Source organism: Gluconobacter thailandicus F149-1 = NBRC 100600 (assembly GCF_000964465.1).
Classification (GTDB): Bacteria; Pseudomonadota; Alphaproteobacteria; order Acetobacterales; family Acetobacteraceae; genus Gluconobacter; species Gluconobacter thailandicus.
The window spans coordinates 1-47,261 of sequence record NZ_BANH01000078.1 but is presented as its reverse complement, the minus strand read 5'-3'; the positions used below and the strand labels follow the sequence as shown (position 1 = coordinate 47,261).

Sequence of the window (47,261 nt, the reverse complement as noted above, 5' to 3'; positions counted from 1 at the left end):
AGAGCTTGAATCACATCAGATCGATTTTCCAAACAGGCTCTTAAGACCGCCGACCTGAAACACCTGGCCGGGCTTTAAGCCTTCTCATTTGTTGCGGTCTTCTTCGATCAGTTTGAGAAGTTCGTCAGGAATCGGTTCATTCGCGACATCGTCAAAGAGCTGATGAAGTCCGCGACTCAGCCAGACACCAAAAGGAGAATCATTTTCTTCTGCTTTTGATTTTCCGGATGAGGATGGGGACTTGTCTCCTCCGGTCATGTTCTAGTCCTGAGCCTTTCTGTGACAAAGGAGAGCAATCGCTCCTGTCCCTGCAAATGCCTGCCATCAGTTGCCCCATATCAAGAGACAACTGATGGCAGCAGCAACGAAATGTTTACAAAATACGACAGGCTTGTCGTAATTGCCTTAGTTCCGAAATGGACGAAACTCTAACGTTCACGCAAGGGTAAAAGTTCACGAAAGCTCAGGAAAGGAACAGATCGTCCGAAGATTTGCCGTCACGATGGCGAGCATCAATGGCTTCACGGAGCGCCTTGACCTTCAGGCGCAGCTTGTCATTGCTCGGCATCTCGCCCGTCATCCAGGCTTCAAGCTGACGACGTGCCCGGAAAACACGGCTCTTTGCTGTGCCAACGGCGCAATCGGTGGCTTCGGCCAGAGCTTCGTAGCTCATGCCCTGAATGACGACCATGACAAGGGCTTCGCGCTGATCGGCTGGAAGGCGGGACAGGGCAAGAGACAGGTCTTTGAGTGCAAGGCTGTCTTCATGAGTTGCCGGACTGGCAAACGTGGAGGCTGGCACATCATCGATATCTGTTGTCTCACGGCGCTTACGCAGATCCGAGATAAAGCGGTTGCGGAGAATGCGATGCATCCAAGCCGAGAAATTGGTACCTGGGATGAAGCTGTTCTGGGCGGCAAGAGCGTTACACACGGCGTCCTGAACAAGATCCTCCGCAGCAGCACGGTTGCGTGTCAGGGACAGAGCCTGAACGCGAAGCTTCGGAAGAATGGCGATGACCTGATCATGGAACGTCATGGGAAATACTCCTGATTTCGTCCTGTTTCATGGGATCAATGAACGAGGCTTCAGGATCGTTGCATCCAGAGGATCTTTTTTTATATTTTTTTAAAAAATCGTTATTTAACAGTTTTTTAGATGTGAATTTCGCTCAGATTTTCCGTCTCGGTCAAAGCGGCTAGTTGGCTGCGGGCTCTCGAAACACGGGCTTTCATGGTGCCTGGAGGGACATTACAGATGCAGGCCGCATCTTCGTATGAAAGTTCCTGTGCTCCCACCAGGATAATGGCTTCACGGAGAAGGTCAGGCAGTTTCCAGAGGATTTCACCAAGATCCGTAACTGCGTCCCTGGCGCTTTGCATCGAGGGAGCTTCAGACGACACAGGCATATCGAGTTCGAAATCCTGCATGACCTCCTGTTCACGGGATGAGCGTCTGCGCTGTTCGTAAAAGGCATTTCTCTGGATTGTGAACAGCCACGCTTTCAGGGTTGTCCCTGTTTCAAACTGGCTCTGGGATGCCAGCGCGCGAACAACAGTATCCTGCACGAGATCGTCCGCCGCAGTTGCGTCTCGTGTCAGGAAGCGAGCAAAACCGCGGAGATCGGGGAGCGTTTTCAGCAACTCCTGATGAAAGGAAGTGCCTCTTCTCTCCTGTGGAGCCGGTGTAGCGCCGGAAACAGGTTTTGGCAGAGGACTGTCCTTTCAAAGGAAGGCGTGAAGTATGACTGTATAACGGACACTAGGCGCGTCATGCTGGTCGTGTCATGATTATTCAACTGCCGCAAACGGATAGCTTTCCATAAGGTTTCCGCGCGGCCATTCTGCAAGAGGCCAAGGACTCATGACTGACACGGCACGTCAGGAACTTATTGCGGCGCTGCCCTATGCCCGTCGTTTTGCCCGCGCGCTCGCTGGAGATCAGGCACAGGGAGACCGGCTGGTTGCTGGTGCCCTGAAAGAACTTCTGGCTGATGAGAAGGCAAACCTCCCTGCCCGACTGGCTCTTTATGGCAAGCTTGTTCAGGAATTTTCACAAAAATCGGCCTCTCATACGGGCATGACACTCACGCAGAGAGCCTTGCTTCTTTTGACATCTCTGGAAGAACAGTCTCTGTCATCGGCGGCGCGGGCGCTTTCGATGTCTGAAGATGAGGCGGCCGGGGAACTCGGGATTGCGCGTCAGGCCCTGCAAGGGATTGCCCAGACGTCTGTCCTTATTATCGAAGATGAACCCATCATTGCGATGGATATTCAGGATCTGGTTGAACGGTGCGGTCACAAGATCGCTGGGGTGGCTCATACGGAAGCCGATGCAGTCAAGCTGGCTGCGGAGACAAAGCCAGGTCTGATTCTTGCGGATATCAATCTGGGTGGTGGTGGAGATGGCATGCATGCTGTGGGCCGCATCCTGAAGACGCATGAAACGCCCGTCATCTTCGTAACGGCTTATCCGGAGCGTCTTCTGACGGGAGAAGCGCATGAACCTTCGTTCGTGATTACGAAGCCTTTCGAGCCCCTGGCTCTGGCTGTCGCGACTTATCAGGCTGTAACTGGTGGTGTAGCGCCGGTTTGAGATGAAAACAGAGACTGGGTGCCTTGCGGGCTAACGCCTCCTGCGACACATAGGGGGTATGTCGGCACCCATCCTTCTTCTACAGAACATTACTTACACTCTTGGCGGACGCCCGCTCCTTGATGGAGCAGAGCTTGGCGTCCTGCCAGGAGAACGGATTTGCCTTGTTGGGCGGAACGGCTCGGGCAAATCCACGCTTCTCAAAATAGCAGCGGGCGATATCACCGCTGATGACGGAACGCGTTTCGTTCAGCCGGGGGTAAAGGTGCATTATCTGGCCCAGGAGCCAGATCTCTCCGCATATCCCTCGACATTCCATTACGTTGCTGATGGTCTGGATGAGACGGAACACTATCGTGCCCGCGCCATGTTGGCTGAGCTTGGCATGACGGGCGACGAAGGATGCGAGAGGCTCTCTGGCGGAGAGGTTCGTCGTTGTGCCCTTGCCCGCGCTCTGGCTGCCGAGCCGGATCTGTTGCTTCTCGATGAGCCGACCAACCATCTCGATCTGCCGACAATTACGTGGCTTGAAAAAGAGCTGGCTGCCTCTCGGTGCGCCATGATCGTCATCAGCCATGATCGTCGTCTTCTGGAAACGCTTTCCCGAAGCGTTGTCTGGCTTGAGCAAGGCAAGACGCGTCGTCTGGATCAGGGTTTCTCGCGCTATGAAACCTGGCGCGATGAGGTTTTGGAGCAGGAAGAGCGTGACGCTCATAAGCTCGATCGTCAGATCGCCCGCGAAGAAGACTGGATGCGGTACGGTGTAACAGCGCGACGGAAGCGGAATGTCCGTCGTGTGGCCGAACTTGCGACGTTGAGGAACAACCGTCGGGAAATTGCCTCCCGTGGGACTGGCACTCTTCGGATGGCTGCCACTGAGGCCGAGGGTGCGGGAAAGATCACCATTGGTGCGGAAAATCTTGGCTGGACCTACGGTGACCGCCAGATTGTCAAGAATCTTGATCTGAAGGTTCTGCGTGGAGACCGGCTTGGGCTCGTAGGAGCGAATGGTGCTGGTAAAACAACGCTCATCCGCCTGCTGACGGGCCGAATGGCCCCTCAGGAAGGCTCGGTTTACATTGGTCCATCTGTGGCAATGGTCACGCTGGATCAACAGCGGGAAAGTCTTGATCCAGCAAAAACGCTCTCCGATACCCTGACGGGTGGTAGTGGCGACATGGTGCAGGTCGGGACAGAGAAGCGACACGTCATTGGCTACATGAAAGATTTCATGTTCCGTCCAGAACAGGCTCGGACCCCTGTTGGGAAACTGTCAGGTGGAGAACGTGGACGTCTGGCTCTAGCCTGTGCGCTGGCAAAACCGTCCAGTCTCATGGTGCTGGATGAGCCTACCAATGACCTCGATCTGGAGACGCTGGATCTGCTGCAGGACATGCTGGCCGATTATGCAGGCACGGTTCTGCTCGTCAGCCATGATCGTGATTTTCTCGACCGTGTTGCTGGATCGGTTCTGGTGTCCGAAGGGAACGGGCAGTGGATCGAGTATGCTGGCGGATATTCTGACATGCTTGTTCAGCGGCGTGGTGAAGCTCCCGCTGAACGGAGTGTCGATGAGAAATCCCAAGAAGTTTCAATTGCTAAAAATACTGTAAAATCAGATAAAAAGCAGACGAAGCTAAGCTATAACGACAAGCGCACGCTGGATCTTCTTCCTGGGAAAATGGCCAAGCTCGAGAAGGAAATTGTAGTCTATCGCGAAGCTTTGGCGGATCCGGGACTCTATAGCCGGGATCCTGCGAAATTCACAAAGATCAGTGACGCTCTTCAGGTTGCAGAGAATGCTCTGACTGAGGCTGAAGAGCAGTGGCTAAATCTTGAAGCCAAGAAAGAAGAGCTGCAATCTCAATAAGATGCTGATGTGATTTCAGGTCTTGTCCATCACGGGAATAAGGCCTGAAAGCTCCATGGTTTTTCGGGAAGCATGAATGCTTTCTGTAACGCGTATTGCAGCGTCAAGAGCGCGAATTCCTGCCTGTGCGTCTACAAGTACGGGGGCAGCGGTCAGGCATGAAGCAGCGAAAGCTTGATGCTCTACTGTCAGGTTATCGTGATCATTCCAGCTTATGGCTTCTCGTCGGAAGCCGCCGGTGCCCGGAAGTGGTAGGCCGCGCTCACGCCCGATAAAGCTCAGTTTGCGCTCCATGAAGTCAGCAGACAGGTATCCGTCCTGTGAGAAAAGCCGCATACGTCGTTCTGTTTTAAGGGAAATCCGGCTTGCGGTAATCGTGGCCACGCAACCATTTTCGAAGCGTACGCGAGCATTGGCAATATCTTCATGCTCGCTCGATACGGCCGCGCCGATGGCGTCAATGGCGGCAATCGGGCTATCCACAATTGCCAGAACCAGATCAAGGTCATGGATCATCAGGTCGAGAATGACTGATACGTCCGTTCCGCGCGGCTTGAATGGTGCGATGCGGGTTGCTTCGATGTAAAGCGGCTTTGTGATGCGTTTGGTAATGGCCTTATGTTCTGCAGAATATCGAAGGAGATGCCCGACCTGGAGGACCTTCCCTGTTTTCGCAGCGATTTCCGCTAGTCGATATGCCTCGTCCAGTGTTGCTGCGATGGGCTTTTCCACCAGAACATGACGATCGGCTTCAAGTGCCTCACTGGCCAGCTTGAAATGGTACTCGGCAGGTGCTGCGATGATGACAGCTTCGACATCTGCAAGAAGGGCTTCGTAAGTAGGGGCTAAAGCGCATTTTGCTTCGCGGGCAACAATAGCAGCCCTGGCCGGGTCGGGGTCGAAGAGCGCAACCAGATGTTCATCCGGATTTGCTGCTGACTTGAGAGCGTGAAACCGCCCGAAATGACCGGCACCGACGATGCCGACCCGAAGCTGTCGCCGAGTGTTCATGCGTGACAGGATTACCAGCCTGCCGCGACTTCGCAAAGTCGTCAGGTCCAGAATAGGCCTGCAATGTTGGTGAAAGGTTGCATCGGCATTGCGGAAGCGGCATGGTCCCGCGCAAGAAACTCGAACCGTCCAAACCCGCCGAGGACATCTCGACCCGTTATGATGTATTACAGCCGGCTCAGACTGCTGGGCGTCGTAGGCGTTTGCCTGATCGGCCTCCTGCTTTGTCTGCCCAATTTCATGCGTGCCCCCACGCCGTCCCTGCCCTGGCGGCAGATCCATCTTGGCCTTGATCTTCGTGGTGGATCCTATCTGCTTCTTCAGCTTGACCTGAAGTCTCTTGAGCACGACCGCTTGCAGTCTTTGCAGGATCAGGCCCGTCAGACCCTTCTGGACAAGTCCCTTGGTTACCGGGACTTCCAGAAGGACGATCAGACTGCCAGCCTCAGCTTCGAGCCGCGTTCTGATGAAGAGCGCGCGTCTGCTCTGAAGACCATGCAGGATCTTCCGGTTGTGGTGCCGAACGAGTTCCACGTCGCTGAAGCTAACGGCCGCATTGTCCTGACGTTGCAGCACGATGCCATGTTGGCCCGGGCACGCGATGCCGTTGCTCAGTCCATCGAAATTGTGCGTCGCCGTATTGATGCGACAGGCGCGATTGACCCGAGCATTGCCCGCGAAGGTGATGACCGGATTGTGGTGGAACTGCCTGGCGTGAGCGATCCGGAGCGGATCAAGACGCTGCTGGGCACGACCGCTCGTCTGACGTTCCGTCTGCTGGCGCCTAATCCAAGCGTTGCGAGCCCGGGTTCGACGATGCTTGAGGATATCAGCACGCACTCTCAGGTTGCTGTTCAGGACCATGTCGACGTTGATGGCACCGACCTGACGAATGCTGGTGCTGTCATTGATCAGCAGAGCGGTGGCTGGGCTGTGACCTTCCAGCTCAACAGTGCTGGTGCGACAGCCTTTGCGAACACGACCCGTGCGAATGTTGGCAAGCGTTTTGCCATCGTGCTGGATGACAAGGTCATTGAAGCGCCAAACATCATCAATCCTATCACGGCTGGAAGCGGTCAGATTACGGGTGGATTTGATGCACACAGCGCCTCTGATCTTGCTCTTCTGCTGCGTGCTGGCGCCCTTCCCGCTCCGCTCGCCGTGATTGAACAGCGCACGATTGGCCCGAGCCTTGGTGCGGCGTCCATTCATGCTGGTATCATCAGTCTTGGTGTCGGTTTCCTGCTGGTCGTTGTGTTCATGGTGCTCTTCTATGGACGCTTCGGCCTTTATGCAGATATTGCCCTGTTCGCGAACCTGATCCTGATGGTGGCGATCCTGTCGCTCTTCCAGGCAACGCTGACGCTGCCAGGTATGGCGGGTATGCTGCTGACATTGGGTATGGCTGTGGATGCCAACATCCTGATCAACGAGCGTATCCGTGAGGAAGTGAAGCGCGGGCGTGGACCATTGCAGGCTCTGCAGGCCGGGTTCGAACGCGCGACCAGTACGATCGTAGATAGTAACGCAACCGCGTTTCTGGCCCATGTCATGCTGTTCGTGTTCGGCACGGGGCCTGTGCGAAACTTCGCCCTGACCATCACGATCGGTATCGTGACGACCCTCTTCACGACCCTGCTGCTGTCACGCTTCCTTGTCGTGCGGTGGTATGCCCTTGCCCGTCCCAAAGAACTGCCGGTCTGAACGTCATGCTGTCACGTCCCCTTCTCCGCTTTGTCCGTGACGATCGGCGCATAAACTTCATGCGCGGCCGTCACATGGGGCTTATCGTCTCGGCGGTTCTCTCCATCGCGTCCGTCATCCTGTTTTTCCAGCCGGGCCTGAAGCTCGGTCTCGATTTCCGGGGTGGCATTATTGTCGAGGCTCAGACGCCAGGTGCGGCTGATTTTGGCAAACTGCGCTCTGCTCTCGAAAAGGCAGGAATTCATCCGGATGCCGTTCAGGCTTTCGGTTCCCCGCGTGATGTGCGGATTTCGATCAACGCTCCGGATGGTACGGATCGTGAAGCTCAGACGCAGAAGCTTGTGGATGGTGTGAAGACCGCCATTTCTGCTGCTGAGCCCGGAACGCAGGTGCTGCGGGCAGATGCTGTCGGTGCTTCCGTGTCTTCCGAGTTGTTCCGGGATGGCCTGCTGGCGCTCGGTTTCAGTCTTGCGATGATCCTGGCCTATATCTGGATCCGTTTTGAACGTGAATTCGCCATCAGTGCGGTTGTCACGCTGATTCTTGATCTGACAAAGACAGTCGGTTTTCTGGCCATCACCCGCTTTGAATTCGATCTGGTGATGGTGGCAGCGCTGCTGACGATCCTTGGTTACTCAACCAATGATAAGGTGGTGGTTTATGACCGGATCCGTGAAAATCTGCGGAAGTATCGTACGATGCCGCTGCGGGAGCTTCTGGATCTTTCCATCAACGAGACGCTGAACCGTACGCTCGGCACGTCCATGACGGTGTTTCTGGCGGCTCTGCCACTGGCCCTGTTTGGTGGCAGTACCCTGACGGGTTTTGCGACTGTCATGCTGTTCGGCATCGTGGTCGGGACGTCTTCCTCCATCTTCATTGCGGCTCCACTTCTGCTGCTGATGGGTGAGAAGCGTCTTCGGAAGGGTGGTTCCGCTCCTGAAGCGGAATGAGCTTTTCTTCAGAAGTTTGAGACAAAAAAACCGGCTCCTTAGAGGGCCGGTTTTTTTGTGCGTGATTTCTGGGTTTTAACTTGAAAAGCTGGTCAGAAGTGCGGCGATTGCAGCGTCTGCTTTCCGGTTTTCCGAGGAGGTCTGAAGGCGCATTGCATTCAGAACGGCCTTTTGAGCGCCATGGTCCAGAGAGATCAGCTTTGGAACATTCTGGGCGGTAATCCTTCCCCCCATCAATGCTCCCCGCGCCATGCCGTGAGCCACGAGATAAGCGTACAGTCGAGCATTGGGAGATGGTGGCACGCCTTCCATCGGGCGTGCCACACATCCTGCAAGCAGGCCTGTCATCAGAACAAGTGCACTCATTTTCTGAATGAAGGCCGTTCCGAGAAAGGTCTGCTTGGACATCAGGAAGCCTTGTTGGCGAGAATGTCGCGGATTTCCGTCAGCAGAACTTCTTCCTTGCTGGGTGCTGGCGGAGCGGCTGGTGCAGCTTCTTCCTTGCGGTGAAGCTTGCCGATCAGGCGCACAACCCAGAAGATGAAGAAAGCAACGATCAGGAACTGGATAACAGCATTCAGGAAGACGCCGATATTGACGGTGACGGCCCCGGCCTTCTGCGCTTCTTCCAGCGTATTCTTGACCGGGCCTTTAAGCGTGATGAACAGGTTGGAAAAATCCACACCGCCCGTCAGAAGCCCGATGAACGGCGTTAGCACGTCCTTGACAGCACTGTTCACGATGGTCGTGAAGGCTGCGCCAATGATTACACCGACGGCGAGGTCCAGAACATTGCCGCGCATGATGAATTTCTGGAAGTCGCTGACCCAGCCCGGAGTGTGCAGGGCGCGTTTCGTTTCGCTCATATAGAAACCTTTCTTGGGGGAGCCGCAGGAATGCGGTTGCAGGCCGGAAAAGTTATGCCTGCATCAGCCCAGAAATAAACGGACTTGGGTGATCCCGTAAAGTCTGCTTTCATCCTGCGGTACTTTCCGTTATACGCGCCTCATGATTCGCTCCGGTCGGTATCGGAGCTTTCTTTCTGGAGTAGAGAATTCATGAAATCCGGCATCCATCCCGACTACCACGAAATCACCGTCATCATGACCGATGGCACCGAATACAAGACCCGCTCCTGCTACGGCGAGCCGGGTGCCACCCTGCGTCTGGACGTTGATCCGAAGTCCCATCCGGCATGGACGGGCGTGCAGCGTATGCTCGACACCGGAGGCCAGGTTGCCAAGTTCAACAAGCGCTTCGCTGGTATCGGTACCCGCAAGTAAGCTTGTCTGCCTCCATGCGCGCCTCTTGAAGGTCCGCAGGACAGGTACCATCTGGAATATCGGTCATGATGCCTTTCGGGTCATGGCCGATAGACCAATCGCAGTTCGCCTTTTTGGGAGCTGCATCAGATGAATCCTGCCTTAAGGAGGTTTCCATGTCTTATGACTTTACGCCGTTGTTTCGCAGCGCAATAGGCTTCGACCGCTTGGCCCGTGTGGCCGGGAATGCTGCCAATGCTCAGGCCATGCCGAGCTATCCCCCCTACAATATCGAAAAAACAGCAGAGACGGATTACGCTCTGACCATGGCGCTTGCCGGGTTTGGGCCGGAAGACGTTGAGGTGCTTCAGGAAGACAATACGCTTGTCATTCGAGGAAGGGTGCCAGAAAGCAACCGTGAGCGTGAATGGCTCCACCGTGGGATTGCAACGAGGGCATTTGAACGTCGTTTCGTTCTGGCAGACCACACGGAAATTGATCAGGCAGAGCTACGGAATGGTTTGTTGACCATTGTTGTGCGGCAGGTCGTTCCTGAAGCTGCACGTCCGCGCCGCATCCCGATTGTTACTGGGCCTGCGGGTTCTGTTATGGCCCCGGCAGCCATGGGGGCAGAAAGCTGTCGCCGTCAGGTGGAAGCTCCTCACGCTGCCTGAGTAAAAACGGCAGGGCTGCTTTTTGAACAGCCCTGCTATTTCGACCTTGACCAGAGACCGGATGGTGCCCCATACCGTTCTCATTATCGCCGCGCATCCAGCAGGTGCCGCGATCATATCCCGAGCGGGTCTCAGTTTCTCCTCTCCGGGTACGCCAATCGGTGCCTGCGCTTTCGCGGGCCCCTGAAGCGCCCCAAAAGGAACGCACTGACATGACCCTGCCTTTGATGCCCAAGGCCACGGCCGTCTGGCTGATCGAAAAAACCGGCCTGACATTCACACAGATTGCTGAATTCTGCGGCATGCATCCGCTTGAAGTGCAGGCTATTGCTGACGGTGAAGTTGCTGCCGGGATCAACGGCTATGATCCTGTCAAGAACCATCAGCTTTCCGAAGCCGAGATCAAGCGCTGCGAAGCCAATCCCGACAGCAAGCTCAAGATTCTGTCTTCCGGTAGCCCGGTGAAGCGTCGCGCCAAGGGTGCACGTTATACGCCGGTGGCCAAGCGTAATGACCGCCCGGATGCGATTGCGTTCATTCTGCGTCAGTTCCCGCAGCTAACGGAAGCCCAGATCGTCAAGCTGCTTGGCACGACGAAAGACACCATCATCAAGGTGCGTGACCGCCAGCATTGGAACAGCGCCAACATCAAACCGCGTGATCCGGTCATTCTGGGACTTTGCACCCAGATGGACCTGAATGCCGCTGTATCTGCAGCAAATGACCGTCTTGCCCGCGAAGGTCATACCCTTCCGGTTGTCAGCGCATTTGACGCCCACGAAGACGAAGCTCTCTAATCCACAGGAAGAGGATGCAGCACCAGGCAGGGCTGCATCCTTTTTTGTTGGTGGGAGCCGTGAGTGGTCCATGCCTTTTTGGCTGTGATATGGAGACATGGTGGTGGACGGAACGGTTTCAGTTCTCCATCATGTCCTGATAGAGTTCCGGGACTGACAGCAATGATGACCGACAATAATGCAATGCTCAGACGCCTCCACGAACTGCGGAGCGAGCATCGCGATCTTGATACGGTCATTGAGCGCCTGGTGGACCATCCCCTTAATCAGCTCCAGCTCCAGCGCCTTAAAAAGCGCAAGCTGCAGCTCAAAGACGAGATTTCCTGGATCGAGACCCGTCTGATTCCGGATAACATTGCCTGATGAGCCAGATCCTTTCTTCCAGCGAGATCATTCAAGCCGAAGACGCCGTGCGCGTCGGCGTCATTATGGGGAGCCAGTCTGACTGGGAAACCATGCGTCATGCCTGCGATATTCTGGATGAGCTGGGCATTACCCATGAACGCCGGATTGTTTCTGCGCACCGTACGCCGGATCGTCTTGCTGACTATGCCCGGACTGCGCGTGGTCGTGGATTACATGTGATTATCGCCGGTGCAGGGGGCGCGGCCCATCTGCCGGGTATGTGCGCGGCCTGGACGTCCCTTCCCGTTCTGGGGGTTCCGGTTGAGAGCCATGCCCTGAAGGGGCAGGACAGTCTTCTGTCCATCGTTCAGATGCCAGGGGGCATTCCTGTGGGAACGCTGGCCATCGGCAAGGCAGGTGCGAAGAATGCGGGTCTTCTGGCGGCTTCCATCCTGTCACTGGCTGACGCTGAACTTGCTGCGCGGCTTGATGCATGGCGCGGAACGCAGACAGCTGCTGTCGCGGATGTGCCAGTCGAATGACGGTGCAGAAGAACGCTGCGTTTGAACCAGGCAGCACGATTGGTATTATTGGTGGCGGTCAGCTTGGGCGCATGTCAGCAATGGCTGCAGCCAAACTGGGATATCGTGTTCATATCCTGAACCCTGCTCCGACAAGTCCGGCGATCGAAGTTGCGGCCTCTGCGACGGTCGGATCATATGATGATCCGGCTGCTCTCGAAGATTTTGCGTCTCGTTGTGACGTTGTGACATTTGAATTCGAGAATATCAGCGCCGAAGGTCTGTCCCTGCTGGCGAAGCGTCGGCCTGTTCGGCCTGCGGGCGAAATCCTGCGTGTCAGTCAGGATCGTATTCTGGAAAAGACATGTCTGACGGAAGCTGGTGTTGAGCTTGCTCCCTGGAAGGCTGTGTCTGGCCCTGACGATCTGGAAGCTATTGAAGAACTGGGTTTTCCCCTGATCCTGAAAACCACGCGCTTTGGTTATGACGGCAAGGGTCAGTTCCGCGTTGAAAGTGCTGAAGCTCTTTCTGCACTGAAAGATCTTCCGTACCCTCTTGTCGCCGAAAAGATGATTGATTTTCAGCGTGAGCTGAGCGTCATGGTTGTTCGGGGGCTGGATGGAACGGTTCGGTGCTTCGATACGGTCGAGAACCGGCACCGGAACGGTATTCTGGATGTCACCCTTGCCCCGGCCCGGATTATGCCTGATGTGGCTCAGGAAGCTCAGGCGATCGCGACGAAAATTGCGGTGGAGCTGAATCTTGTTGGTCTCATGGGGGTGGAAATGTTCCATGGGGCGGATGGTCAGCTTCTGGTGAATGAAATCGCCCCTCGCCCGCACAATTCCGGGCACTGGACGATGGATGCCTGTCTGATCGACCAGTTTGAAATGCATATCCGCGCTGTGGCCGGTCTGCCTTTGCCGCCTGCGCGTCGTCATTCCGACGCCGTTATGCATAATCTTGTCGGCCCGGAAGACATGGCGCGTGTACCGGCCATTCTGGCGACGGACGGCGCATCGCTTCACCTGTACGGCAAGCGGGAGGCGCGTCGGGGGCGTAAGATGGGGCACGTTAACACGATCTTCCCCCGTGGGGCTCTTCCCGGGGAGCTGGCGCTTGAAGGTCTTCTTCCCCCGCATCTCTGAAACGGCACGGACCTGACTTCAGAGCAGGCCAGTGCGCTGAAAGCTCGTGTGGCGGCCGTTTCCGATAATGAGATGGTCTGTCAGCTCAATGCCGACCACGTTCAGCGCGGTCTGAACCTGCTGTGTCATCTGGATGTCCGCCTGAGAGGGTGTTGGGTCACCGCTAGGGTGGTTGTGCACCAGGATGAGAGAGGTTGCCTCGACTTCCACGGCGCGTCTGGCGACTTCTCTTGGATAGACAGGTGTATGGTTGACGGTCCCCCGCGCCTGAGCTTCGTCCGCGATCAAGCCCTGCCGGTCGTTGAGGAAAAGAATGCGGAACTGTTCGATATTTTCACGGGCAAGGCGGGCTGTCAGATAATCGAGCAGTTTCTGTTCGCTATCGAGCAGATCCGCGGTTGGTAGCCGTTCCCGGTTATACCGAAGCGCGGCCTCCTGCAGCACGCGGATCATGGGAATCATGGGGCTGCCCATATCCCTGATGCCAGCGAGTTCCCGGTTGCTGGCGGAAAGCAGGGCCGCCAGCGAACCGAAGCGTTCCAGAAGCGCCGGGACAAGACTTTCGGCTTTTTGTTCACGACCCGTAAAAAGATGGACGATCAGCCTCAGAAGTGTGTCGTCGTTCAGATGACGCCCTCGCCCACTCAGGAGTGCAACAGGAGCAGGAATCGTTTCGTGATCCGCTGCCTCCGGCGCGGCTGTAGCTGGTATGGCCTGAAGGAAGGGGCTTCCCAGACAGTCAGAAAATCCATCTTCAGAAGGCTGAGTGTTGGTCATTCGTTTTTCTGGCACTGTAACCCGGACGAGATCAAGGCGTCGTCAGCCTCTCTCGGAAAGGTTGAAAAAATCGGTAGATTTTTCGGGGGCTGTTTTTCTGTTGGAAAACAGTTATCTAACAGGAAGAGTGTTCCCCGCACGTGCGGGGATGAACCGGCTTTCTTTTTTAGCGCTCTGCTTGGACCCGTGTGTTCCCCGCACGTGCGGGGATGAACCGACTGCACGACATGTCTGAACGTGTCTGACGGGGTGTTCCCCGCACGTGCGGGGATGAACCGAGCCGCCTTCCGCGTCAGATTGGTATTGAATGGTGTTCCCCGCACGTGCGGGGATGAACCGCTGTCTGGCGCTGATCTGACTCCAGAAGGCGGGTGTTCCCCGCACGTGCGGGGATGAACCGGCCCGCGACAAAACAGGAGGCTGCTCACCAGGGTGTTCCCCGCACGTGCGGGGATGAGCCGGGCTCAGGAGAACACCAGCTTTCTTTCATTTTATGTTCCCTGCATACGCAGGATTTTTTTTGAAGCAGGGTGTGAGGCTTAAAGGAGACCTTCCTGACGTAGGCTGCTGAGTTTTTTGTCTTCATTGCTTAGAAGGATGTCATGCAAGACGATGGAAAGTGGCTTAAGTGCGGTTTCCAGAGTTCTTGCAGCCGTTGACAGGGCTGGTGATCTGAGAGCGGGTTGGACATGCAGGCCGATAATGGCGGTAGCATGTAGCGCCAGTGCGCGAATGGCGATGGCGCGGTTCAGGAAGGTGATATCCTCCTCTTCGGGGGCCGCTTCATCCGCAAGGAGGCGGTTGCGGTTATCCAGATAAAGGATGCGAAGCTGTCCGGAAACCGCGCCTTGTAATGTCGTTTCAAGATAGCTTGTCAGTTGTGGCCAGTTCCCCAAAACAGGACGCTCGCGGCTTTCGGCAGAGGCAAGACGTTCTGCGGCGACTGACGGAAGGCGAAGAGCGCGGATGGTATCGTCGTTCAGTCCGGCGTTCCGCAGATCGCGTGTTGGTGCGCGAAAGACGTTGATCAGGCTTCCGAAGTGGCTGATGAGGCCTTTTGCGAGCGGTTTTGTGTCCTTGCGCGGGATGCCCAGGAACAGCAGCATTTCCAGAATTTCGTAATCGGCAAGGGTCTCCGCACCGTTGGTTTCGACGCGGGTGCGCATCCGGGCACGGTGTCCCTGGGGGCCGGTACCGCGTGTCAGGTCGATCCGGGAAGATGATGTGTTGGCCATAGGACCATCACACTCTATATCGGGAGTGTGCCGCAAGACCCTCTCATCCCCACGCCCGAATATCTCTCCCGCCTGAACCCGGAGCAGAGACGTGCCATCGAGACAACCGAAGGCCCGCTTCTGATCCTTGCTGGTGCAGGCACGGGAAAGACCCGCGTTCTCACGACGCGTTTTGCCCATCTGCTTCTGACGGGCCGTGCCTATCCGAGCCAGATCCTTGCCGTGACCTTCACCAACAAGGCTGCGCGTGAAATGCGCGAGCGTGTTGGGGCGATCCTTGGCGAGCCTGCCGAGGGGCTTTGGCTTGGCACCTTCCATGCCATTTGCGCGCGGATGCTGAGGCGTCATGCGGAATATGTGGGCCTGACGAGTGGGTTCAATATTCTGGATACGGATGATCAGCTTCGTTTGCTGAAGCAGATCATGGAGCCGTTTCGGCTCGATACGAAGCGTTGGCCGCCTAACCAGCTCATGGGTATTATCCAGCGCTGGAAAGATCGTGGGTTGACCCCGGATCGGGTAACGCCTGCCGAGGATACGGATTTTGCCAACGGGCAGGCTCTGGCTATTTATCGTGGGTATCAGGAACGGCTGATCCAGCTCAATACCTGCGATTTCGGCGACCTGATGCTACACATGGTGGAGATCCTGCGGTCCCAGCCGAATGTGCTGGCGCAGTATCATCGGATCTTCCGTTATATTCTGGTGGACGAGTACCAGGACACCAATACGATCCAGTATCTCTGGCTGCGTCTGCTGGCGAAGCGGGAGCATGGTCCATCCAATATTGCCTGTGTGGGGGATGACGATCAGTCGATCTATTCCTGGCGCGGGGCTGAGGTGGAAAATATCCTCCGGTTTGAGAAGGATTTTCCCGGAGCGGTGGTGGTGCGGCTGGAGCGTAATTATCGCTCAACGGCACAGATCCTTGCCGCTGCTGCGGGCTTGATTGCACATAACGAAGGCCGGTTGGGCAAGACGCTGCGTCCCGGGCGTGAGGATGCTCAGGGCGAAAAAGTCCAGATCATCGGCGTTCGCGATTCCGATGAGGAAGCCCGGATTGTCGGCGGAGCGATTGAGCGTCTCCACGCCGATGGGCATCCCTTGTCTGAAATGGCTATTCTGATGCGTGCGGGCTTTCAGACGCGGCCCTTCGAAGAGCGCCTGATGACGATAGGTGTCCCCTATCGGATTGTCGGCGGTTTGCGGTTCTATGAACGCGCGGAAATCCGGGACTGTCTGGCGTACATGCGGGTTCTGTCGCAGCCTTCTGATGATCTTGCGTTCGAGCGTATCATCAATGTTCCCAAGCGGGGTGTGGGCGCTGTTGCAGTGCAGAAGCTGCATGGCCTGGCGCGTGCCCTGCCCTGCCCGCTGACGGCTGCTGTTCTGACGCAGATCGAACAGGGTGCGCTCAAGGGAAAGTCCAAGGAGGCTCTGACCAGCCTGATGGAAGCGTTTCAGCGTGCGAAAGCGACGCTGGAGACGGAAGGTCAGGTTGTGGCGGTCGAGCAGCTTCTTGAGGATAGCGGTTATTTGCAGATGTGGCGCGATGATCGTTCTGTGGAAGCGCCGGGGCGGCTCGACAATATCCGTGAGCTTTTGCGGGCTATCGGTGAGTTTGCGACGCTTGAAGGCTTTCTCGAGCACGTTGCACTCGTCATGGATACGGAAAGCGAGACGACTGATGACAAGGTCAGTCTCATGACGTTGCATGGTTCCAAGGGGCTGGAGTTCGATACGGTGTTCCTTCCTGGTTGGGAGGAAGGCGTTTTCCCGTCCCAGCGGTCTCTGGATGAAGGCGGAAACCGCGCGCTCGAAGAAGAGCGACGTCTGGCATACGTTGGTCTGACGCGGGCGAGGCTCCGGGCGATCGTTGTTCATGCGGCCAGCCGGCGCATTTACGCGAACTGGCAGGCTTCGATGCCAAGCCGGTTCATTGAGGAAATTCCGTCCGAATACGTTCAGACGAGTGGGCAGTCCGTTGAAAGCCGGAGGCAGGCTGCGGCAGCCCCTTCCATGTTTGCGTCCGGGCCTTTCACGAGTACGCGTCGTCCTTCAGGGATGCCTCAGACCCCTCGTCCACGCATGACGGACGTACAGCCGCAGGCCAATGTTCCGGTTGGGGCGACGGTTTTTCATCAGAAGTTCGGTGAGGGCACCGTGATTGCGGTGGATGGTAGCCGACTGGAAATCAACTTTGAAAATGGCGGCGTCAAGCGCGTCATGGCAAATTTCGTGGAGATCAGATCGTGATGGCACCCCGCAGCATTGGCCGACGCCATGCCAGTGCGCTTGAAACCCTGTCCATTACGGTAGAAGAGGAATATGTCCCCCTCTTCGAACAGGCCCTGATGTGTGTCTGTGAGACCGTTGGTATTTTCGAGGCTGATGACGAGCAGAAATACTGGCGCCTCGAAGGCGTCAAGGATATTGGCTACAAGGAAGACGAGCTTGAAAGCGCGCTGGCTGTGGCTCGCCTTCTGACGGGATGTGACGCTGAACTTGTTCGGGAAGCGACCGAGGCTGAAGGCTGGCTGGCGCGGACGTATGAGTCCTTTCCGCAGCAGAATGTTGGCAAGCGATTTGCTATTCGCGGCACGCATTTGCATGGCGCCCCGGACCAGTCCCGTCTGACCATCACGTTGGACGCAGGCATTGCCTTTGGTTCCGGAGAGCATGGCTCGACACGAGGCTGCCTGCGCGCACTGGAAATGGTCGCTTACCGCCAGCCACGTCATATCCTCGATATGGGGTGTGGATCTGGCATTCTGGCCATGGCGGCTGCCAAGCTTCTGCATCGTCCTATTCTGGCTGTTGATATCGAGCCCTGGTCTGTGCGGACGGCAAAGGCCAATGCACGGTTGAATGGTCAAGGCAACCTGCTGGACTGCCGGTTTGGGAATGGCTGGAATACCAATCAGGTCCGGGTGAAAGCACCTTATGATCTGGTGTTCGCCAATATTCTGGCGCGTCCGCTCTGCCGGATGGCGCAGTCTCTGGCACTGAATCTGGCCCCGAACGGAACGGCCATTCTGGCTGGACTGCTCTACACGCAGGCCAATATGGTTCTTGCAGCGCACCGTCGTCAGGGATTGGTCCTTGAACGGCTATTGCGTGAAGGCGACTGGGCGACACTGATCCTGCGCAAGCGAGGCTGAAAATGGCGGTCGTGATCCGGCACGTTCAGGATGAAGATCTACCAGCGATCCTGCGGATCACGAATCATGCCATTGCCCACACGGATGCCCTGTGGATCAGCGTCCCCTTCACGTTGGAGCAGCGTCAGAAGTGGGTTGCTGATCGTGTGGCTCTGGGTTTCCCGGTGTTTGTGGCAGTTGACGAAAATGGCGACGTTTGCGGGTACGCTTCCTACGGGGCTTTTCGTGCCTTTGAAGGTTACGTCAGGACAATCGAACACTCGGTGTATGTGGATGTAGGACATCAGGGACGCGGTCTCGGTCGTATGCTGTTAGCCCGATTGATTGATCATGCCCGACAAGCCGGTTTTCACGTCATGGTGGCTGGTATTACAGCTGGCAATGAGGCCTCAATCGCTCTTCATCGCCAGTTTGGTTTTCAGAACAGCGGTATTTTACCTCAGGTCGGGCGAAAAGGTGGGCGTTGGCTCGATCTTCTCTTCATGACGCTCTGCCTTGAGGTGGCATTCGAACCGGAAAAGGATTTTCCATGACCGTTTCTTCCATTCCCCTGACCGAGCGCCCGGCTCTTGTCCGCAAGGCTTGTGAGGCTTTGGGTGTATCAGGGTTCATCATTCCACGGGGAGATGAATATCTCGGGGAATATGTAGCGCCCTGCTCTGACCGTCTTGCCTGGCTGACGGGTTTTACGGGAAGCGCGGGTCTTGCTGTCATTTTGCCTGATGCGGCGACCGTATTTTCCGATGGTCGTTATACGGTTCAGATGGAAGAGCAGGTTCCGCACGCATTGTGGGAGCGTCAGCATGTGGCTCTGGAGCCGGCTTCGGACTGGCTGGCGGACAAGGCTGTGGGTCTGCGCGTGGGCTACGATCCAAAGCTGGTCAGTCGTTCCATGCTTGCCTCATGGGCTTCGCCGGGCGTTGAACTGGTCCCGCTAACGGTTAATCCCATTGATGAGGCCTGGACGGATCAACCTGTCGCTCCGGCGAGCACAGTTGCTGAGCAACCGCTGGCGCTGGCAGGAGAAAGCAGTGCGAGCAAACGGGAGCGTCTTGCTGCGTTCCTGACACGTGCAGGTCAGGACGCTGTCGTGCTGGCGGATTGCACATCCATTGCGTGGCTTCTGAATATTCGTGGCAATGATGTCCCCCTGACCCCTGTGGCGCATGGTTATGGTATTCTGCATTCAGACGGCCGGGCAGAACTGTTTGTAAATCCTGCTCGTCTTGATGCCAGTTTAGCCAATGCTCTAGGCGCTGATGTTGCGGTTTATGCGCCGGCTTGTCTTGAAGAGCGTTTGGGTGTGCTGGCGGGCAAGGTTGTTCGTCTTGATCCGGTGACGACGCCTGTGTGGTTTGAAACGACCCTGAAGGCTGTGGGTGCCAGGGTGATGGATGGCAATGATCCATGCACCCTGCCCAAGGCCGTCAAGAACAGTGTTGAGCAGGAAGGATCGCGTCAGGCGCATAAGCTGGATGGGATTGCGATGGCGAGCTTCCTGCACGCGTTGTCTGTCTCGGCAGCTGGTCAGCATGAGACCGATCTGGTGGATCGTCTGAACGGTTTCCGGGCACAGTCTTCTGATTATCGCGAGCAGAGTTTTGATGCGATTTCTGCGGCCGGACCAAATGGTGCGTATCCGCATTACCGCGCTGAAGTCGGCAAAGATCGAGTTCTGACACCAAACAGTGTTTATCTGATTGATAGTGGTGGCCAGTATCCGTTCGGTACGACGGATATTACCCGCACGCTGTGGATCGGACCTGATGCGGCGCCCCAGGCTATCAAGGAAAACTTTACGCGCGTTCTGAAGGGCAATATTGCTCTGTCTCGTGTCCGTTTTCCGCCGGGAACGACCGGGCACCGTCTGGATACTCTGGCGCGTGCGGCTCTTTGGGAAGTTGGTCTGGATTACGATCACGGGACGGGTCATGGAATTGGCAGTTATCTGTCTGTTCATGAAGGGCCGCAGAATATTTCCCCGGCCCCTCGCCCGACAGCTCTGGAAGCGGGCATGATCGTCTCCAATGAACCGGGATATTACGAGCCGGGCGCGTACGGCATTCGCATCGAGAATCTGATGCTCGTAAAACCGTCGGCCTATCGGGGTGCCAAGGGCGTTTTTCTTGAGTTCGAAATCCTGAGCTATACGCCGATTGATCGGGAACTGATCGATGTGACGTTGCTGGATGACGCTGAACTGGCGTGGTTGAACACCTATCACGCTGAAGTTCTGACGCGCGTTGGGCCAGACGTTGAAGCGGATGTGCTGCCGTGGCTTGAACAGGCTTGCGCTCCCCTGATGAGAAATAACGCCTGATTCAGTAAGCGTTTATTCATATTTCCTGATCATACAGAGCAATATGACCGGGACATATCTCTTTCTGCTTTTCTGTATTGTGCTGGGCTTCCCGGGTTTCGGGTATGCCAATGACTGGGATGCGACGGGCAGCGTTTGTCATGAGGCAGTTGCTGTCGCCGAACGGGAAGCTGGTATTCCGTCCGGGCTGCTGGGCGCTATCAGTCATGTGGAGAGCGGGCGTCGCGATCCGCTGTCCGGTCACGTTGTGGCGTGGCCCTGGACCGTAAATGCCGCAGGACGGGGATATTTTTACGGTTCAAAAGCTGAGGCCCTTTCTGCTGTAGAAGACTTTCGCCGGGCAGGTATTGTTTCAATCGATGTAGGGTGCATGCAGATCAATCTGCATCACCACGCTGATGCTTTCTCATCACTTGAAGAGGCATTCGACCCTCTTAGCAATGCTCGGTATGGAGCACTGTTTTTGAGAAATCTTTTCGCAAAGCTTCACGGGTGGCCTGCTGCAACAGCGGCCTATCATTCACTGACCCCTGCTTTGGGTGCCGAATATGAACAGCATGTGATGGCCGTCTGGAATGGGAGGCCTGACACTTACAGGCCACCTGATTTCCTGCCTCAAATTGTCATGACAGGTGCTGGACCCCAGATCGTCATGCCAGAACCGCCATGGCATTCATCCAGTCAGCGTCAGTATGCCTCTTCTCAGCCTACCCCGACCCCGCAGTCGGGAAATGCGGGCCGTTTGGTTTACGGGCCACCGCCTCGTGTGATCAGGTACCCCACAAATTCTGGAAGCAATGCATCTGGCGCAGGCCGCGGCCGGGATCTGATGTCCTACAGGTCTATGCCTGTCAGGCTGGCCTGGCGCCAGAACTAAAAACGAATGTCAGTTGTGTGGAGCTGTCCAGTGGTTCTGCTTGTATCCTGAATAGGGGCCAGGTGTGTCGCCCTGGCGCCAGTGTGTTCGGTCTGTCCGGTCGTTATGGTGGTGATCGACGCAGGCCGTCAAAGACAGGGCAAGCAGAATGGGCCCCAGAAGCAAGTGGAACCTCATGATGTTTCTCCGTTAAAGGCCAGCCGGATATAAGCGGGCGGACGATAACGTTTTATCTGGATCAGTGTTGCTGAGGGAAACCTGTCAAAAGATGATAGAGGTAGAGCATGAGGCGATATAGCCCTTTCAGAAGCTCCCAGAGATCACGAAAGACCTCAAACGGATCAAAATTTCCACCAATAGACAGCTTGAGGATCCCCTGAAGGCGAATGTTGCACGCTGGCTTTTTGCAGAGTGGGATTGGCTCTGCTGTGCCGGTGTATGCGATGCCGGACGATATAGCCCAGCAAGGTCATTTGTTTCGCTCAGGCTATAAGGCAGACAAACATGTCTCATCAAGATATTCTGTGTGACGCTTGGTTTCAGCCGAGGTGTCTGGGATCGCTTCTTCGTGGAAGTGCCCAGGCACGTTGTTTGGTAAGCTGAGTATGTAAGAAAATGGGCGAAAATCTCTCTTTTTGAGAAGAAGCGGGCACTTACTCCCTTAACGGTGGATAAGGTGAAGGATTTGGCTCTTCCGGAAGTTCGGGGCCAGGCCATTCGTCAGGTTCTGATTCTGGCTCTTCTTCCGATGGATCATCAATCATTGGATCGCCATCGGGGTATGGATCATAAGGATCCTGCTTTCCGGGATAATCAAGAAGAACAGATGCGTGAGCTGAGTGGATGTAAGCTTGAAACGACATGGTTGTCTCCTCTGAGAAGAACATTCAATCGTTGAGGATGCTAAAGGTTCACCGGTGCATCAAAGAAAGCCTGATCCCGTAAAAAATCATGGGCTCTGACATGCCTACACGAAGATGTCGAATTTTATTTCAGAAGTATTCTTTAATTGACAGTGCTTTATCGTTTGGTGCGTGCAGTTGGGAATTGCTAATATTTAGTGTCACAAAATCATAATACAAGTAAATTTCTTCCAGAAATAATTATATATTATAATATTAAGTGAGAATTCATGATTGGTAATCGTAGGTCATTCCTCAAAGTTCTTGCCTCTGGTTCTGCTCTTGGTGTCCTCGGTGCCTGTACGGTCACAACGTCAGGGCAACTGACTATAGTGACCCTGAATGTCGCTAAAGTAAAAGCGTACGGAACGGCTGGCATTAACGCAGTAACAACAATCTTGTCCCTCGCTGCTGTTTCCTCGGCAGTTGGTGCGCCGGCAATGGCTATTATCGAGGCTTCTGGGGCGGCGTTACAGGCCGCTCTGACAGCATTCTCAAATGCTGCAGGTTCGAGTACGACGGTCACTTATGACAGTACGTGCCTCAAGACGCAGGTGGATTCCCTCCTGACAGATTTGCAAAATGTGACGTCATTACTGGGAAACGCTGTGTCCCAGGCATCGACTGCAGTTCCGGGGTCAACTCTGGCGAATGCCAACACGGTTATATCTGCCTTGAAAACGGTTTTGTCTATTTTTCAGGGTGGACTTAGGATTGTATCCGTTTCTGGTCCGCGCATGGCGGAGAAAGAGGCTCTTCGCACTCTGCACGTTTCTCTATGAGCACGCATATTCGTCTCTATCGGCCTGCTGGACAGATTTGAGGAGTTGATCTGCTGTAAGATTTTCTCCGCAACTCTGTCTCTGTTGGTCTCTCTTTGGTTTAGGTTTTGGAAAGCCGTACCGCTTTGAACTGGTGTATGACGCTCTGGCTATGCGGGAGTGTTTCCTACTTCAAAGCGGTTAGGGCCTAAAGATCATTTTCTTTCTGATCTTACTGCAACGGGCCGCGTCATGAATGTTGCATCGAACAGATTCAACTTGTTTACACGCATGCGGCATCAGAAGCAGCCCATCCTTGTTCCGGCGTTGAAAAGGCTAAAGCTGCCCCATCAACACAAGGATTACGACGATGACCACAACAAGGCCCAAACCACCTGAAGGATAATACCCCCACCGGGAACTATATGGCCAGGTTGGGAGTGCTCCGATCAAAAGGAGTACCAGAATGATAAGAAGGATCAGGCTCATAGCGGGATCTCTGTTAGGTTGAAAGAGAGATACGCTAGCGCAGTTGGAAAGTTTCTATTCCGTTATTGGAACGGAAATTTCACGGGTTCAGAATATTTTTGAGAAAAATGGTGGAGGGGATATCATAACTGCACCTCAAACGTTGTGTTCCAATGTGATTGCTCGTCTGTGATCCCTAATGCCAGTCTACCACCGTGACCTCTGATAATTTGGCGCGCGAGAGGCAATCCGATTCCGTTTCCTCCAGACTTGAATGACACAAACGGCTCGAAGATTTGGTCCCGTAGATCCATGTCTATACCCGGTCCGTTATCGCGAACACTGATAGTAATCGCGTCATTCGCGGCTTCGACAGTCAATTGTACCCGGGGGTCAGGCTGTTCGAGAGCAGCCTCCGCGCCATTGTTCAGAAGGTTTAACAACGCCTGCTCCATCTGCACGGCATCAAGTCGAACCATGATACGGCCGGACGGTGCGAAGACATCCAGCGCCACACATTTTTTCCATCGCGCAGTAAAAATTCGGACAATCTCCTGAACCAATGCACCAAGGTCCGTTAATTTCAGATCTGGCTCTGGCAGGCGGGCAAGATCACGGTACCCGCGAACAAAACGATCCAACCCTTCAGTACGGCGACGGATTGTCCCGAGCGCCTCGATGATCAGATCGTCTGTCTCATAACGCTCTCTCTTCAAACTGCAGCGTTCGGCAAACAGATCCTCTGCCGTCGCCGACAGAGAAACGATGGGTGTGAGGGAATTCATGATTTCATGACTCAAAATCTGCAACAGATCACGAAGTGCCTGTGCTTCAGCAGCGTTCAGTCCGGCTTCAACATCTGTCAGTGCCAGATACGCTACGATGCCTCCGGTGCCACCACCCTTCCCCACCGATAACGCATAGACCCGGGATGAGCCTCCGTTGGACGCCAGCCGGATCAAACGTTTTTCGGGCCCCGTCTTGTCATTTTCTAGTGCTCTGACAAGTGGCGGTGGTGGATCGCGTAGGACACCTTCCGTCATGAACAGACGCCGCGCCGCGCGATTGGCAGCATGCAGGGTGCCATCAACATACTGGATCAGCAGCGGAACCGGTGCATGGTCCAGCAGCGCCCGATTGCGCAGTTTTTCCCGATCCACAGATCGCACGACGGAAGGTTCCTGTCGTTTCAGGCGTCGCGCCATACGGATCTGTGCATCCACGACAGAGCCAGTACAAAATAATCCCAGGCACGATAGCAGAACAGCAGTCGCGTAAAACCCGTGCTGCCACGCCGGAGCCGTGATCAGACAGGCCGCTATGATGCCGGAAAGCAGCAGAAGCGTTTCAATCGCAACCCGCATCTAAAGCCCATACCTTGCCATCCGGCGGTAGAGCGCCGGTCGTGTCAGGCCCAGCTCCCGCGCCGCTTGTGTGACATTGAATCCGTGTTTGCGAAGAGTTGCCTCGATCAAGGACCGCTCTGTATCGCGCAGTGTAGGAGTGCTTTTTGAAGCCGCGTCCTGCCCGTTGGATGATGTCCCGCTCCATGTTCCCGTGAGGACCGCCCGCTCAACGGTTGCACGAAGGCTTCGCACGTTTTGCGGCCATACTTCTCCACAGAGCAACTGACGCCGCTCTTCATCCATCACCGGCTCCACAAGTCCATGCCGGACTGAGAAATAGCGTAGAAAATGTCCGCTCAGGGCCAGGATATCCTCCGGTCGCTCATGAAGAGGTGACAGCGGAAGTATTACCATCCCAAGATGCAGCATCAGTCGCGGGTCAAGAGCAGCCTCCAAACCAGTATGATCCACAGATGAGAGGGCAAGGACCCGTGGGGGCGTGGGTTCATCCAGCCTGTCTGCCAGATGTCGTTGCATGGGTGCAGACAGCGCTTCAAAGTTGCGAAAGATCCACGTTCCGCCTCCTTCAGGTAGACCCTCGCAATCTTCTGCGCGGATCGTCACTGCAGGATTGATCTCCTGAGAAAGCGCATGAATGCGCCTTGCAAGAAGCATCTTTCCAACCCCTGACGGCCCTGCAATGACCAGTGGAGCACGAGTAATGGCCAAGCGGTCGGCTTCAGTGACAATACGGCGCAGGTTCTCCGACGCCACGATCATAACAGGATCGGTTTCAGCCGCCTGATCGGCCCGACGCCCCTTCAGAGTTGTGCCAACCAGCGCAAGAAGGCGCTCATTATTCCAAGGCTTCATAACGAAATCAGCAGCGCCTGCTCGCATCGCTGCAACCGCAATCGTTACGCCGCTATGTCCGGTTACGACGATCACGGGCAGATCCTGACGGAGAACCAGGATATCTCTGAGTAAGGCCAACCCCTCTGCGCCGCTACTTTCGCCCTTCCTGTAATTGAGATCCAGCAGCACAAGGTCCACAGGGAAAGATGCAAGCTGTGTCAGAGCCTCTTCCGCTCCATACGCGGACAGCATCTCGATCCCACTTCTGCGAAATAATAGCCTCGCAGCAATCTGCACATCGCGATCATCATCGACGAAGAGAAGACGGGGCACTAAGGACTTTCCTTCTCCCGATTCGTTGCGGAAGTCATTCATTTCGATCTTGACAGACCTTTCAAAGGTGTCCGCTTCCGGACACTGTGTTCGAAACCGGACATGCCTAGACAGATACCTTAATTTCTTCCTTATTTATCAATAAGATAAATTCGATAATCTCCATGATACACTGTTTGCCAACAGGAGAAACAGTGCATGGATCAACCCGTTTCCAAAGCGTCGTCGAACACTACGATGCGCCCGGCATCAGGCGCAGTCATGGATCGAGCGGTTCCTCCTTCACGGCGTAAGGTCGTGCTCCGGAAGACCCTGCGTTATGGCGCTCCCGTTGTGGTTGTGGGTCTTCTCTGGGCTGGATGGCGTCTCGTACCCGCATCGGGAACACTTTCGGTATCTCAGGATCAGCTGACAATAGCGACCGTACAGTCCGCACCCTTTCTCGATTACCTTCCAGTCCGCGCCACCGTTGCTCCGCTCAACGTCACTTTTATCGACGCCATACAGGGCGGAGAGGTTTCTGAGGTCGTGGCAAAGGATGGTGCCCTCGTGAAAAAAGGGGATGTTCTGGCGCATTTGACCAATCCTCAACTCCAGCTCGACGTCACCTCCCGGGAAGCGCAGATCGCAAGTCAGCTCGGTGCAGTCAGCGCCCAGCGCTTGACCCTGCAACAAACGCGCACAACCGAAGAAACGCAGCTTGCCGAGGCCCGATATAATCTTCTCAAGGCCCAGCGCGAACTTTCCATCCGCCAGCAACTTCACGGACAAGGCTTTGAATCTGACGCGAACGTTCAGTCCTATCGTGACGAGGCTGACTATTACGCCCAGCGCCTAAAACGCCTTGAAAATGCACTGACACTGGACCTGAAGGTTGCGGATCGTCAGGGAAACGAGATTGATGAGGAAGCTCAGCGGCTGCGCTCCAATCTGGACGTCGTGGAGACCAGCCTCAATGCACTCGTCCTTCGCGCGCCATTGGATGGCCGACTGACCAATTTTGACCTTCAGCCGGGGCAGTCATTGAAAGCTGGAGATAAGATCGGCCAGATCGACAGTGAGGGACAGTACCGTCTCGATGCGGACATTGATGAATTCTATCTAGGTCGCGTTGCAATCGGCGAACGGGCCGAGGCTGATCTTGGCGACACAAAACTGCCAATGACCGTATCCCGCGTGCATCCGCAGGTTACGAACGGCCAGTTTCGCGCGGAACTCACGTTCGACCGTCCTCCGCCAGCAGGGTTAAGGCGCGGAGAAAGCGTCGATCTGCGCATCACGCTCGGTGAAACCCATCGTGCTCTCGTCCTGCCAAATGGCGCATGGCTGGAGGCGAGTGGCGGCTCTTCGGCCTTTGTCATGGCATCAGGAGATCACAGCGCTGACCGGGTTGCAATCACGTCCGGGCGTCGCAATCCCGAGCAGGTCGAAATCACCGGCGGGTTGCATGATGGCGATCGGGTGATCGTCTCCTCCTACAATTCCTACAAGAATTTCAACCATCTCTCGATCCACTGACAGGGCCGAATATCATGCTGATCGAACTCTCTCATATCCAGCGCCTCTACCGTTCCGATGAGGTGGAAACCACGGCCCTGCAGGACATCGACCTTCAGATCGAGACCGGCGAATTCGTTGCAATCATGGGGCCTTCAGGCTGCGGCAAATCCACCCTGCTCAACATCCTCGGTACGATCGACCGGCCGACAAGTGGCTCCTATCGCTTCGGCACACAGGAACTGACCGCAATGAACGAAGCGGAACTGGCCAAATTCCGTCGGGAACATCTGGGGTATGTTTTCCAGAGTTTTAACCTGATCGACGAGCTGACGATCGAAGAAAACATCGAATTGGCCCTCATCTACCGTGAGATGCCCAAAAGCGAGCGCAGGGCACGTGTTGCGCATGCGGTGGACCATGTCGGCATCGCGCATCGCGCACGGCATTATCCTTCTCAACTCTCAGGCGGCCAGCAACAGCGCGCTGCCATTGCGCGCGCCATTGTAGGCCAGCCCAGCCTGATCCTCGCTGACGAGCCGACCGGTAACCTGGACACCGATAATGGCGCACAGGTGATGGATATCCTCCAGCGCCTCAATGACGAAGGCGCCACCATTATCATGGTCACACACTCTCCCAGCCACGCCGACCTCGCGCGCCGCCGCATCGACATGCTCGACGGTCAGGTCGTGGTCTCCGTCCGCAACGCTATTTGAGTCGGAAACTGCGCGCGTCCCGAGATTGGAGCAGGAATCATGAAGCTGACCCCGCATGTCCATACTGTTTTCGCGGCTTTCTTCCGTCAAATGCGCTGCCATCGACTCTACACGGCAATCAACGTCATGGGGTTGGCACTTGGTCTGGCAGCCTGCCTCACATTTGGGCTGATTGCTCGTTACGAATTTACGTTTGACCAATGGCTCCACGGAGCACGCGGCATCTACAGGCTGGACGCGGTCAATGTGCAGGACGGACGCGCCTCTGAAATCGCAGATGCCCCGTTTCGGGTTTACGACGCTCTGAAGGCGGCCTTTCCAGAAATCACTCATGCGACACGTATTCGCCCCGATAATATCTCAATCATCACGGCAGATGACGTTCGTTCGTCTAACGCGCTCTATGTCGATCCGGATTTTTTTGAGACGCTGCCCTATCCGCTCGTTCGCGGAGACGCAGCGTCTGCGCTATCCGCGCCAAACAGCATCGTTCTTTCAGAAGAACGTGCCCGCACCTATTTCCATACTATCAACGTGATCGGCCAGAAGCTGACCGTTGATCACGATGGACGCAAAGCGGAACTCATCGTCACCGGCGTTCTCAGTCACGTGCCCGGCAATGTGACACTTCAGCCTGACATGCTGATCCCGATCGACAGCGCAATGCTTGCATCCCCGGCTTTCCTGCAGTGGGGCATCGAAGGTGGATATGTCTTTTGCCGTCTTCACGCCCCCTCGGACGCTAAACGCTTACAGGGTGCAATGGTACGGTTCTCTTTGGATCATGTGCCCCCCCAGGTGCGCGACGCAGGCGAGTTGCGGGACTGGCGACTTCGCCCCTTGCCCTCCTTACATTTCCTTGACGGGACACTCGGAATTTCAAGTGCCAGCCGGAACAGCGTCATCATGCTTGGGCTCATTGGCCTTCTTGCGCTTCTCTCAGCCATCATCAACACAATCAATCTCTCCACGGCACGCGGGCTGCTCCGTGCACGAGAAGTGGCAATGCGCAAAACGCTTGGCGCCACACGAGGTGATCTGATTATCCAATTCATGGGTGAAGCGATCCTGCTCGCGGCCTGCGCCGCGATCCCTGCCCTTGCCCTGATCGAAATTGCCATACCGACAATCAATGCGCTGGGCGGCTGGGATGTGGTGATTCCATATGACCTCCTGATACCTGCGCTTCTGGTGCTGGTCATCCTTGTCGGCATGGTTGCAGGAACCTATCCGGCCTTTTGGCTCTCGGCATATCAACCCGCCCGAGTTCTCGCAGCTTCCCGTATGGCTACGATGGGACGCCTGGGCGCTGTCGTCCGGCTTGGGCTCGTCGTCATACAATTTGGCTTCGCAATCGGACTGAGTGTCTCAAGCGTCGTGATCCTGCGTCAGTCCGTGTTCGTGCGTGACATGGACCGCGGTTTCGATCGCAACGGGCTGCTCTTCATACCCTTCATTGATAATATCGGCACGCCCACAGCGCAGCTGGCGCTTATGGATGCTTTCCGGAATGTTCCCGGTGTTACGACGGTATCCAGCTTTTACACCATGCCGGGCGATTTTGGGTTCTCTGCGGCCGACTACTTCTCACCTCTCAACGCCCCGGACCAGCGCCCCCGCCTTGAATGGCAGGATGTCGGGCGTGACTATTTCCGGCTGTTCGGACTTCACCTGATTGCCGGACGCCTGTTCGACGATGCACATGGCGAAGATGACCAGCAGAAGGGCAAAGGAATACATTCTGTCGTCATCGACGCTAGCTCCGCGCGCGCCCTTGGTTATACGACACCACAAGCGGCACTGGGTCAGACAATCCGCAAACATACCGATCGTGCACCATGGCACGTAATCGGCGTAGTGAATGACGTCCGTCTGAATTCAGCACGCTCAGCGCCTCTTCCTTCCATCTATTTTTACAGCTCCATGCCCTATCGTTTCAGCAGTGCAGGCGTACGCTTCGAAAACCGTCCGGAGCGTGATGTCGAGGCTAATCTGCGGACGATCTGGCAAAGCAGGGCGCCTGATCTTGCGTTCAGTGCGTTACTGGCGAGCGATCTTCTGTCTCATGATTATCGAGGCGACGAGCGGCGTGGAGAACTTCTGGCCATCGGCGCTGGCGTTGCGATCTTCATCGCACTGATGGGCATGTATGCACTCGCGTCTTTCACCGTTGCCCGCCGGATGCTGGAAGTCGGAATCCGCAAGACGCTGGGTGCGACAACAGCACGAGTTCTGGGCCTGCTGTTGGGACAGTTTCTCAAGCCGGTTCTGGGTGCAGGACTCATCGGATGCACGCTGGCCTGGGTGGTGATGCGAAACTGGCTGTCAGGGTTCGACGCACGCATTCCCCTTTCCCCTCTGTATTTCGCCGCAGTCTTTGCCGCGGCGCTGCTCGTCGCCGCTTTGACTGTCCTGTTTCAGACCCTGAACGTAGCCCGCGCCGAACCGGCCCGCGCGCTCAGAGCGGAGTAAGCGTCATGCTCATCACCATCTTGCGCAATATCGTTCGTCAGGCCCGGCGTCAGCCTCTTTATCTGGCTCTCAACGTGATCGGGCTGGGGCTCGGTATGGCGGTCTGTCTCGTTCTGACGTTGCAGGTTCGGTATGAATACAGCTTCAACGCATCCATTCCTGAAGCTGCGAATGTTCTGCGCCTTGACGCTCATCACATGAATCCCGGAAACGCCCCTCAGGAGAATGCCGATGTGCCGTTCATCGCGTTTCCGTTCCTGCATACGGACTTTCCTCAGATCCTTGCCACGACACGCTACGAAACAGCGGATTATCAGCTTCGTGCAGGCGATCGCAGCGTCACGGCCGACACCGCTATGGTCGATCCATCTTTTTTCGATGTCATCACTCTGAAGCTTGAACGCGGCAACGCGCGCATGGTGTTGACCCGACCGGACGCGATCGTCCTTTCAGCCAATACGGCACAGGCTCTGTTTGGCACGACGGACGTGCTCGGACGCATCATCACGACAGACCATGAAGGCCACCGCGTCAGCCGTACGGTAACGGGCATACTCGCCCGTCCAGGCGGACCTGTGACGATTAGACCTGACGCTGTAACTCCCATTCCCTCCTACGAGATGGAAAAACCGCAATTCAAACGTTGGGGCTCCAGTGCAGGCAATATTTTCATACGGGTCCATAATGCCGTCGATCGCGGCGTAATCTCACAAAACCTGACCCGTTTTGTGATCAATCACGCATCCGGAGACGCGAATGACGATAACAGCGAAGGTGTCCATCCCGAACGCCGCTTCGGCCTTTCACTGGTCAGCCTGCGCGAAACGCATTTTCACGATCTACAGGTCATTGGCGGAGATGAGGCAACCGACCGCTCGGTCGTGAATATTCTCGAGCTGATCGGTGCTCTGGCGCTCCTGCTCGCCGTTTTCAACGCCGTCAATCTCGCAACGGCGCGGGCTGGTCTGCGCGCGCGAGGTGGCTATCCGTAAGACACTGGGCGCCACCCGAATGGTACTGTTCGTCCAGTTCGTAGGGGAAGCTATCGTCAATACCGCCGTAGGAGGCGCACTCGCGCTTGCCCTGTGTGAAGTTGCCCTCCCTTTCACGGCTGCCCTCACCGGTACCACCTTGCATATGGACTATGGCTTCACGCTTCCCTTCCTTTTTGGGGTTGTATTACTGACTGGCCTTGCCTGCGGCCTCTACCCGGCGATTGTTCTTTCGTCCTACCAACCGGCACACGTCCTTGCCGCAACCCGTATGCCGTCCGGCGGACGAAATGCGGCGCGTCTGCGGAACGGGCTGGTCATCATTCAGTTCGCATTCGCCGTGGCCTTCGCCATCTGCACACTTGTAGTGAACCGCCAGGCCCATTTCATGCAGTTTCTGGATCTGGGATTTGCGCGTGAAGGCATTCTCATCAGTTCCAACGTCGTGACGGGTGACGCAGGAAGAGAGCGCGCCCTCATCGAGGCGATGCGTCACACGCCCGGCGTGGTCTCGACATCCTTTTCCCAACTCACTCCAAAGATCGACAATCGCAACCGCTTCAACGTGACCCCCATCGGGTCACATAGCGAGGACATTCACGTACTGGGTGACACCATTGTTGGGGACTATGCGACGACCTATCGTCCCCACCTTCTCGCCGGACGCTGGTTCGACATCAACCACGGTGAGGATAACAGCCCTAGCGACGACAGCTTCTTCGCGCGCCAAGGGAAAACCTTCAACGTCGTCGTCAACCAGACGGCTCTCTCACGACTGGGCTTCCGATCACCCGAAAGCGCCATCGGGACTTTGCTCAAGAGCGGAGGGATCAGGCTGCGGATCATCGGCGTGACCCAAGACCTGCGCTTTATCTCCGCACGCGATGAGATCTCGCCACAGGTCACGTTCAATTCCAACGACCCCCAGGCCTATTCGCACGTGTCAGTCCGCTTTTCTGGTGTTTCTGAGAACATCATGAGAACACGTCTCAAGTCGGCATGGGATCAGGTTTTCCCGGATGCCCCTTCCAGCTTCGAGACAGTTCAGGAACGTATGTCCACGTTCTACATCACGGAACAGCGACGCGGCTGGCTGTTTTCCATCGCCTCAGGCGTTGCCGTTACTATCGCATGCCTCGGACTGTATGGGCTTGCGTCCTTTATTGCACTTCGCAGAACGCATGAAGTCGGCATCCGTAAGGCTTTGGGGGCAACGAGCCAGAAGGTTCTCACGCTCATGTTGCGTGATTTCCTGCGCCCCGTGCTTGTTGCCTGCGTCCTCGCCGCTGTCCCGGCATGGCTCGTGGTGCAGTCCTGGCTTTCAGGCTTCCATCAGCGGATCGCAGTCTCATGGCTCGATTTCGCGATTGTCGTCAGCGGAACCATTGCCATCGCTGCCCTCACCGTCCTTGGACAAACACTACGTCTCGCTCGTGCCGAACCGGCCCGTGCTCTCAGAGCGGAGTAAGCGTCATGCTGTCCCATATCGCCCTGGTTTTCTGGCGCGGCATCGTCCAGCGCCGTCTGTTCACAACACTGAACGTGCTTGGCATGGCACTCGGTATGGCAACGTTTCTCACGTTGGCCCTGATCGTACGCTACGAATTCAGCTTTGACCTCTGGATTCCACACGCTGCGGACATTTACCGGCTGGACGCGTTCGATGACAGTGAGTTTTCCGTCTCCAGCATCCGCCTGATCGACGCACTACGCGCCGAACATCCGGACTGGAACGCGACCGCCGTCCTGCGAGGCTTTTCCGGAGCGACCATTCGCGTCAATGAAAACGCTTGGGACGTCTTCATTGCGCGCACCGACCCGCATCTCTTCGAAGTCTTTGCCCTGCCGCTCCTGGAAGGAAATCCCGCAACTGCTCTGGTCCCAGACGGCGTGGTCCTCTCACAGGCAGAAGCACTATGCTTCTTCGGGACCGACCATGGCATCCTTGGAAAAACACTCGACCTGACCCAGAAAGGGCAGATTCACAGACTGCATGTCACAGGTGTTCTGAAGGAACTTCCTGCGAATACCACACCACGATTTGATATTCTCGTTCCTTCTTCAAATACTATCCTGCACACCAATGATCTCTGGCCAATGGCCACATCTGAAATCTGGGTGCGAGTCTCGCCATCGGTGGCATCTCAATTCCCCACCCTCCTCCAAGGTCTCGTCCAGCGACATGCCGCAGGGCTGTCGGAACAAGATGCTAAAAAATATGTTGTCCGGGGACGTGCTCTCACCAGTCTGCACTTCTTCGACGCCACCATTGGTATGCGAGGGACTGATAAACGCCTGCCAGTAATCCTGGGCATCGTCGGCCTGCTGGCGCTTGTTGCAGGGCTGGTTAACTTTGTCACACTGTCCACGGCTCTTGCGGCAACCCGGGCCCGTGAAGTCGCGATGCGCAAGGTGCTGGGAGCGACGGTCTTGATGCTGGGACTGTCGTTTACGGCAGAAGCCATCGGGCTGGCGCTGATTGCGGCCTTTGTCGCCCTCGCCCTGACTGAACTGACCCTGCCCTGGATCACGACGCTGAGTGGCTGGCCCATCCGGCTCGATTTCGGCTTTGCAGTTCCCCTCCTCATCATTACGGCCGTCATCGGAGGGGCCTGCGCAGGAGCCTATCCGTCATGGGTCCTCTCACGCTTCCGGCCGGCTACGGTTCTCTCCTCAGCCCGCCTGCCAGGAAGCGGTCGCCTCGGGAGCCGCCTGCGCGAAGGGCTGACCATCGTTCAGTTCTCCTTCGCTGTGACGCTGACAATCTGCACGCTGGTCATCTGGCGTCAGACGCATCTGCTCCAGACCATGGATCGCGGGTTCCACCAATCAGGTCTTCTCGTAAGCCATCTGCCAAATGACCCGACCGAGCGTCTGCGCCAACAGCGATTGAGCGATCTTGTGCGTGATCTTCCGGGCATCACTGGCGCTACGGTTTCGGACGATGCACCCGGTGGAGGTAGCGCAGGTATAACCTTCGACATAACGCGACCAGGGAATGCAACGCCTGCCATACTGGCTGTGATCGGAACAGAATCTTCGACGCTTCCAATCTGGGGGGCACATCTTCTCGCCGGGCGTCTGTTTGACAGCTCTCATGATTACGACAGCCGCCCCATGCCCGCGGCCCCATTCGACAGCTTTCTCATGGGGCAGACATGGAGCTTTGGCGCACATAATGTCGTCATCAATGAATCGGCAGTGCGAGCGCTTGGGTTCGCTAATGATGCAAGTGCCATCGGAACGCCGATTACATTGCATGGAAAGGATATCCAGACGATCATCGGCGTCATTGCCGACATGCGTTTCAAGGACAGTCGGGCCAGCGTCACACCTGCGCTTTACTATGCCATATCAGGACCGATTGGGTACGGCGTACTCTCTGTCCGCTACAGAAACGCTCCTGAAAACACAACGCGAGCAGCAATCGCTACGATCTGGAAGCAGGTCTATCCGGAAAGCGCGCTGAATCTGCGCAGTGTCGGTGACATCATTGATGAGGATGTCAGGCCAGAACAGCAGCGCGGAATGCTGATGATTGTTGCCTCCTTCGTGACCCTCTCCATTTCCTCCATCGGCCTGTACGGCATCGCCGTGTTCAACGTCCGCCGCAGATTATTCGAAATCGGGGTCCGTAAAGTGCTCGGCGCAACAGCCCAACAGGTGACGCACCTTCTGATCTTTCAGTTCCTGCGGCCCGTCATGATTGCCAACATCGTCGCCTGGCCGGTTGCCTGGCGGTTGATGCGTAACTGGCTGTCCGGGTTTGACCGCCGGATCAGCCTTTCTCCGCTCTATTTCGCCCTGACTGCCCTGATCGTACTCGCGCTCGCGGTTCTCACCACTCTGTTCCAGATCCGCCGCGGTGCCCGCAGTGCACCGGCCATCGCTCTGGGCTCTTCATGAACCGCTGCTCTACTCACCACTCAGGACCCTGCCCGATCATGAGACAAAGCACGCCCCTCGTTCTTGCCCTGCTGGTCGCGTCCACGGCCGCTTTCCCAGTCATTGCAGATGCTCAAACGTTGCAGGAGGCCCTTGCTCTCGCCTACCGAAGCAATCCGACACTGCGGGGTGAACAGGCCAATCAGCGCGCCATTACCGAAAACTCAGCGCAAGCCAGGTCAGGCTGGAGGCCCACCGTTCAGATCAACATGGACGCTTCCTATCAACAGGGGCCATACACCAGCGCCTTTGCGCTTGGCTCCTATACGTCCAATTCTGCTGAAGGTTATGTATCGGCCAAGCAGACGCTGTATTCATTCGGCCATGTCGCCAATCAGGTCCGTGCAGCGGACGCCCGCTCCCAGGCGGAGCAGCATCAGTTGAGGCTCGTCGAGGCGCAGGTCTTCACCAATGTCGTCACGGCCTACATGAATGTATTGCGAGACCGAAACATCCTCGACGTCCGTCGGGCAGATCTGGAGATGCTGACAAGGCAGGTCCAGTTGACAACCTCGCGTTACAATCTCGGCGGACAGCCCTCCGAACAGGTCACGCGCACCGATGTCGAGCAGGCGGAGACGCGCCGACGGTCAGCAGAGGTGGCTGTCACCCAGGCTCAGGCCACGCTTGCAGCATCCGTGGCCCAGTTTCGCGCAGTTATTGGCGCAGATCCCAGTGAACTCACAATGCCTGATAGCCTGCCGGGCCTGCCTGCAACGCTCGATCAGGCGCTGAAAACTGCGCTTACACTTAATCCACAGCTCGTCCAGATGCAGGAAACAAAGAAAGCCACGTCTGCCGACATCGACACCGCACGCTCACAGTGGGGACCACAAATTCAGGTTCAGGGCACTTTCGGAACGATCGGACCCGCGTCACCGTTCCGCGGTGGGCAGTATGGCGAACAAGTGACTGGTGTCGTGCAACTCGTTCAGCCTCTTTACAACGGAGATCTGTACAACTCCCAGATCCGCCAGGCTCGCAACATAGACGAACAGGCCCGCGAGAACATTGAACTCGCACGGCGGACCGCGCTTCAGGACGTGGCAACCAACTGGCATGCCGTTAAAAACGGATTACAGGCCATCAGTGCCGGGATTGCCGAAGTCAAATCCGGCGAGACGTCTCTCAAGGGATACCAGATCGAATATGGCTACGGTCTGAGGAGTACGACCGACGTCCTCTATGCCGATCAGAACCTGCGGTCAGCTCAGGTGGAACTCGCCAGCAGTCGTCATGATACCATCGTCGCTGAAGCAACACTTCTTGCCGCGATGGGGCGGCTTCAGAGTGGTGATCTCCTACCCGGAATACCTCACTACGACGCTGCGGCAAAACTTCAGCATGCGCGGACACGTGGCTGGGAACCTCTTCAGGCGCCAATCTCCGCTATCGACAAGGCTGGCTGGTAAGAAAGGAGAGCCTGATTATGTTCGCCGATACTCTCAAAGCGACCTGGCGTACTCTTACGGGTCAGAAACGCTACACATTTCTCAACCTGGCGGGCCTTGCGCTCGGCATTGCCGTGTTCCTTACGATGGCACTGATCGTGCGTTACGAAAACAGCTACGACGCCAGCGTTCCTAACGTCTCCCACCTTTATGTTCTGAACGAGGTGTTTCGACCTGCCGGTCATGCGCCGTCCGAAAGCGATGACGTCAGTTTTGTTCCTTTTCCCTTCATTAAGCAGGATTTTCCCGAGATTGGAGCAGCCATACGGATGCTGCAAGAACCGCTGGTTGTTCGGGCGGGGCTGACGCTGTCACAGGAAAAAGTGACGCTGACGGACCCCGCTTTCTTTTCCGTCTTCAAATTGCCCCTCCTCGCCGGAGATAGCTCTACTGCGCTGGACGGTCCGGGGAAGGTCGTGATTTCGACGGATATGGCTCGTAAGTATTTCGGGACCGAACAGGCTTTGGGAAAGCGTCTGCGGATCGATAATGATCAGACGGAAGCGATCGTAAGTGGCATTCTGGCGCCGCAGCCGCCGAACCAGACGATGGGATTCGATCTGATTGAGGTCATTCCGACAAGCTGGCTCTCAAAATATGCTTTCACAAACTGGGGGTCTATGTGGGGAACACTCTGGGTTCGGGTCGACGATCCACGTGCTATTCCCCGCATCCAAGCTGGATTGGCGCATTATCCCTACCAGCATCCTGGCAACTGGACGAAGGATCTGCTTCAGGAAGTATTCGGTGGCGGAGGACTGGAACTGGTGCCCCTGCAAGACCTCCATTTCCACGCGGCTGCCGTTGGAGAAGGTGGAAACAGCCGTGCTCTTGTGCGTATCCTTGGTCTGATCGGACTGGCCGCTCTGGCAACAGCCATCATTAATTATGTTAATCTGGCTACGGCACGCTCTGCCCTGCGGGCCCGTGAAGTCGCTGTCCGAAAAGTGCTGGGAGCAACGCGGCTGCGCCTGATTGTGCAGTTCATGACCGAAGCCTACATGATGGTCATGATGGCCGCTGTTCTCGGGACAGTGTTTACGGAGCTGGCGCTGCACTGGGTCAATCTGTGGGGTGGTTGGAAGCTCTCGATGGACTGGGCATATGTACTTTCCATCAACGTGCTGGTCGTTCTGGTGGCTGGCACACTTGCAGGTTTTTATCCTGCGCTGATTATCTCCGGTTTTCGTCCGGCTGCCGTACTGGCAGCAAGCAAGACACCGGCTGGCGGTCGGATTGAAAGCAGACTGCGCGCTCTTCTGGTCGTACTCCAGTTCAGCTTTGCCATGACGCTTGCGATTTGCAGCCTCGTCATGGGACTTCAGGCACGTCACATCAGAATGCTGGATCGCGGCATGAAGCAGGACGGCCTCATCGTCATTCCTTCGCTGAATGATGCCTCCCTCGTCAGTCGACAAAGCGACATTATAACGCGTCTGGCACAGGTTCCGGGTGTGCGTATTGCGACGCGCTCGGATATTTACCCTCACAACGCCCTCAATAACGACGATTGGCTGCTTGCAGGCCATCCCGAAAAGCACGCGATGAACTGGGGGCGTGCGACCGACGGCTATTTCGACGCGATCGGTGCACACCTGCTTGCAGGGCGTTTTTTCGATAGCCATCATGGGCAGGACTACCCGGTCGATCCACATGCAGCGGGGAATGGCACCAGCGTCATTCTGACGCGTCTTGCGGCCGAGCGCTTTGGATTTTCCTCGCTCCAGGATGCTGTTGGAAAAAATGTTCAGGAAAGCGGTGCCTCTCAGACTTATCATGTCGTCGGAGTCATCGAGGACATCCGGGTTCGTTCGGCGAGTGCTCCCATAAGACCGCTACTTTTTATGGGCGCATCCGGCTCGTTTTCCTATATTGGCGGCTTGATCCGCTATAGTGGGACATCCACTCAGATTGAAATGGATCGCCTTGCCAGAGCATGGGCGGAAGTCGCGCCCGATGTGGCTTTCTCAGCGCAAACCGCATCTGACATCTTTGCGGACGATTATCGGCGGGATGAAAGTCACGGTGCCCTGTTTGGCATCGGTTCTGCCGTAGCCATTGGCATCGCGTGTCTCGGGCTCTACGGACTTTCCGCCTTTAACGTCTCGCGCCGCAGACAGGAGATTGGGATCCGCAAGGTTCTTGGGGCCCGAACCCAGGATGTCCTTTGGCTTCTGCTCATCCAATTTCTCCGGCCGGTTGTTTTTGCAAGTTTTGTCGCTTGGCCTACAGCCTGGGTGCTGATGCGGATCTGGCTATCGTCATTCAACGACCGGATCAGCCTCACCCCGATGCCGTTCCTCGCAGTCACGACAGTCGCGCTTTCTATCGCCGTCCTGACAATCATTGCCCAGACCCGACGTATCGCGACACTGTCTCCTGCACGCTCTCTGCATCAGGCCGGATAAGAATTTTGAACAGATCGCTACAGTGATCGCAACCGGGAATTGTCACATGTTTGTATTAGTTAGTGGAAATTCCGTGATTTCACGACGATCCGCGTTTCGAAAGCCTTTCCAGCATGGATCCAGCTATGATGCGAAATAGACAGACGGACAGACTACATGAGGCCACCTGTTCGCCTCAAGCCGTGCATATCATCATGCTGTAGCACCTTCTTAATCATAGAAGGACTACCGACGAGGTGCTGCCAGCATGTAGCCATAACTGAATGAATTTGTTGAATTTTTGAGTAAGTGGCGGAGGGGATGGGATTCGAACCCACGATACGACTTACATCGTATAACGGATTAGCAATCCGCCGCCTTCAGCCTCTCGGCCACCCCTCCGCACTAATACGCAGTTTTTACACGGCGTTTGCAGGAGCGTTCTTAGGGGGGAACGGCGCTGCCGTCAAACCCCCTAAGGCACTTTTTTTCTTCTTATTCTGAAAGAAGCTTTTTCAGGGTCTCATTGACGAGCGCCGGGTTTCCCTTCCCCTTCATGGCTTTCATCGTTTGTCCCACAAAGAAGCCGAACAGCTTGTCCTTGCCGGACTTGTATTCTGCAACCTTGTCAGCATTTGCCGCCAGGATTTCGCGAATAGAGTTTTCGATTGCTCCCGTGTCTGTTACCTGGCGAAGGCCCTTACGCTCCACGATGGCAGAAGCCGATTCGCCGGTTTCCACCATGTCTTCAAGGACTTCCTTGGCGATCTTGCCATTGATTGTGGAGTCCGAAATCAGAGCCAGAAGTTCGCGGAGACCTTCTGCACTGACGGGGCTGTCCTCAATGGAACGGCCAGTCCGGTTCAGGGCTGCGAAGAAATCCCCGAGCATCCAGTTTGTGGCCAGACGGGCATCTGCCCCCTTCGCAACGGTCTCGTAGAAGTCTGCGACCGCCTGTTCTGCGGTCAGGACGCTGGCTTCATAACGGCTGACACCATAGTCCTGCTCCAGGCGTTCGCGCTTGGCTTCTGGCAGCTCAGGGAGGGCGGCTTTCAGTTCATCAACCCAGGATTGTTCGATGACAAGCGGAAGAAGATCCGGGTCCGGGAAGTAGCGATAATCATGCGCGTCTTCTTTGGAGCGAAGTGAGCGTGTTTCGCTGCGGACGTGATCGAACAGGCGTGTTTCCTGATCAACTTCTCCGCCCGCTTCCCAGATTTCGATCTGGCGCTGTGCTTCGACTTCGATTGACTGCATGACGTAGCGGATCGAGTTGACGTTCTTGATCTCGCAGCGGGTCCGATACCCCTCCTCGCCCGGCTTTCGCACGGAAACGTTGACGTCCGCACGCATGGAGCCTTCTTCCATGTTGCCGTCGCAGGTTCCGATGTAGCGCAGGATCTGGCGCAGTTTGCGTAGATAGGCGCCTGCTTCTTCCGGGGAACGAATGTCTGGTTCACTGACGATTTCCATCAGCGCCACGCCTGCACGATTCAGGTCGATGAAGGAGCGTGTCGGGTCCTGATCGTGAACCGACTTGCCTGCGTCCTGCTCCAGATGAAGGCGCGTGACCCCGATTTCACGGGTTGTGCCGTCTGCCAGATCGACCAGCACCTTGCCCTCACCCACGATCGGATGAGCGAACTGGCTGATCTGGTAGCCGGTGGGAAGATCGGCATAGAAATAGTTCTTGCGATCAAAGCGGCTGAACAGATTGATCTGTGCGTTCAGGCCAAGACCGGTGCGGACAGCCTGAGCGACACATTCCCGGTTCAGAACAGGCAGCATGCCCGGAAAACCGGCATCAATCAGGCTGACATGTGTGTTTGGTTCGCCGCCGTAAGAGGCGGAGGCACCGGAGAACAGCTTGGCATTGCTGATGACCTGGGCATGAACTTCCAGCCCGACGACGATTTCCCATTCGCCGGTGTTGCCGGTGATACGATAGCTCATGCCGACACTCCTGCATGGATGGCGGGTCTGTGGGTGAAGGACGCAGCCTGTTCGATGACGTGGCCTGCGGCGATCAGTGTTTCTTCATCGAAGAACTTACCGATGAGCTGAAGCCCAAGCGGAACGCCCCGTGCATCGAGACCAGCCGGGACGGACAGAGCCGGGACGCCTGCCATGCTCGCCGGGACAGTGAAGACGTCGTTGAGGTACATCTGTACCGGATCGGTCGGCTTTTCGTCCTGTGCGAAGGCACCGGATGGCGCGGTCGGCGTCAGGATCACGTCCACATTTTCGTATGCGTTCAGGAAGTCACGCTGGATCAGGGTGCGGACCTTCTGTGCGCGTAGATAGTAGGCATCGTAATAGCCAGACGACAGAACGTGCGTGCCAATCAGGATACGGCGCTTCACTTCCTCGCCAAACCCTGCTGCACGGGTGGCTTCGTAAAGTGCATCCAGCGAGGAGCCATTGACGCGCTCACCGAACCGAACGCCATCATACCGCGCCAGATTGGACGAAGCTTCTGCCAGTGCTGCGATGTAATAGGTCGGCAGACCGTACTTCGTGTGCGGCAGGGAAATATCGACGATCTCCGCGCCGGCAGCCTTCAGCCAGTTGATACCCTGCTGCCAGAGTGCCTCGATTTCCGCAGGCATGCCGGGAGCATGATATTCCTTGGGAATACCGACGCGAAGGCCTTTGACGCCACGTGTCAGGGCCGCTTCGTAGTTTGGAACGGGCGTGTCGACGCTGGTGGAATCGCGTTCATCGAAACCCGCCATGGATTCCAGAAGGATCGCACAATCCTGCAAGTTGCGAGCCATGGGACCAGCCTGATCCAGTGAGCTTGCAAAAGCGATCGTACCGAAGCGGGAGCAGCGACCATAGGTCGGCTTGATGCCGGCAATCCCTGTGAAGGCGGCCGGTTGACGGATCGAACCGCCTGTATCCGTGCCTGTTGCGCCCAGAACCAGACCCGCAGCCACAGCCGCAGCGGAACCACCGGAAGAGCCGCCTGGAACCAGCTTGGCGTCAGAGCCATTGCGCTTCCAGGGGTTTTCAACCGGGCCAAAAGCGGAGGTCAGGTTCGCGGAGCCCATGGCGAATTCGTCAAGGTTCAGCTTGCCCAGAAAAACCGCACCATCACGAAGCAGGTTGGATGTCACTGTGCTTTCATAGGGCGGGACGAAGTTGCCAAGGATCTTGCTAGCCGCAGTTGTGCGGACACCATTCGTGCAGAAAAGATCCTTGATGCCGAGCGGGATGCCGGTCAGTGCTCCGCCCTCACCTTTCGCCAGAACCTCATCGGCAGCCTTGGCGGCTGCGCGGGCCTGATCGGGCGTGCGGGTGATGAAGCTGTTGAGGCGACCGTCCAGACGCTCGATGGCGTCAAGATGGGCGTTTGTCAGTTCAACGGCGGAAATCTTGCGGGCCTTGAGGGCGTCCCGGGCAGAGGCCAGCGTAAAATCGTGCATGCCGGACATTATTCGACCACCTTCGGAACCGTGTAGAACGGACCTTCACGGTCCGGGGCGTTGGAGAGCACGTCATCGCGGCGGTTGCCGTCCGTGACGCGGTCTTCCCGCAGGCGTGGCTTGGCAAGACCTGTGCCAATCATGGGAGGCACATCCGTGACGTCCACTTCGTTAAGCTGTTCCACCCAATCGATGATGGAACCCATCTCCTTTCCGAGAGCGTCAACCTCTCCCGGTTCGAGACCAATTCTCGCCAATCTGGCGATGCGCGTGACCGTTTTCGCGTCGAGCGACATGAACATTCCTGAAAAAGAGGAAATTATGGTAGCTTTTCAGCCGTCAGACAGATCATAACGCCGGGTTATGTCCCTGTTCAATCCACATGACCTCCGTAATGTCCTTCAAACTGATCAACGCATCCTTGGAATAGATCCGGGATCGAAGACGATCGGCGTTGCAGTGACAGATGTTTCCCTCATGCTCGCCTCCCCTCTGATTGGCCTGAAACGGCGGAAACTCGGGGAAAATGCGAAGGAACTCGCAGACATCGTCAAGCGACAGGATGTCGGTGCGATTGTGGTTGGTTTGCCCCTGTCTCTTGATGGATCTTTTGGGTCAGCGGCGCGCGCGGCATCTGATTGGACGACAGCACTTTCGGAGCGCCTGGGACTCCCAGCTTGTCTTTGGGATGAGCGGTTGTCATCGAGTGCGGTCAATCGCTTCCTGATTCAGGATGCGGACATGACGCGCGGCCGGCGCGCTGAAGTGGTGGATAAAATGGCCGCTGCTTACATGTTGCAGGGATGGCTGGATGCTACAAAATCTGAGCCGGTCCAGTCCTTTTTTCAGGATTGAGAAACCGGAGCAGACGTACCCTCACATGAAGCTGATACCGATTACAATCCCGACGATGGACAGGCCAATCAGGATGCAAACAGGAAGCATAAGGCTGGAGAGTAGAGACTCTCCTTCCTCCGTGGCATCCAGTGCGACTTCGTCTTCAGCGTCATCAAGATCGGTTTGGTCTGTCATGCCTCTAAGAATATGGCATGTATCAAAGTGATGCGAGTAAATTATGGATTACGGCCGCGTTTATTGATGCGGCGGAGCATCTTTTGAATGCTCGCTTCTTACGGTCTGCACTCTTTCATCATCTCCCGAAGGTCTATTCTTGTAGGGGCCGAAGGCGTACTAACGGTCCAGAGAAAGACGGCTGAGGCGTTAGTCAATCGGGGTTCCAAAAACATATCCGAATGTCTGGCACAGGCTTCCAGCATTCCACCTTTGATCGATGCATCAATCCTGTCTTCACGAGACATTTTGGAGATTTGCCCAGCCATGAAAATGTCCTCCATTAATCTGGACTAAATCTATCCCTTTTTGAACTGGAGTTGGTAGAAAAATCCGGGATCTGGAGAGAAAATTTTATCATTGTGATCGGTCGCGCTTATAATCCTCTCCAAAAGCTTTGGTGGGCTTCCCTTGTGAGTTGCGCGGGCCGCGACAGTGTTTTTCTTGTCGAAAATGTTTCATCATTTCCATGCCTGTCGAAGCAGATTCTGTGTAAGTGGGGGAATTGACACCACTCCTGAAACAGCCTCTCCTTCCATAAAGGAGGACCATATAATGGGCGATGAAGAAATTGCTGGTGACGAAGTTGCAGGTTACCTGATCCGCCGTGAGCTGGAGAACGGTGACGATGAATTCTGGAACCCTGCTGAGAAGTGGGTTTCGGATCCTGGTGATGCCGAACTCTATGAAGAAGAAGATGAAGCGAACGCGGTTGCGGACCTTCTGAGCGAGAATGACCCTCTCGCCATCACTGTCGAAGAAGTTCTCTACGACGACGGTGAAGAAGACGATGTCAACGACGGCGAATAAGGTCTTTTTCTGAGATCTGAAAAGGCCGACCTCCCCCAAAAAAGAGGAGGTCGGCCTTTTTTATTTTCCCTCACGGCAAATTGGATGGATGAGAAATCCTCTTTTGCGGCGAGGTGATTTCAAAATGTATAATAAAATATCAATTCTCATCTGCTTATCGAATGATAAATTCAGTAAATCCAACAGTGCTTTAGATTCACGCTCATTGTTTATTTCGAGAATATTTTTTTATATCCCTTGCATTCCTATCTGATCTGGGCGCATAGTCGTGTCGGCGGATGCTTTTAGCCGGGTCATGGATGCGCGTTGCATCAATTCTTCCCTTAAAAGTTATGATTGCGTGCGTGTTTTGCGCGCAACCGCCCTTCTAATAAGGAGCCTCGTTATGACAACAGGCACCGTAAAATGGTTCAACCCAACCAAGGGTTTCGGTTTCATTCAGCCAGAAGGCGGCGCGCAGGATGTGTTCGTTCACATCTCTGAGGTTGAGCGTGCTGGTCTGCGTACCTTGAACGAAGGCCAGCAGGTCTCTTTCGAAGTGGAAGCAGGCCGTAACGGCAAGAAGTCTGCGATCGCCCTCAAGGTCGCATGACATCCGGGCTTTATTGCCCGTGAGAGAAAGCCGCCCTTCTGGGCGGCTTTTTTTTATGTCTTGCTGGTTGCTGCGTTGTTGATCGTGCGTAGCTCGTAAGGAGCCATTTCAAGAAAGTCGAAAATCAGTGGGACTAGGTCAGGGGAGAACTGGGCGTAAACCTTTGAAGGTAAATACAAAGCTGACTGCGGCTTCCGGTGCGCGTTCACACTCGATGAGCGCCGAGATAATCGCGCGCGTTGCCGACAGCTTTGACGGTCCTGATTATAGGCTATTGCCCAGGCCGGTCGGGATCACCTAACTCGCCGAGAGATTGATGATGAAATATTGCAAGATCTTGGCGAAAAGCGTGACCTCAGTGATTTAGCTCTTTTGTGCTGGCGGTTGCGTGCTGAAGAGATAATGAGCAGCCATATACAGGATGAAGCAGCCGCATACCCGAAAGATATGCGGCTTAGCCAAGATCTGGATTTTTAGAAAAAATTCGTAGATTGAAAAATATGATTGAAGATCTTGAGATCAAGACCCGTCTTCCCGGAGGGTTTTAGGGAGACGAGCGCCACAAAAAGAAACCCGGCCAGAAAAGCCGGGCTTTAAAATCTCAGTTGTCTCTGTCTCGCCCGTAGTAGGCTGTGGGCTCACCGACGGGCTTAGCACCGGCCTTACCAGCATCTGCTGGAGTTGTGCTGCACGCAGCTATTGCGAGTGCCAAACCGATGCCTGCGCTGGTTTTGATAATCTTGATCATTGATGTCTCCAGAACCCAAGGGATACGGGCCTTCATGAGAGATCATATCAATACCAAAATAAAAATAAATGCGGATCTGCTCTTAATTCACCAATTCCGGAGGCTCTTCCAGCGGAGGCGGTTCATCTGGCAAGGGCGGGGTATTGGGTGCAGGTGGTATGGGTGGCGGCATTGGAGGTGGCGGATTGGGCAGTTCACTTGCGTGACTTTCCAATAGGTCAAAGATCAAATCAGAAACGCCGTTCATGCTCCCCCTCCTCTCAATTTTTTGCTGTAGACCATTTAAAGGCCATGTGCGGCTGTAGTTCCGCTGATAAAAGAAAACCTAGGTGAAGTTGGGTCTCACACTACATTCCACCGCCCGGGCCACCACCGTCGGTTGGAATTCAGGCGCGGGGCTTGGACGTGGGTTGAGGCGCAGGATGTGGAGTTTTAGTCCGTCCCGGCCAGCACTCGTAGCGGTAGTGCAGATATGTACTCAGACGCTCAACACCAAGCAGCGCACTTCAAGACGTTTGAGTGTATTTACTTAAAAACGCCTCGATATCTTCGCTCATGAGATCCGGTATTCTCTCTTGTAGAAGATCCTCCGGCCAGTCCCACCACGCCAGGGCGAGTAGACGTGTGATGATACTCTCTGAAAAGCGGTACTTGATGAGTTTGGCAGGATTACCGCCAACAATGGCATAGGGTGGCACGTCTTTGGTCACAATCGAACCCGCGGCAATGATCGCTCCATCTCCTATTGTTACGCCTGAGAGGACTGTAACCCCCGAACCCATCCAGACATCGTTGCCGATAACTATATCGCCCTTGCTGGAGTGGTCATTCTCGCCCTCTTTTGCCCCGGGCCAAAAATGCGAAAGAGTTTTGAAGGGGTACGTTGTCACCAAGTCAGCGCGATGATTGCCTAGCGCGATCGTCACATTCGGTCCAATGGAGCAGTAATCGCCAATCTTGAGTCGAGCCTCTCCAGGCTCCAAGATGGATGGAGAGCCATAAGTGTGCGGGCCAATCACCCATCCCCACTCTGCGATCTGGTACGCGAGGGCATAGTGCGTGAGCAGGGAAAAGGCATTATTTCCGAAGGACACGAGCCGTATTCCATTGACTGTTGGGTTCGGTTTCGACTGTCCATCCGAATTGGCTATAGTTCAAGGTTCTTGAGAGATTGTGGTGTCCTGTTACCGCTTGTGCTTGTGCTTGTGCTTGTGCTTGTGCTTGTGCTTGTGC

The 47,261-nt window shown here is 55.7% G+C and carries 46 protein-coding genes, 1 tRNA gene and 1 CRISPR repeat array; of the genes, 27 read left to right on the top strand and 20 right to left on the bottom strand.

The features are described from left to right. Window positions 1-84: 84 nt before the first annotated feature. From B7444_RS16660 to B7444_RS15020, 3 genes are all read right to left on the bottom strand, one after another. Complete coding sequence (locus B7444_RS16660; protein ID WP_007281990.1) at window positions 85-258, bottom strand: NepR family anti-sigma factor; 174 nt, start codon at window positions 256-258, stop codon at window positions 85-87. Between the two features lie 205 nt (window positions 259-463). Further along, window positions 464-1,039 carry a sigma-70 family RNA polymerase sigma factor gene (locus B7444_RS15025; protein ID WP_007281989.1) on the bottom strand — a complete coding sequence of 192 codons (576 nt, stop codon included), beginning with the start codon at window positions 1,037-1,039 and terminating at the stop codon, window positions 464-466. 116 nt (window positions 1,040-1,155) lie between these two features. After that, a complete protein-coding gene (locus B7444_RS15020; protein ID WP_007281988.1) occupies window positions 1,156-1,644 on the bottom strand; it encodes a sigma-70 family RNA polymerase sigma factor in 489 nt (162 codons plus the stop codon). 220 nt (window positions 1,645-1,864) lie between these two features. On the opposite strand from B7444_RS15020, the gene B7444_RS15015 reads away from it, so the two are divergent. Next, a complete protein-coding gene (locus tag B7444_RS15015) occupies window positions 1,865-2,596 on the top strand; it encodes a response regulator (RefSeq protein ID WP_007281987.1) in 732 nt (243 codons plus the stop codon). Between the two features lie 58 nt (window positions 2,597-2,654). Then, window positions 2,655-4,466, top strand: a complete 1,812-nt coding sequence (locus tag B7444_RS15010; protein ID WP_007281986.1) for an ABC-F family ATP-binding cassette domain-containing protein — start codon at window positions 2,655-2,657, stop codon at window positions 4,464-4,466. A 15-nt stretch (window positions 4,467-4,481) separates the two neighbouring features. Here the strand turns inward: B7444_RS15010 and B7444_RS15005 are convergent, their stop codons facing one another. Continuing rightward, complete coding sequence (locus B7444_RS15005) at window positions 4,482-5,477, bottom strand: Gfo/Idh/MocA family protein (protein ID WP_007281985.1); 996 nt, start codon at window positions 5,475-5,477, stop codon at window positions 4,482-4,484. A 162-nt stretch (window positions 5,478-5,639) separates the two neighbouring features. On the opposite strand from B7444_RS15005, the gene secD reads away from it, so the two are divergent. Together secD and secF are read left to right on the top strand one after the other, a co-directional pair. Further along, a complete protein-coding gene (gene secD, locus B7444_RS15000) occupies window positions 5,640-7,181 on the top strand; it encodes a protein translocase subunit SecD (RefSeq protein ID WP_007281984.1) in 1,542 nt (513 codons plus the stop codon). 5 nt (window positions 7,182-7,186) lie between these two features. Further along, window positions 7,187-8,134 (top strand): protein translocase subunit SecF, encoded by a 948-nt coding sequence (gene secF / locus B7444_RS14995; protein WP_007281983.1) that lies wholly within the window; start codon window positions 7,187-7,189, stop codon window positions 8,132-8,134. 75 nt (window positions 8,135-8,209) lie between these two features. On the opposite strand, the gene B7444_RS14990 is transcribed toward secF, so the two are convergent. Together B7444_RS14990 and mscL are read right to left on the bottom strand one after the other, a co-directional pair. Next, the gene (locus B7444_RS14990) at window positions 8,210-8,542 is read right to left on the bottom strand and encodes a hypothetical protein (RefSeq protein WP_007281982.1); all 333 of its coding nucleotides are present in this window, start codon (window positions 8,540-8,542) and stop codon (window positions 8,210-8,212) included. Next, window positions 8,542-9,000, bottom strand: coding sequence for a large conductance mechanosensitive channel protein MscL (mscL, locus tag B7444_RS14985; protein WP_007281981.1), 459 nt, complete (start codon window positions 8,998-9,000; stop codon window positions 8,542-8,544). Before mscL ends, B7444_RS14990 begins: the two co-directional genes overlap by 1 nt. A gap of 192 nt (window positions 9,001-9,192) precedes the next feature. Between mscL and rpmE the strand changes: the two genes are divergently transcribed. The 6 genes from rpmE to B7444_RS14955 all read left to right on the top strand — a co-directional run bounded on the left by rpmE (window position 9,193) and on the right by B7444_RS14955 (window position 12,881). Then, entirely contained in the window at window positions 9,193-9,417 is a 225-nt protein-coding gene (rpmE, locus tag B7444_RS14980) for a 50S ribosomal protein L31 (RefSeq protein ID WP_007281980.1), read from the top strand. A gap of 155 nt (window positions 9,418-9,572) precedes the next feature. Next, window positions 9,573-10,070, top strand: a complete 498-nt coding sequence (locus tag B7444_RS14975; protein ID WP_048855211.1) for an Hsp20 family protein — start codon at window positions 9,573-9,575, stop codon at window positions 10,068-10,070. Window positions 10,071-10,282: 212 nt separating this feature from the next. Then, window positions 10,283-10,867, top strand: a complete 585-nt coding sequence (locus tag B7444_RS14970) for a DUF1013 domain-containing protein (RefSeq protein ID WP_007281977.1) — start codon at window positions 10,283-10,285, stop codon at window positions 10,865-10,867. A 162-nt stretch (window positions 10,868-11,029) separates the two neighbouring features. Continuing rightward, on the top strand, window positions 11,030-11,230 hold the full coding sequence (locus tag B7444_RS14965) for a YdcH family protein (protein ID WP_007281975.1): 201 nt from the start codon (window positions 11,030-11,032) through the stop codon (window positions 11,228-11,230). Next, window positions 11,230-11,754 (top strand): 5-(carboxyamino)imidazole ribonucleotide mutase, encoded by a 525-nt coding sequence (purE, locus tag B7444_RS14960; protein ID WP_007281974.1) that lies wholly within the window; start codon window positions 11,230-11,232, stop codon window positions 11,752-11,754. The genes B7444_RS14965 and purE overlap by 1 nt, the downstream gene beginning before the upstream one ends. Beyond that, complete coding sequence (locus B7444_RS14955; protein ID WP_007281973.1) at window positions 11,751-12,881, top strand: 5-(carboxyamino)imidazole ribonucleotide synthase; 1,131 nt, start codon at window positions 11,751-11,753, stop codon at window positions 12,879-12,881. The genes purE and B7444_RS14955 overlap by 4 nt, the downstream gene beginning before the upstream one ends. 18 nt (window positions 12,882-12,899) lie before the next feature. Here the strand turns inward: B7444_RS14955 and radC are convergent, their stop codons facing one another. Together radC and B7444_RS14945 are read right to left on the bottom strand one after the other, a co-directional pair. Beyond that, a complete protein-coding gene (radC, locus tag B7444_RS14950) occupies window positions 12,900-13,658 on the bottom strand; it encodes a RadC family protein (protein WP_007281972.1) in 759 nt (252 codons plus the stop codon). A gap of 126 nt (window positions 13,659-13,784) precedes the next feature. Beyond that, window positions 13,785-14,119: direct repeats of the CRISPR family, unit length 30 nt; unit sequence GGTGTTCCCCGCACGTGCGGGGATGAACCG. A gap of 78 nt (window positions 14,120-14,197) precedes the next feature. Continuing rightward, a complete protein-coding gene (locus B7444_RS14945) occupies window positions 14,198-14,893 on the bottom strand; it encodes a JAB domain-containing protein (RefSeq protein WP_007281971.1) in 696 nt (231 codons plus the stop codon). 27 nt (window positions 14,894-14,920) lie between these two features. On the opposite strand from B7444_RS14945, the gene B7444_RS14940 reads away from it, so the two are divergent. The 5 genes from B7444_RS14940 to B7444_RS14920 are packed head-to-tail and all read left to right on the top strand — an operon-like array spanning window position 14,921 to window position 21,251. Further along, a complete protein-coding gene (locus tag B7444_RS14940; protein WP_007281970.1) occupies window positions 14,921-17,149 on the top strand; it encodes an ATP-dependent helicase in 2,229 nt (742 codons plus the stop codon). Next, window positions 17,149-18,054 (top strand): 50S ribosomal protein L11 methyltransferase, encoded by a 906-nt coding sequence (locus B7444_RS14935; protein ID WP_007281969.1) that lies wholly within the window; start codon window positions 17,149-17,151, stop codon window positions 18,052-18,054. Before B7444_RS14940 ends, B7444_RS14935 begins: the two co-directional genes overlap by 1 nt. 2 nt (window positions 18,055-18,056) lie before the next feature. Continuing rightward, the gene (locus B7444_RS14930; RefSeq protein ID WP_007281968.1) at window positions 18,057-18,587 is read left to right on the top strand and encodes a GNAT family N-acetyltransferase; all 531 of its coding nucleotides are present in this window, start codon (window positions 18,057-18,059) and stop codon (window positions 18,585-18,587) included. After that, on the top strand, window positions 18,584-20,374 hold the full coding sequence (locus B7444_RS14925) for an aminopeptidase P family protein (protein ID WP_007281967.1): 1,791 nt from the start codon (window positions 18,584-18,586) through the stop codon (window positions 20,372-20,374). Before B7444_RS14930 ends, B7444_RS14925 begins: the two co-directional genes overlap by 4 nt. A 43-nt stretch (window positions 20,375-20,417) precedes the next feature. Then, window positions 20,418-21,251 carry a transglycosylase SLT domain-containing protein gene (locus tag B7444_RS14920; RefSeq protein WP_007281966.1) on the top strand — a complete coding sequence of 278 codons (834 nt, stop codon included), beginning with the start codon at window positions 20,418-20,420 and terminating at the stop codon, window positions 21,249-21,251. Window positions 21,252-21,260: 9 nt separating this feature from the next. On the opposite strand, the gene B7444_RS16875 is transcribed toward B7444_RS14920, so the two are convergent. Next, a complete protein-coding gene (locus B7444_RS16875; protein WP_167626899.1) occupies window positions 21,261-21,428 on the bottom strand; it encodes a hypothetical protein in 168 nt (55 codons plus the stop codon). 476 nt (window positions 21,429-21,904) lie between these two features. Then, window positions 21,905-22,114 (bottom strand): hypothetical protein, encoded by a 210-nt coding sequence (locus B7444_RS16870; RefSeq protein WP_186004350.1) that lies wholly within the window; start codon window positions 22,112-22,114, stop codon window positions 21,905-21,907. 269 nt (window positions 22,115-22,383) lie between these two features. Here B7444_RS16870 and B7444_RS17275 point away from each other — a divergent pair, with 269 nt between their 5' ends. After that, window positions 22,384-22,935, top strand: coding sequence for a twin-arginine translocation signal domain-containing protein (locus tag B7444_RS17275; protein ID WP_035730461.1), 552 nt, complete (start codon window positions 22,384-22,386; stop codon window positions 22,933-22,935). 315 nt (window positions 22,936-23,250) lie between these two features. On the opposite strand, the gene B7444_RS14905 is transcribed toward B7444_RS17275, so the two are convergent. From B7444_RS14905 to B7444_RS14895, 3 genes are all read right to left on the bottom strand, one after another. Beyond that, window positions 23,251-23,403, bottom strand: a complete 153-nt coding sequence (locus B7444_RS14905) for a DUF3309 family protein (RefSeq protein ID WP_007281962.1) — start codon at window positions 23,401-23,403, stop codon at window positions 23,251-23,253. A gap of 122 nt (window positions 23,404-23,525) precedes the next feature. Continuing rightward, complete coding sequence (locus B7444_RS14900; RefSeq protein ID WP_007281960.1) at window positions 23,526-24,746, bottom strand: sensor histidine kinase; 1,221 nt, start codon at window positions 24,744-24,746, stop codon at window positions 23,526-23,528. Continuing rightward, window positions 24,747-25,916, bottom strand: a complete 1,170-nt coding sequence (locus tag B7444_RS14895) for a sigma-54-dependent transcriptional regulator (RefSeq protein WP_007281959.1) — start codon at window positions 25,914-25,916, stop codon at window positions 24,747-24,749. 198 nt (window positions 25,917-26,114) lie between these two features. Between B7444_RS14895 and B7444_RS14890 the strand changes: the two genes are divergently transcribed. From B7444_RS14890 to B7444_RS14860, 8 genes are read left to right on the top strand one after another with little or no spacing between them, the layout of a single operon-like run. After that, window positions 26,115-27,434, top strand: coding sequence for an efflux RND transporter periplasmic adaptor subunit (locus tag B7444_RS14890; protein WP_231502974.1), 1,320 nt, complete (start codon window positions 26,115-26,117; stop codon window positions 27,432-27,434). 14 nt (window positions 27,435-27,448) lie between these two features. Continuing rightward, window positions 27,449-28,132 (top strand): ABC transporter ATP-binding protein, encoded by a 684-nt coding sequence (locus tag B7444_RS14885; protein ID WP_007281957.1) that lies wholly within the window; start codon window positions 27,449-27,451, stop codon window positions 28,130-28,132. Between the two features lie 39 nt (window positions 28,133-28,171). Beyond that, complete coding sequence (locus B7444_RS14880; protein ID WP_007281956.1) at window positions 28,172-30,604, top strand: ABC transporter permease; 2,433 nt, start codon at window positions 28,172-28,174, stop codon at window positions 30,602-30,604. 5 nt (window positions 30,605-30,609) lie between these two features. Then, the gene (locus B7444_RS17270; protein WP_007281955.1) at window positions 30,610-31,596 is read left to right on the top strand and encodes an ABC transporter permease; all 987 of its coding nucleotides are present in this window, start codon (window positions 30,610-30,612) and stop codon (window positions 31,594-31,596) included. Then, window positions 31,583-33,064, top strand: coding sequence for an FtsX-like permease family protein (locus B7444_RS17265; RefSeq protein WP_231502973.1), 1,482 nt, complete (start codon window positions 31,583-31,585; stop codon window positions 33,062-33,064). Before B7444_RS17270 ends, B7444_RS17265 begins: the two co-directional genes overlap by 14 nt. A gap of 5 nt (window positions 33,065-33,069) precedes the next feature. Beyond that, entirely contained in the window at window positions 33,070-35,502 is a 2,433-nt protein-coding gene (locus tag B7444_RS14870; protein WP_007281953.1) for an ABC transporter permease, read from the top strand. A 38-nt stretch (window positions 35,503-35,540) separates the two neighbouring features. After that, complete coding sequence (locus tag B7444_RS14865) at window positions 35,541-36,953, top strand: TolC family outer membrane protein (RefSeq protein ID WP_007281952.1); 1,413 nt, start codon at window positions 35,541-35,543, stop codon at window positions 36,951-36,953. 17 nt (window positions 36,954-36,970) lie between these two features. Continuing rightward, window positions 36,971-39,400: an ABC transporter permease gene (locus B7444_RS14860; protein WP_007281951.1), complete on the top strand. Its 2,430-nt coding sequence runs from the start codon at window positions 36,971-36,973 to the stop codon at window positions 39,398-39,400. Between the two features lie 289 nt (window positions 39,401-39,689). Here the strand turns inward: B7444_RS14860 and B7444_RS14855 are convergent. The 4 genes from B7444_RS14855 to gatC all read right to left on the bottom strand — a co-directional run bounded on the left by B7444_RS14855 (window position 39,690) and on the right by gatC (window position 43,103). Next, window positions 39,690-39,781, bottom strand: a tRNA-Ser gene (locus B7444_RS14855). A 93-nt stretch (window positions 39,782-39,874) separates the two neighbouring features. Further along, complete coding sequence (gene gatB / locus B7444_RS14850; protein ID WP_007281950.1) at window positions 39,875-41,332, bottom strand: Asp-tRNA(Asn)/Glu-tRNA(Gln) amidotransferase subunit GatB; 1,458 nt, start codon at window positions 41,330-41,332, stop codon at window positions 39,875-39,877. After that, a complete protein-coding gene (gatA, locus tag B7444_RS14845) occupies window positions 41,329-42,816 on the bottom strand; it encodes an Asp-tRNA(Asn)/Glu-tRNA(Gln) amidotransferase subunit GatA (protein WP_007281949.1) in 1,488 nt (495 codons plus the stop codon). Before gatA ends, gatB begins: the two co-directional genes overlap by 4 nt. Then, entirely contained in the window at window positions 42,816-43,103 is a 288-nt protein-coding gene (gatC, locus tag B7444_RS14840; protein WP_023942393.1) for an Asp-tRNA(Asn)/Glu-tRNA(Gln) amidotransferase subunit GatC, read from the bottom strand. Before gatC ends, gatA begins: the two co-directional genes overlap by 1 nt. Window positions 43,104-43,170: 67 nt before the next feature. Here gatC and ruvX point away from each other — a divergent pair, with 67 nt between their 5' ends. Continuing rightward, the gene (ruvX, locus tag B7444_RS14835) at window positions 43,171-43,662 is read left to right on the top strand and encodes a Holliday junction resolvase RuvX (RefSeq protein ID WP_007281947.1); all 492 of its coding nucleotides are present in this window, start codon (window positions 43,171-43,173) and stop codon (window positions 43,660-43,662) included. Window positions 43,663-43,683: 21 nt separating this feature from the next. Here the strand turns inward: ruvX and B7444_RS16860 are convergent, their stop codons facing one another. After that, complete coding sequence (locus B7444_RS16860; protein WP_007281946.1) at window positions 43,684-43,839, bottom strand: hypothetical protein; 156 nt, start codon at window positions 43,837-43,839, stop codon at window positions 43,684-43,686. Between the two features lie 594 nt (window positions 43,840-44,433). On the opposite strand from B7444_RS16860, the gene B7444_RS14825 reads away from it, so the two are divergent. Then, window positions 44,434-44,688 carry a hypothetical protein gene (locus B7444_RS14825; RefSeq protein ID WP_007281944.1) on the top strand — a complete coding sequence of 85 codons (255 nt, stop codon included), beginning with the start codon at window positions 44,434-44,436 and terminating at the stop codon, window positions 44,686-44,688. Window positions 44,689-45,073: 385 nt separating this feature from the next. After that, the gene (locus B7444_RS14820) at window positions 45,074-45,280 is read left to right on the top strand and encodes a cold-shock protein (RefSeq protein WP_007281943.1); all 207 of its coding nucleotides are present in this window, start codon (window positions 45,074-45,076) and stop codon (window positions 45,278-45,280) included. A gap of 601 nt (window positions 45,281-45,881) precedes the next feature. Here B7444_RS14820 and B7444_RS16655 read toward each other — a convergent pair. Together B7444_RS16655 and B7444_RS14810 are read right to left on the bottom strand one after the other, a co-directional pair. Continuing rightward, on the bottom strand, window positions 45,882-46,028 hold the full coding sequence (locus tag B7444_RS16655; RefSeq protein WP_159107811.1) for a hypothetical protein: 147 nt from the start codon (window positions 46,026-46,028) through the stop codon (window positions 45,882-45,884). Between the two features lie 506 nt (window positions 46,029-46,534). After that, on the bottom strand, window positions 46,535-47,122 hold the full coding sequence (locus B7444_RS14810) for a CatB-related O-acetyltransferase (RefSeq protein ID WP_015074068.1): 588 nt from the start codon (window positions 47,120-47,122) through the stop codon (window positions 46,535-46,537). Between the last annotated feature and the right edge of the window lie 139 nt (window positions 47,123-47,261).

Bases quoted from the DNA above. Each gene is read 5' to 3' on its own strand.
- B7444_RS16860 (WP_007281946.1), bottom strand. From the start codon at position 43,839: ATGACAGACCAAACCGATCTTGATGACGCTGAAGACGAAGTCGCACTG.
- B7444_RS14925 (WP_007281967.1), top strand. From the start codon at position 18,584: ATGACCGTTTCTTCCATTCCCCTGACCGAGCGCCCGGCTCTTGTCCGC.
- gatA (WP_007281949.1), bottom strand. From the start codon at position 42,816: ATGTCCGGCATGCACGATTTTACGCTGGCCTCTGCCCGGGACGCCCTC.
- B7444_RS14935 (WP_007281969.1), top strand. From the start codon at position 17,149: ATGGCACCCCGCAGCATTGGCCGACGCCATGCCAGTGCGCTTGAAACC.
- B7444_RS16875 (WP_167626899.1), bottom strand. From the start codon at position 21,428: ATGAGGTTCCACTTGCTTCTGGGGCCCATTCTGCTTGCCCTGTCTTTG.
- B7444_RS15010 (WP_007281986.1), top strand. From the start codon at position 2,655: ATGTCGGCACCCATCCTTCTTCTACAGAACATTACTTACACTCTTGGC.
- B7444_RS16870 (WP_186004350.1), bottom strand. From the start codon at position 22,114: ATGTCGTTTCAAGCTTACATCCACTCAGCTCACGCATCTGTTCTTCTT.
- B7444_RS14955 (WP_007281973.1), top strand. From the start codon at position 11,751: ATGACGGTGCAGAAGAACGCTGCGTTTGAACCAGGCAGCACGATTGGT.
- B7444_RS15015 (WP_007281987.1), top strand. From the start codon at position 1,865: ATGACTGACACGGCACGTCAGGAACTTATTGCGGCGCTGCCCTATGCC.
- B7444_RS14970 (WP_007281977.1), top strand. From the start codon at position 10,283: ATGACCCTGCCTTTGATGCCCAAGGCCACGGCCGTCTGGCTGATCGAA.
- B7444_RS14975 (WP_048855211.1), top strand. From the start codon at position 9,573: ATGTCTTATGACTTTACGCCGTTGTTTCGCAGCGCAATAGGCTTCGAC.
- mscL (WP_007281981.1), bottom strand. From the start codon at position 9,000: ATGAGCGAAACGAAACGCGCCCTGCACACTCCGGGCTGGGTCAGCGAC.
- B7444_RS14820 (WP_007281943.1), top strand. From the start codon at position 45,074: ATGACAACAGGCACCGTAAAATGGTTCAACCCAACCAAGGGTTTCGGT.
- B7444_RS14890 (WP_231502974.1), top strand. From the start codon at position 26,115: ATGGATCAACCCGTTTCCAAAGCGTCGTCGAACACTACGATGCGCCCG.
- gatC (WP_023942393.1), bottom strand. From the start codon at position 43,103: ATGTCGCTCGACGCGAAAACGGTCACGCGCATCGCCAGATTGGCGAGA.
- B7444_RS14865 (WP_007281952.1), top strand. From the start codon at position 35,541: ATGAGACAAAGCACGCCCCTCGTTCTTGCCCTGCTGGTCGCGTCCACG.
- B7444_RS14920 (WP_007281966.1), top strand. From the start codon at position 20,418: ATGACCGGGACATATCTCTTTCTGCTTTTCTGTATTGTGCTGGGCTTC.
- B7444_RS14860 (WP_007281951.1), top strand. From the start codon at position 36,971: ATGTTCGCCGATACTCTCAAAGCGACCTGGCGTACTCTTACGGGTCAG.
- B7444_RS14990 (WP_007281982.1), bottom strand. From the start codon at position 8,542: ATGTCCAAGCAGACCTTTCTCGGAACGGCCTTCATTCAGAAAATGAGT.
- B7444_RS14885 (WP_007281957.1), top strand. From the start codon at position 27,449: ATGCTGATCGAACTCTCTCATATCCAGCGCCTCTACCGTTCCGATGAG.
- radC (WP_007281972.1), bottom strand. From the start codon at position 13,658: ATGACCAACACTCAGCCTTCTGAAGATGGATTTTCTGACTGTCTGGGA.
- B7444_RS14880 (WP_007281956.1), top strand. From the start codon at position 28,172: ATGAAGCTGACCCCGCATGTCCATACTGTTTTCGCGGCTTTCTTCCGT.
- gatB (WP_007281950.1), bottom strand. From the start codon at position 41,332: ATGAGCTATCGTATCACCGGCAACACCGGCGAATGGGAAATCGTCGTC.
- B7444_RS14965 (WP_007281975.1), top strand. From the start codon at position 11,030: ATGATGACCGACAATAATGCAATGCTCAGACGCCTCCACGAACTGCGG.
- B7444_RS17275 (WP_035730461.1), top strand. From the start codon at position 22,384: ATGATTGGTAATCGTAGGTCATTCCTCAAAGTTCTTGCCTCTGGTTCT.
- B7444_RS14905 (WP_007281962.1), bottom strand. From the start codon at position 23,403: ATGAGCCTGATCCTTCTTATCATTCTGGTACTCCTTTTGATCGGAGCA.
- purE (WP_007281974.1), top strand. From the start codon at position 11,230: ATGAGCCAGATCCTTTCTTCCAGCGAGATCATTCAAGCCGAAGACGCC.
- B7444_RS14825 (WP_007281944.1), top strand. From the start codon at position 44,434: ATGGGCGATGAAGAAATTGCTGGTGACGAAGTTGCAGGTTACCTGATC.
- B7444_RS17270 (WP_007281955.1), top strand. From the start codon at position 30,610: ATGCTCATCACCATCTTGCGCAATATCGTTCGTCAGGCCCGGCGTCAG.
- ruvX (WP_007281947.1), top strand. From the start codon at position 43,171: ATGTCCCTGTTCAATCCACATGACCTCCGTAATGTCCTTCAAACTGAT.
- B7444_RS15025 (WP_007281989.1), bottom strand. From the start codon at position 1,039: ATGACGTTCCATGATCAGGTCATCGCCATTCTTCCGAAGCTTCGCGTT.
- B7444_RS16655 (WP_159107811.1), bottom strand. From the start codon at position 46,028: ATGATCAAGATTATCAAAACCAGCGCAGGCATCGGTTTGGCACTCGCA.
- B7444_RS15005 (WP_007281985.1), bottom strand. From the start codon at position 5,477: ATGAACACTCGGCGACAGCTTCGGGTCGGCATCGTCGGTGCCGGTCAT.
- B7444_RS14900 (WP_007281960.1), bottom strand. From the start codon at position 24,746: ATGCGGGTTGCGATTGAAACGCTTCTGCTGCTTTCCGGCATCATAGCG.
- B7444_RS14870 (WP_007281953.1), top strand. From the start codon at position 33,070: ATGCTGTCCCATATCGCCCTGGTTTTCTGGCGCGGCATCGTCCAGCGC.
- B7444_RS14945 (WP_007281971.1), bottom strand. From the start codon at position 14,893: ATGGCCAACACATCATCTTCCCGGATCGACCTGACACGCGGTACCGGC.
- rpmE (WP_007281980.1), top strand. From the start codon at position 9,193: ATGAAATCCGGCATCCATCCCGACTACCACGAAATCACCGTCATCATG.
- secD (WP_007281984.1), top strand. From the start codon at position 5,640: ATGTATTACAGCCGGCTCAGACTGCTGGGCGTCGTAGGCGTTTGCCTG.
- B7444_RS16660 (WP_007281990.1), bottom strand. From the start codon at position 258: ATGACCGGAGGAGACAAGTCCCCATCCTCATCCGGAAAATCAAAAGCA.
- B7444_RS14930 (WP_007281968.1), top strand. From the start codon at position 18,057: ATGGCGGTCGTGATCCGGCACGTTCAGGATGAAGATCTACCAGCGATC.
- secF (WP_007281983.1), top strand. From the start codon at position 7,187: ATGCTGTCACGTCCCCTTCTCCGCTTTGTCCGTGACGATCGGCGCATA.